Genomic DNA, 54,625 nt, shown 5'->3' with positions numbered 1-54,625 from the left:
ACCCTCATCATTGTCGATGAAGGCTGGCTGGCGCTCGACGACGAGGGCTTCGCCAGCCAGCTCCGTGAATGGCTGAAGACGCTCAGGAAGAAGAACGCGTCGGTCATCTTCGCGACGCAAAGCCTATCGGACATCGATGGCTCGGCCATCGCACCCGCGATTATCGAAAGTTGCCAGACCCGGCTTTTGCTGCCGAACGAGCGCGCCATCGAGCCGCAGATCACCGCCATCTATCGCCGCTTCGGCCTCAACGATCGCCAAATCGAGATCCTCGCCCGCGCCATGCCGAAGCGCGACTATTACTGCCAGTCGCGGCGTGGCAACCGGCTGTTCGAGCTGGGCTTGTCGGACGTGGCGCTGGCGCTTTGCGCCGCATCTTCCAAGACCGATCAGGCGGCCATCGCGAAGATCGTCGCCGAGCATGGCGCAGACGGCTTCCTCGACGCCTGGTTGCGCCATCGTGGCGTCGATTGGGCTGCCGACCTCATCCCAAACCTCACCAACCTGGAGACACTGCCATGACGCTTCGTCATTTCCCGGGCCACACCCGCGCGGTGATGATCGCCGCCGCCCTAGCCATCCCGCTCTCGGCATCGCCCATCCTGACAACACCAGCGTCCGCGCAATGGATCGTCTACGATCCGACCAATTATGCCCAGAACCTGCTTTCGGCAACGCGGGCGCTTCAACAGATCAACAATCAGATCACCTCGCTTCAGAATGAAGCACAGATGCTCATCAACCAGGCCCGCAATCTGGCGAGCCTGCCATATTCGTCGCTGCAACAGCTCCAGCAATCGGTGAGCCGCACCCAGCAGCTTCTCGGCCAGGCCCAGAACATTGCTTACAATGTGCAAGCGATCGACCAGGCCTTCCAGACCCAATACGCCAATGTCTCCATGTCGGCTTCGGACGCGCAACTCGTTTCAGATGCCAAGACCCGTTGGCAGAACACGGTTGGCGGTCTTCAGGACGCCATGCGCGTGCAGGCCACCGTCGTTGGCAATATCGACACCAACCGCACCGAGATGTCATCCCTTGTTGGCGCCAGCCAGTCCGCCACTGGCGCTTTGCAAGCAACCCAGGCCGGAAACCAGCTCCTCGCCCTTCAAGCCCAGCAACTGAGCGATCTCACGGCGGTCGTTGCCGCCAATGGGCGGGCGCAGGCGTTGCAATCGGCCGAACAAGCCGCCGCAGCCGAACAAGGCCGGGAACAACGCCGCCGCTTCCTGACGCCGGGCTCCGGTTATCAGGCTGGCAGTGCCCAGATGTTCTACGGCAATTGAGGGCGGCATGATGGACGGCAAGACCCTCGCGCGTCTCGCGGCCGTAATTTTTGTCGCCGTCGCCATCATTGCGACAGCGATCGAGATGAACCGCCGCGATGTGTCTCAAGATGCGTCCGTGACCTTTCCGCCATCCGCCCCGAGGCCGGACCCGCTCGATACCGAGCTTGCCCGATGCAGCGGGATTGGCGAAGCCGGAAGCCGCGATCCGGCTTGCCTGAAGGCATGGGCGGAGAACCGCCGCCGCTTCCTCGGCCAGCCGGCCTCGTCAGCTCCAGGCCCGCAGCCGTCGTCGCCTGAGAATGGAGCGCGCTGACCATGGGCAATACTGGCGTCATCGATCATTTTCTCGAGGTCTTCACCCGCTATATCGATGGCGGCTTCGGACTGCTCCGGCCCGAGGTAGCCTTCATCGCCACTACCTTGATCGTCATCGACGTCACGCTGGCAGCCCTCTTCTGGTCCTGGGGCGCCGACGAGGACATCATCGCCCGCCTCGTCAAGAAGACGCTCTTCGTCGGCGTCTTCGCCTATATCATCGGCAATTGGAACAACCTTGCCCGTATCGTCTTCGAAAGCTTCGCCGGTCTCGGCCTGAAGGCCTCCGGCACCGGCTTTACCGTGAGTGATCTCCTTCGCCCCGGCAAGGTGGCGCAGACCGGCCTCGATGCAGGTCGCCCCCTCCTCGATTCCATCTCGAACCTGATGGGCTATTGGGCCTTCTTCGAAAATTTCATTCAGATCGCCTGCATGTTGTTCGCCTGGGCGTTGGTACTGCTCGCCTTCTTCGTGCTCGCCATCCAGCTTTTCGTCACACTGATCGAGTTCAAGCTGACGACGCTCGCCGGTTTCGTACTGATCCCCTTCGGTCTCTTCGGCAAATCCGCCTTCATGGCCGAGCGCGTCCTCGGCAATGTCATTTCCTCCGGCATCAAGGTGCTGGTGCTCGCCGTCATCATCGGCATCGGCTCGACGCTGTTTTCCGAGTTCACCGCCGGTTTTGGCGGCGCAACGCCGACCATCGACGAAGCCATGGCCATCGTTCTCGCAGCGCTATCGCTGCTCGGTCTCGGCATTTTCGGTCCCGGCATTGCAAGCGGCCTCGTGTCGGGCGGGCCGCAGCTCGGTGCGGGCGCCGCCATCGGCACCGGTCTCGCTGCTGGCGGCATGGTTGCTGCGGGCGCGGCAACAGTTGGCGCCGTCGCCTCCGGCGGTGCCTCTCTTCTCGGCGGAGCCGCGGCCGCCGCGCGCGGTGGCGCGGCGCTGGCCGGTGGCGCATCGACCGCTTACAGCCTCGGTGCCGCCGGTGAGACCGGCGCAACCGCGGTTGCGTCCGGTCTTGGCAATATCGCTTCCACGGGTGCCAAGGCTGCCGTTTCGCCTCTGAAGAAAGCCGCTGGCCGCGCGTCCGAAAGCCTGAAATCCAGCTACCAGTCGGGCGCTCGCGCCGCCTTCGAGGCCAGCGGCGGATCATCGACGGTCGGCACTGTGGGCGGTGATAGCCCGGAAGCAGCGTCAGGCTCCGCCTCTCCATCCGAAAGCCCGCCCGCCTGGGCGAAGCGAATGAAACGCTCCCAGACCATGAGGCACGGGGTCCAAGCGGCCGCGCACGCTGTCAAATCCGGTGACGCCCATGGCGGCGGATCGTCCGTCAATCTCTCCGAAGGCAATTGACCATGTTCAAGCGACCCTCCACCCATTACGGCAAATCGCCCGAACCCGAGACGCCCTATCAGCGCGCTGCCCAGGTCTGGGACGACCGCATCGGCTCTGCCCGCGTTCAGGCAAAGAACTGGCGGCTGATGGCCTTTGGCTCGCTCGCCTTGTCAGCGGGATTGTCGGGTGCGCTGGTCTGGCAGTCGATGAACGGCTCTGTCGTGCCCTGGGTGGTGCAGGTCGACAAGCTCGGTCAGGCGCAAGCCATTGCACCCGCGACCGCCGACTATCAGCCCAACGACGCTCAGATTGCCTTCTACCTCGCCCGCTTCATCGAACAGGTCAGGAGCATTCCCGCCGATCCGATCATCGTCCGTCAGAACTGGCTGCGCGCCTATGACTTTACGACGCAGGGCGGCGCCCTGGCGCTCAACGACTATGCGCGCGCCAATGATCCTTTCGCCAAGGTCGGCAAGCAACAAATCGCTGTTGAAGTTTCCAGCGTGATCCGCGCCTCGCCGTCGAGTTTCCGCGTCGCCTGGATCGAGCGCCGCTATCAGGACGGATCATTGGCCGCGACCGAGCGGTGGTCTGCCATCCTCACCGTGGCCGTGCAGCCGCCGCGCGATGCCGACACGCTCAGGAAAAATCCTCTTGGGATCTACATCAACGCCATCAACTGGTCGAAGGAGCTTGGATCATGATCCGGCCGTCTCATCTGACCGCCGGACATCCGGCGGCGCGTAGCAACGCACTTCCGCCTTTCCGTAAATCCGGCTTGCCGCTTCTATTGCTTTATGCCTCTGCGCTTGCCGGGTGCGCGACACCGCAAAAGCCCCCGGAAATTTCCTATGACGATGCCGCGCCCGCAGTCCTGGCGGCCGATCCGCCAAAGCCGGTTCAGGTGGTCGAATTGCCCAAAGTCCTGCCGCTCCCCGGCCAGTTGAAGCCGGTCGGCAAGGATGGCAAGCCCGCACCTGAACTGGCGGACCCGGCCGCCCGGGTGAGCGAAGCCAACGCCGCTGCCCGGATGCAGCCGGTCAGGAACGGCTTCATCAACTCGATGCAGGTCTATCCCTTCGTCGATGGCGCGCTCTATCAGGTCTATACCTCGCCGGGACAAATTACCGATATCAGCCTGCAACCTGGCGAACAGCTTGTCGGCTCCGGCCCGGTCGCCGCCGGTGACACGGTGCGCTGGATCATCGGCGATACCGAAAGCGGCTCAGGCGCCACCAAACAGGTCCATATCCTTGTCAAGCCGACGCGACCGGAACTCACGACGAACCTGGTCATCAACACAGATCGGCGCACCTATCACATGGAGCTACGCTCGACCGAGAAGACCTATATGGCCTCGGTCTCCTGGCAGTATCCGCAGGATCAGCTCATCGCACTGCGCCGCCAGAACAGCCAGGCCGAGGCTCAGCAGCCGGTCGCCAGTGGTGTCGATCTCGCCAGCGTCAATTTCCGCTACGACGTGACCGGGGACCGTGCGCCGTGGCGACCGCTGCGCGCATTCGACGACGGGCGGCAGGTGTTCATTGAGTTTCCGCGTGGCATCGGTCAGGGCGAAATGCCGCCGCTGTTCGTCGTCGGTCCGGAGGGCGACACGTCCGAACTCGTAAACTACCGCGTGCGTGGCAATTACATGATCGTCGATCGGCTTTTCGCCGCCGCCGAATTGCGCTTCGGCGCTGGCAAGGATCAGAAACGTGTCCGCATATCCCGAACCGACGGGAGGCCTGCGTCGTGAACACCGAAATCGATCCCGAAAAGGAGGAAGGCCGGAAGCCGGATGCGGCTGAGGACGACGCAAAGCCTCTGACCGGCGAGCCCGTTTCTTCCATGCGCCTTCGCCCCGATCCGCCGCGTGTCACGCGGCTGTCACGCAAGGTTCTGGCCGGTCTGGGGCTCGCCGCAGGCCTCGGCGTCGGCGGTGCCCTGATCTATGCCCTTCAGACCAGGAATGGCGGTAATCAGGGACAGGAACTCTATTCGACCGACAATCGCACCACGCCGGATGGCCTGGCAGGACTGCCCAAGGACTATAGCGGTGTGCCGAAACTCGGTCCCCCGCTGCCCGGCGATCTCGGACGGCCCATCCTGAACGCTCAGAACGGCGGTCAGCCGGTTGCAACGCCCGGCGTTGTCGCCTCTGCGTCATCCGGCCCAAGCCCGGAAGAGCTGCGTCGCGCGCAGGAGATTGAGGCCGCCCGCACCGCCCGGCTGTTTTCGCCGACCGATGCACGTTCCACCAATACGGGCACGACCGATCCAGCGCAGACTACGGCGGCGGCGATGCCCCCGCAGCCCGACCTCGCCAGTCTCGGTCTCGCACCGCAGCCCTCAACGCCCTCTGCACAGGACCGCCAGCTTGCCTTCCTCAACCAGATGCCCAACAAGCGCACGGTTTCGACTGATCGCGTCGCCGCCCCGGCATCGCCGAACATCCTTCAGGCTGGGGCGGTGATTGCTGCCGCGCTCATCACCGGCATCCGCTCCGATCTTCCCGGTCAGATCACCGCGCAGGTGACGGAGAATGTCTATGACAGCCCGACCGGCAAGATCCTGCTCATCCCGCAGGGTACCCGCGTCATAGGCCAATACGATAATGGCGTCGGCTTCGGTCAGCGTCGCGTGCTCCTCGTCTGGAACCGGCTGATCTTTCCCAATGGCCGCTCGATCGTTCTAGAGCGCCAGCCCGGCGCGGACGCCGAAGGCTATGCCGGTCTTGAGGATGGAGTCGATTACCATTGGGGCGAGTTGTTCAAGGCGGCGGCCTTGTCCACGCTGCTCAGCGTCGGCGCACAGGCCGGCTCGTCCGGAAACGACAGCGATATCGTGCAGGCTCTGCGTCAAGGCGCGTCACAGAGCATCAACCAGACCGGCCAACAGGTCGTCAGCCGCCAACTCAACATCGCGCCAACGCTGACCATCCGGCCCGGATTTCCGGTCCGTGTGATCGTCACGCGCGATCTTGTCCTCGAACCGTATGGAGGTTGATATGGCGAAGCTGAAACTCTCGGTGATCGTCGATGATAAGCCCGTCAAGGTCACGCTGGAACTACCCGCCAGTCTGCACCGCGATCTCGTTTGCTATGCCAACATCCTCGCCCGCGAGGCAGGTCAGTCGCCCGCCGATCCCGTCCGCCTGATCGTGCCCATGCTGGAGCGGTTCATCGCCACGGACCGAGGCTTTGCCAAGGCCAAGAAATCTGTGTCCCATACTATGCCCTCGACGTGACAAGCGAAACGTTTTGGGTCTCCAAAGAGGCCGCGATGTCCAGAAACCGCAGCAAAGCCGGATTGTCGTTCTGGGCCGACCAGACCATGCTGTAGGGCAAGGTCTCGTTGCCGATGGGACGGAACGCAACGCCCGGAACCTGCGTCGCCGTGACACCTTCGCTTGCCAGCGTCAGTCCCTGGCCGAGCGCCACAAGCGAAAGAAGGTTATGCCGCCCGACACTGTGCGGAAGGATCTCGGGCTGGCGGCCCAGACCGGCAAGCCTCTGGACCAGGTAGTTGTAAATCTCCTGTCCTGGGGCTGCGTCACTGACGATGAAGCGCTCACCGATGACGTCGACCCAATCCAATTGCGCCGCTTCAGCGAGCATGTGCTGTTCCGGCATGGCCACGAATACCTGCTCTGACCAGAGATGGCGGCATTCGCAGCCTTCCCATTCAAGAGTTCCCGTCAGAAACGCCACATCAAGCTGACGCTGACGGATCGCAGCGACATGCTCTGCCTGGTCGCCATCCGCAAATGACATTTGGATGGCCGCGTATCTTTCGGAGAATTTCTGGATGAGGTCGGCAAGAAAGCTGGAACCCAATGACGATAGAATGCCGATCCGCAACTCTCCATCGCCCACCCTCCCGATAGCGGCAACTTCCGTTCGCGCAAGACCAATCTCGGACAGCGCCTTTCGTCCCCGGTCTACGAACTGCTTACCCGCGAGGGTCAGGGTAACACCAGAGTGTGAGCGGACGAATAAAGCCGTTCCAAGTCGGATTTCCAGATCGCGCACCCGTCGGCTGATCGCCGATTCCTGCACTCCAAGCGCTGCCGCCGCCCGACGAAAACTACCGTGTTCGGAAGCGGCGACAACGTAACTGATGTGGCGAAGTTCGATACTCGATCCCGGCACGCGTACTCCTTCAGAACAATTCCGCCTTGCAGACAGGGGCGTCAAGTTCAGATCAAAGGTTGCAGCACATTGCGGCGAGCACCCGGCGAAAATTTGGCAACCGGAGTTTTTGTATTGACGACAAACAACCATCCGTTTTGCACGCCATGCTATCCGCATCTACGCCGACAACATTTTTGACTTCGAAGTTCCGTGCTTATCGGCTTCTATTGCTTTCGTTTGAAAAGCGAGGGCCATGAAAATGCGATCAACATCAACAGGGCAAACCAGAACGATCCGCCGTGAACAACTCAAGGAAATCGTGCCGCTGGCAGATACCACGATCTATGAAATGGAGCGGCGGGGCGAGTTCCCATCGCGCTTTTATCTGACGTCCCGTTGCGTCGTATGGGATTTGGCCGAGGTCGAAGCCTGGCTTGAGGCGCGTAAGCGTGCATCCAAACAAAAGGCGATCACCCGCGCGCCAATGCCGGACGTGCAACTGCGGAAAAATAGGCCGGTAAGGCAGAAGTGACGTGCAAACGCTGTAATATTTTTTCTCTACCAAACGGCGGTGAGTGCAACGAGATATGGACGTATGACCGTCGCGACGGCACCGCGCTCGGCTTGCCTAGCAATCTCGTCCGGCGTTGCCTTACGTTGACGCAGAGCTTCGTGTAGGCCCTCTATGGCCACCGACAGCCCGATCTTGTTCCGATATCGAAAACAGTCTGCGATTGTCTTGGCGACGCCAAACACCTTCACAGGCACTCCCTCGATGCTATGGAACTCGACAGCCTCGGCAAGCAGGCGTTCGGTGAAGCGGACCGACCTTATCGACAATCCCTTCGCCTGCGATGCCCAGTCCTTTTGACCGATGGCCATCCAGACATGCCGAGGCATTTGATCGGTGAGTTCATGAAACGCGAGCGCCGAGACGAGACAGACAACCCCTTTCGGAAGGCGCTTTGCAGCCTCTGCGAGACTATGGTGAACTTCGAGAGGGGCATCAGGAAGTTGATAAAGCCCCCTTGCAAGACGGATAACCTCACCGGTTCGCTCCATACGGCTCATAGTGGCCGCAGTTACGCCCGCCGCCCGAAGCTCGGAGAGGCGTGCGATCCCGCGTTCCGTCAATACGGTGTGGGCGATTTGGCGCTGTGACCCGGCGTCAGACATGATACATTATCATATAAGATAGATGATATTATCCGAGAGTTTGTATCATCAAAATCAAAATGAGAAAAGAGCGCCGAGAAAATTGGCGGCTAAACTAGTGCGAGCCTGTCACGGAAATTGAACATCGCGAGCCTCCAGGATAGTACACGCTTCCATATCAGGTAGCCTCCGCAAAATTATTTGATGATCAAATGGACAATGCTCGAGCATGCGAAATGCCGAAGCTGTTTGGGCCAAACACAAGCTACACTTCAGACGATTGCAACTATTTGCCAATCTTGAACCCAAGCTCCTTGAAAACTGGGAAATCACGCCTCCATTGAACGCCGACCGCATCGCAGACATCCGGAACCTTGCGGTTGCCCCTTTGCGCTGACGGCTTACTGTTCTCTTTGGTAATCACCGTGCGATTATCGGGCGCAGCCAATGCATAGGCGACCAGAAAGCCATCGCGACCGATTTTTTCAATGTCGGCTTCCGTCAGGTCGGGACCGTATCCTTGATCCAGAACCTGATTGAGCAAGACGGGATCAACGTCCTCCTGAAGCACAAGGGCGTCGATGACAGTCTGGTCAGAGGCCCACTTGCCCAGTTCCCCGGTGGAAATCTCGATTTCCGCATGGATCTCAGTCGGCATCTTGATTTGACCCGCCGCCGCCGTGACCAAAAGCCAGTCCCAGAACTGCGGGACTCCATCCAGGGGATAGTAGTCTTCATGGGCGCGTATTAGGACATTGGCATCAAGCAGATAGATCACGGACGCCCCGCTGCGACACCGGCGAGACGAGTCTTTTCAAACTGCCGAAGCAGAGGTTCGACATTGCTCAGATTTACACCAAGGACTTTCGCTGCCTTGGTATGGCTCAGCGCATTGTCATATAGACTGCGATAAACCACTCCTAGCAGCGCATTCCCAAGTTTGGACTGTCGAACGACATAATAACTCGGCCCGCCAGATTGAGGCGAACGATCCGCGCGGCGCTGTTCTCGGTAGGCCAGCCATCTCGCCCTATAACCAGTCAGAAGGGCCGTGTAGACGCGGTGCCCGATCCAGCCAAGTCGACGCCAGCGATATGCCACCATTGATTCACTGACCGACCACAGCTCTGCCGTCCCTGATATCATGTTCCGTATCAGGTCGATGTCAGCGTCCGATGTCGGGCGGTTTGTTAGCGCCGCATCTGGCAGCAGAAACTGCCCAGCGACGTCATTGCAGAACCGTTCGATAAGGTCATGCTCGCTGACCACATCGTCTGCATCAGGCGGGCCGCTTACGCCCGACTGCCCCATTAGAATGTGCGCCAGCTCATGAACGAGTGTGAAGCTCTGGCCAGCCTTGGAGTCTTGGTCATTGATGACGACGAATGGTGCGAGGTCGTCAGAGAGCGCAAACCCTCGAAAGACCTCTGTACTAACGGCGGAGTGATGCGAACCCAGATCGCCAGCGACGATGACGAATATACCCGCCATCTCCGCGGCAGTTCGGAGCGTTCGGAACAGATCTTCCGCATTGCCCCGACGTTTGCTGCGATCCGAAGGATCAAAATCGAGTACACGGGAAATCTTGGCAACAAACGCCGGCACGCCTTCCCGTATTGATGCGGAACCGACGATGCTCACGGCGAGGCGATCAGGATCATCCTCGAGGACGTCTCGGATCAGCTCTTGGCGGGCGCGTACATCTCGAACCAGCGTCTCAAGAATGGCGTTGTCGCGCCGCGTCACCTCTGCGGTGGGGCGGCGGAAGTCCTCACCAGTTTTGGCAGGCGCAGGCGGCTTGGTCATATAGAAGGTAATCAGCGGCCGACGATAAAGTTTTGCAAGCTTGTCAAGCTGCGGATAGGTCGGAAGCTTCTCTCCAGACTCGAACTCCGCGAGTTTGTCAGAGGCGGTCTTTTTCTCAGAATCCTTGAACCCAAGCTGGTGCGCGGCGTCGGCCACAGTCAGGCCGGCGTGCTCGCGCGCCCAGACAAGAATCGCCGGATTGATGTTCGCCGACTTGGACATGTAACCGTCTTTTCACCCCTCACCACCAGCGGTAGATTATTTCGTATTTCTTACCACAGAGTTTCGACCTCAAAATGGCGGCAGCGCCTTTTAACCATATCGATCAGCTTTCCACACCAGTAGTCAACTGCTCGACAGCCGACAACACCTCAAGTATCAGCCAATACGTCAGAAAGCCGCAACTCAATCAAGAGATTGGGCATTAGAAGGCAACTCCTTCAGGATCAATCGTCTTCCCATCATATTGCCCTTGCTCCATCACGGTCTTCTGGTCTCGCGAATTGGTGGCCACTCGCCGCCCTCGCTTGGGCAATCGATCTAATGCCAATGCCAATCCCAGTTCATCTTTGCGGATGTCGATCAAATCGCTCAGCCTGTCGATGAGGCCAAGGACGACGAGAACATCGGCAAGCATACCAATCGCCACTCCGTGGTCGCCCTTTTCAAGGCGTGCAATAGAGCTTGACGACGTACCTGCACGTACCGCCAGATCCGCCACGGTGCTACCGCGCAACAGGCGCGCTTTGCGAATATCCTGCCCCAGTCTTTCCAGAGCCTGTCGCGACTTCGGCGAACCCATGTCAACAATCCAGATTTAAACAGTTTCGCCTTATAACTCCTCATATATGACTTATTACTCAATTCATCAACCGCCTAAACAAGTGACCGTCTATGCGGTCAATCGTCCGTCCCTGGCGACAACAGGTCCATCGTGGGCGGAAAGATCGTCGGCGCGTATTTTTGCCCTGCGATCCAGGCATCGACGATGTTGGCCCATTCCTGCATCATGTGTCGGCGCTGGTGCTCGTATTCCGCTTTGTTGTAGACGCCCCGCGACGAGCGGCCGTCTTCATGGGCCAGGCACTTTTCGATCCAGTCGCTGTTGAATCCCAACTCGTTCAAGAGTGTCGAGCCGGTTCGCCGTAGATCATGCACTGTGAACGGCTCAAGCGACAGGCCTTCCTTCTTGGCCCTAACCACGACGGCAGTCGTAATCCGGTTGAAGGTGGCGCGCGACATCGGTGCGTCGGCATCGTAGCGAGACGGCAACAGGTAGCGCGAATTGCCCGAGCAGGTTTTCAGTGCGATCAGAATGTCTAACGCCTGCTGTGACAAATAGATGTTGTGCGGACGAGACCGCTTCATCCTTTCCTTCGGGATAGACCAAACGGCATTCTCGAAATCGACCTCATCCCAGACAGCGTCCTGCAATTCGCTTTTACGGACCATCGTCAAGAGAAGCAGCTTCATGCCGAGGCGGATGGTCGGGAGGGTCGGGACATGCTCGAGCTGGCCGAACATGACCCGGATTTCCGATGGCGACAGCGAACGATCACGGGCGACAAATTGAGCAATCGATGCAGGACCGACGTCATCGGCGGGATTATGGACTTTCTCGCCGTGAAGGATCGCGAAGGCATAAATCTGTTTGATGATGTCGCGGACATGAATTGCTACAGCGGGGGCGCCGCGTTCCTTCACTTTCGTGCAAAGCGCCCGCAAATCCTCGGCGGTAATCTCCGTCAGAAGGCGTTTGCGAAACTTCGGCAAGATGTCGCGTTCGTAGATGGCGCGCCGCATGGCTTTGGTGCTATCGGCCATCCGGCCCTCCTGGAGCCAGCGCTCGCCAAATTCGCCGAAGCTCTTGGCCTCCTTCAGCTTCCGTTTTGCGCTCTGCTTCTCGATTGCCGGAGAGCGTCCTTCCTGAACCGCTTTTTTGGCTTCCAGCAGTTTTTCTCGAGCTCGCGCCAGTGACACGCCTGTCGGCCCGTATCGCCCTATGACGACCGTTTCGCGGCGACCATTCAGACGGTAGTCGAAACGGAATGTCAGCACCCCCGACGGCTGCACGAGCAGGTACATTCCATCCCGGTCCGTCACCTTATAGCTTTTATCTCTTGGTTTCAATGACTTGATCGCTGCGTCGGTCAGCATTGCGGCCTCCTGAATCCGGTAAAATAGGGAGGAAAACCACCAAAAAGTCCGTCAGCGATTTTTGAGCCATTTTCTTGAAAATTTTGTATTTATTTTCAATGGCATAAGCTCAAAAAAAGACCGTCAGCGGCTTCCATTCCGCTGACGGTACTTTCAAAAGGTCAATTGATCAAGCGCAGGCGATCCGTCGAAAAGTCCGTCACTCGCGACGCTTACCCCTCGATAGCCCGCGAAAGTCTATGACGGAAATTTCGTTTTATATCATTGACTTACATGATATTCTGGCGTATCGTAGAGTATGTTTGAGTGGCTCTGAATCATTCCCACTCGATCGTGCCCGGCGGCTTCGACGTCACGTCGTAGACGACGCGGTTGACGCCCTTGACCTCATTGATGATGCGCGTTGCGGCGCGGCCGAGGAAGGCCATGTCGAAGGGGAAGAAGTCGGCGGTCATGCCGTCGACGGAGGTGACGGCGCGCAGCGCCAGAACGCGGTCATAGGTGCGGCCGTCGCCCATGACGCCGACGGTCTGGACCGGGAGCAGGACCGAGAAGGCCTGCCAGATCTTGTCGTAGAGACCGGCTTTACGGATTTCCTCTATATAGATGGCATCCGCCTTGCGCAGGATGTCGAGCTTTTCGCGCGTCACGCCGCCAGGCAAGCGGATGGCAAGGCCCGGACCCGGGAAGGGATGGCGGCCGATGAAGCTTTCCGGCAGACCGAGTTCGCGACCGAGAGCGCGGACTTCGTCCTTGAAAAGTTCGCGCAGCGGCTCGACGAGCTTCATATTCATGCGGTCAGGCAGGCCGCCCACATTGTGGTGGCTCTTGATGGTGACGGAGGGGCCACCCGAAAAGGAAACGCTTTCGATGACGTCCGGATAGAGCGTGCCCTGCGCCAGGAATTCCGGCGCACCCTTGCCGTCGCCGGCAATCTTCTTCGCCTGTTCTTCGAACACTTCGATGAAGAGCCGTCCGATGGTCTTGCGCTTGGTTTCCGGATCCGCCTCGCCTTCCAGCTGGCCGATGAAGAGGTCGGAAGCGTCCACATGCACCAGCGGGATGTTGTAGTGGTCGCGGAACATGCCGACGACCTGCTCGCTTTCGCCCTGGCGCATCAGGCCATGGTCGACATAAACGCAGGTCAGCTGATCGCCGATCGCCTCATGGATGAGGACGGCTGCGACCGATGAGTCGACGCCGCCCGAGAGCGCGCAGAGCACGCGACCGGAACCGACCTGATCGCGGATCTTCTGCACCATTTCGGCCTTGTAGGCCGCCATCGTCCAGTCGGAATGCAGGCCGACGATCTTGTGAACGAAATTGGCCAGCAGCTTGCCGCCATCGGGCGTATGCACCACTTCCGGGTGGAACATGGTCGTGTAGTAGCGCCTGGCTTCGTTGACGCAGATGGCAAACGGGGCGTTTTCCGAAACGCCGATGATCTCGAAACCTTCCGGGGCCTGAGTCACGCGGTCGCCATGGCTCATCCAGACCGGATATTCCTTGCCGACTTCCCACAGGCCGTCGAAGAGCGGCGAATTCTTGAGGATCTTGACGTCCGCACGACCGAATTCCGCGGCATGGCCACCCTCGACGACACCGCCGAGCTGCACGGCCATGGTCTGCTGGCCGTAGCAGATCGCCATGATCGGGATGCCGGCATCGAAGACTTCCTGCGGCGCGCGGGGGCTGCCCTCGCGGGTGACGGAATCCGGACCACCCGAGAAGATCACGCCCTTGGGATGAAGCTTCTGAAAGCCCTCGCTCGCCTTCTGGTAAGGCCAGATTTCGCAATAGACGCCCGTCTCGCGAATGCGTCGTGCAATCAGCTGCGTGACCTGGCTGCCGAAATCGATGATGAGGATGGAATCAGAATGGGCGTCGTGTGACATGAACAGCCTTTGTTAAGAGGCCGCGGAGGCGTGCGCCACCGGGCAGGGGCTCCAAAACCCGCCCTTACAGCATCAGACTGCCGTTGTCCAAGGCCTCTTCGATGGCGCGGACCGCTTTTGCGAGTTTTTCATCGATGACGTGGAGATATTCGGTCCAGTTACCGACATGTTTCAGCTCGTCCTTGCCATCGGAAATGCCGCGAAGCCCGATCAGCGGGATGTTGAAATGCTGGGCGGCGCGCAGGATCGCGAAGCTCTCCATATCGACCATGTCTGCGTCGATCGCGTCATAGGCCGCGCCCGAGACGATGTTGGCCCCGGTCGAGAGCCGGGCCGACGCGATGCCAGCCACCTGAAGCGGCAGCGGAACTTCCTTCGGCAGGTCGAGAAACGGTGTCAGCCCCTTCTCGAAGCCGAGTGCTGAGGCATCCATGTCGCGATAGCTGACAGAGGAGGCCTGATAGACTTCTGTCTGTTCCAGCGTTGCGGAACCCGCCGAGCCAAGCGAGACGATCAGGTTCGGCTTGTGGCCGGAGGCTTCCAGCCGCGCGAGCGATGCGGTCAGGACCACGGCGGCCTCGACCGGGCCGACACCTGTCATCAATGGGGAGATATGAGCGCGCAGATGCGTTCCATATTCCGCATCCACCGCCATGACGTAAAGGATGCGCTTGTCCGCTACAGTCTTGAGTTCGAAATCCATGGATCATGCCGCCTGTTGAAATCGCGCGGACGGTGCCACGTCAACATGACACAGGCAAGTTGACAGCGTCAAAACATCAGCCGATTCGCACGACGTGCTGATCCCAGTTGACCGGCGACTGGCGGCCGTTGAACAGGCCGCCTTCCGTCGATACGCCGAAACCGTGAGGACCGGCGGCGATACCGGATGCTCCGGGAAGCTGGACCTCGTGAACCAGCGTGCCCGATATCGCATCGAGCACGACATAGGTTCCGCCACGCGGCGATGTCGCGGCGACCAGGCCTTCCTTGCGATTCACGGCAATGGCGCCGACATAATTGGCCATATTGCGCGCGGTCTGTTCGGGCAGGTAGATGAAGTCAAGCGGTTCGCCGCGCCGAAAGCGGCCGATCAGCGGCGGAAGGTCCTCACGGGCACCTTCATACTGGCAGGCAAACCAGATCTCCTGATTGCCGGAGAGTGCTATATGGCGGGTGGAAAGCTGACTGAAATCGGGCGGCAGCTGGTGCTTTTCGATCAGCGTTCCGGAGAGCGTGTCGATGACGGTGAGCGATGGCTCCATGCGGTCGAGGTTGAGCTTCGTACGTCCGAAATCGGGATGTGTCTCGATCCCTCCATTGGCGACAATCAGTGCCTCGCCGTCCGGCGTAATGGAGAGATCGTGCGGCCCGACGCCATAGGTCGGATATTCCCCGACGCGAGAGAATTCGTCAGTCGCGTCATAGATGCCGATCACACCGCGCGCATTGTCGAAGTCGTTCTCGCTCGCATAGAGCAGCCGTCCGTCTCGGGAAAACGTGCCATGCCCATAGAAATGCCGGCCCTCGGGCGAGGCAATCACGATGGGTGCGGAGAGACCGCTGAGATCAAAGATGGCCGCAAATGTTCCGGGGCGGCGAGCGAAAGCCACGACGCGGTTGAAATTCCGGTCGAAGGCCAGCCCATGCGCCCGCTTGGGCAGGGGACGGCGATCGATGATCGTCCCGTCTTCGGCCAGAGTCGCCAGACCGAAATGTCCCGCCGGGTCCATGAAGGCTGCTGCAAAAACAGCGTCCGTTTGCTCGAGCGCGTAGAGCTGGCTCGGCGACAGTCCGGCGAGAAAGGCGCTGCCGGCAGCGCGAATAAAACTGCGCCGGCTGAGAAGCGGGCTGCGCATCTCAATCTCCGTCCGAAAAAGTGAACCCGGCGGCAAGGCCCATGGCCCTGCCGTAATCATTGTTCAGCCGCGCCTGAAGATCGGCCACGGTCATGATGAGGAATTCCAGGCGCGAATGCAACTTCTGATCGTTGAGTATCTTGTCAACGGGTTCATCGAGCTTTGCCGCTGTCGAAATCGCCGTCTTGAATTCGAAGTTGATATTCGTCGTGATCGCGGAGCCCTCGCCCCGGATGATATATTGCATGCCGCTCTGGTCCCAGAACGCCTGCAGGCCCTTGAGATTGTCCTCGACCGATTTCAGCGTCAGGCCCGAGCGCCAGTAAAGCGCCTTCTTCGGGTTTGCGCCACCCTCGCCGGATGTGAAGATCATGAGGCGTTTTTCGTTGGTGGTCTCGAGACCGCGCACGAGAATGCCGAGAAGCGCAATCAGCGCCTCCTCCCCGTTGCGGAAGACCGGATTGCCGGCGCCGGGCTTGCGCCACTTATCCGCGATGCCGTCGGGCGCATTCCAGGCGTCGGAGAGTTCGCCAGCCAGAAGCGCAATGTTAGACGCGATGGCGCGCCCGGCATGGCAGCGGAAATTGTCCTTGCCGGCGGAGAGCTCTTCGCTTCCCGTGCCGGACAGCACGTATTCGAGCCCTGTCAAGCCCTGCACGGCCACGCTCTTGCCCTTCATCGAGGCTCCGGCAATTTCGCTTTCATCCTTGGCCGCCAGCATGGCCTGGATCTGCTTCAGCGCCAGGCCCTTGCGGTCGGGGAAGAAGAGGATGCGCTCGAACAGGTTGTTATCGAGCACGGGACCGTCGCGCAAAACCTCGATATGCGACCAGGCGGAAACGAGATCGGCGAAAGCCTTTTTCGCACCCTCATAAGACGATGCATCGTTGGCTATGCAGAGCTTGTTCATGGCAGCACCCGAGGCCTCGGCCGCCATGCGGAAGTTGCTGTAACCGGGGACGATCACCTCATCGACAGCCCGCTGCATGACGGGCTGGATCTCCGCATCGCTGACGAACGCGGCATTTGCGGCCGGTGCGAGCGCCGTGAACGTGGCGGCGGTGAGGAGAACGACAAGTCTTTTCATCACAATGATCCCAGAAATTTCAACAGCTTCTGCCGGTCTGACTTTTCCATTGCGGCATAGGCATTGCGGGCACGCTCGCCCTCACCGCCATGCCAGAGAATGGCCTCTTCCAGCGTGCGCGCCCGGCCATCATGCAGATACGCCTGATAGCCGTTGACGGTTTGCGCGAGACCTATACCCCAGAGCGGGGCCGTGCGCCATTCCCGACCTGTCGCCTCGCCGACCTGCTGCCCATCGGCCAATCCCTCCCCCATGTCATGCAGCAGAAGATCGCTGTACGGCCAGATCAACTGGAATGCATGCTGTGGATCTGCCGCGTTGCGGGCAGTGACGAATTTGGGTGTGTGGCAGGTGGCACAGCCGGCCTGATAAAACATCGCCTTGCCGGCCAGCACATCCGGCTGATCGACATCGCGACGCGCCGGCACTGCCAGATTGGCGGTATAGGCGGTGAGAAGTTCGAGGATCGGATCGGGCGCTTCCGTGTCGCCGAGCCGCTTCTGCACGCCGGTCGGCATCTTGCGGCAGGCGGTTTCGGCCGCTGTGCAATCGCCATATGGATCGGGAGCGTCTGGCGAAGAAATGCCGATATCGCTGGACAAGGCGGCGGCGGTCTGCGCGCGCACCGTCGGGTTCTGCGCCTTCCAGCCGAAGCGGCCGATCACGACCGCGCCGGTCTTCGGGTCGCGGACACGGTTCGGGTGGCCGTGAACGCCGTCGTTCGCCTTCGCCTGAAGATCGGCCTGCGCCAGGATCGCGGCCTCCGGAATGGATTCCAGCAGGCCCATACCGGGAAGGCTCTGGGCGATGCGCGGTGAAAGCGTCGTGGCGGGATCGAGCGGGCCGTAGGCAAGATCGGTGATGGCGTAGGAGGGAACGCGAAGGGGGACGATGTCACCGCCGGTAAGTGTGACCACCTTTTCGGCATAGGTGATGACGGGGCGCCCCTCGCCTTTCAGGCCGGTGACCCCTTGGTCCTGCAATTGCTGACCATAGACGGGATCTGGAAAGTTGAGGTGTTCGTGTGCGGCGAGCGCAGCGCGCTCGGCATCGGTGACGGGCGTTCGGGCCAGCCGGAAGAGGAAGGACTGGCTTTCCGTCTCGCCCTCTGGCGGTCGCCCGCGTCCATCACTGACATGGCAGCTGAGGCAGGAGCGCGCGTTGAAGAGCGGCCCGAGACCATCGGAGGCCTGCGTGGAGGACGGGGCCTGCGCCCACATCTTCTTGAACAGCGCAAAACCGAGCCGGAAACGCTCGACGCCGGGATCGTCCAACGTCGCATCCGGATGGCTCATCGACTTGGCGTCCGGCTTGCCCGGAAATGTGCCCGCCCCGCCCGCGAGGTTCTCATGCGGTTCAGGCCGGCTGAAATCGGTGGTCGGAGCGGTGACGGCCCCAACACGCGCAGCATCGGCTGCGGAATAGCCGCTGTCGGCCGCGAATGAGGTCGCGACGCCAGTCGCAAAAACGCCGACGGCCCCTGCTGTGAAGCAGAGGGCCGTGGCTGACGCCCAAAGACGGAGGCGGGGGGGCCGGTCGGCCTTGGACGAAGCGGTTTTTGACATTGAATATGCTGCGGGCCTGCGAGAGGCCCGCTCTCCCGATCTCACTTGAAGACCGAATTCGGATCGTCGAGGCTCTTCGACGTGCCGACCTTGATCTCGTCGAGGCCAAGGGCCGTCACGGTGCGCTGGATCGACTTCGTCTGGTCGATGAGGCCGTCGATGGCCTTCTGGACGGTGGCGTTGCCTTCCTTGTTGCCCTCGGCAATCATCTGGTCATAGGCCTCGACCGTTTCGCCGCGCTTCTTCAGCGCTTCCATGGCAGCCATCGTCGTGTCGAGCTTGCCCTGCAGCTCCTTGGCCACGGCCGGATCCTTGGCCTGCAGGAGGTCACGAATCGAAGGGCCGGTCATCTTCTTCCCGTCGAGGCGGGTGTATTCGCCCGTATAGCCGGTCATGATGCCGACCATGTCGTAGTAGTGCGAATTGAAGGTGTTGTCGGAGAAGCAGTCCTGCTCCTCTTCCGGATCGTGCAGCAGCAGGCCGAGCTTCATGCGCTCGCCGGCAAGCTCGCCGTAGGAGAGCGAACCCATGCCGGTGAGAAGCGCTGTGAGGCCCGTCTTGGGGTTCTCGGTCAGCACCTTGGCGGCATCGCCATCCGGCTCGAAATTCTTGACCATGTCGGCAAGGTCGGAGACCAGCAGCGACGAGGCGGAGCGGAGATATTCGGCGCGGCGGTCGCAATTGCCATGCGTGCAATTCTTCAGGTCGTAATCCGTGTAGGGCCGATTGCCGGCGCCGGGGCCGGTTCCGTTGAGATCCTGGCCCCAGAGCAAGAATTCAATAGCATGATATCCGGTCGCCACATTGGCATCGATGCCGCCGGCCTTGTGTAGCGAATTGGCGAGAAAGTCCGGCGTCAGATGCGAGGCATCTACCGGCTTGCCGTTGATCGTGATCGTCTTGTTGGCAATCACATTCGCCGTGTAGAGCGGGTTTTCATCGCGCTCGGTGCCGTAGGAAGCCGTGTCGACATAGTCGATCAGACCTTCGTCCAGCGGCCAGGCATTGACCTTGCCTTCCCAATCGTCGACGACCGGATTGCCGAAGCGGTAGTGCTCGGTCTGCATATAGGCCGGACGGGCGGCGATCCAGGCGGCGCGGGCGGCCTTGAGACCGGCTTCGGATGGAGCGGCGAGGAAGGCGTTGACCGCCTTGTCGAGCGCCTTCGCACCGTTCAGCGCGTCCTCGTAATCGGCATGCGCGATTTCGCGGTAATGCGCGACAACAGCTTCCGGTGTTGCGCCGGCTGCCTGAGCAGAAAAGGGTTGCGTCGCGGCAGCGGCGACCAGGACCGCGCCAGCCAGGAATTGTCTCATCGTGAAAGCTCCTTGCGAGGGCCGGACGGCCTCGTTCGTACGGCGCTTTCATGACTCACAAATAAACTTGTGTCAAATACTCTTGTTTTGAACGATTCCAGAGTCCGGAGGCGTTTTCAGGCCCTGCGCTGGAGCATGCAGAAATAGAAACCGTCGGTATCGGTCGTGGCAGGCGAAAGCGTGATGCCGGTGCCGGCCGTATCGATCGGCTTGATCTCGTTCTGGCCCGTCAACTTGGCGAAGTCGGCCTGCGAGGAGCGCAGCTCGAATTCGGGATGATCGGCGAGAAAGCTTTTCACCTGTTCCTGATTTTCCTGCGGCAGGAGAGAGCAGGTGACATAGGCGAGATGTCCACCCGGACGGACATAGGCGGCGGCGGCTTCCAGCACCTCGCGCTGCTGCGTCACGCGCTCGCCGAGGTTCTTTTCGGTCAGCCGCCATTTGGTGTCGGGACGCCGGCGCCAGGTGCCCGTGCCCGTGCAGGGCGCATCGATCAGCACCCGGTCGAATTTGCCGACGAGGGGCTTGAGCGCGGCCAGACCGTCATGAACCTGCACATTACGCGTGCCGGCGCGCTTCAGACGCTCGATGATCGGGGAAAGCCGCTTGCGGTCCGCGTCATAGGCGTGGATCTGGCCCTTGTTGCGGACGATGGCGGAGAGCGCCAGCGTCTTGCCGCCGCCACCGGCGCAATAATCAAGGATCTGTTCACCTTCCTGAGCCATTACGAGCCCGGCAACCAGCTGCGAGCCCTCGTCCTGCACCTCGAACCAGCCCTTGGCAAAGGAAAGCTCAGCCGTGACATTGGGCAGACGGTCGGAAAGCTTGCCTGCGGCAACGCGCACACCCTGCGGCGCAAGGCGACAGGCTTCGGCGCCCGCACGCTCCAGCGCCTTCACGACCTTGTCGCGATCGGCTTTCAGCGTGTTGGCGCGCAGGTCGAGCGAAGGCCTGGCGGTGAGCGCTTTTGCCTCGGCGAGCCAGTTATCGCCGAAATTGCGCTCGAAGGAAGACACCGCCCATTCCGGAATGTCGCCCTGGACGTGAAGCGGGGCATCTTCGATGGCGCGGTCGCTGAGCGCCTTGACCTGTTCTTCGGGAAGCGGCGCGGGGGCAAAGCGGTCGCCGTCGAGTTCGGCGGCCAGCGCTTCCGGGGTGAATCCCCATTGGCGGAACATGACCGCATAGCCGAGCGTCAAGGCGCTATCATCGTCCAGAAGCCAGGCGTGGGACAGTTTCATGCGCAGGGCATCGTAGACGATATTGCCGATCGCGGCGCGGTCGCCGGAACCGGCGAAGCGGTGCGACAGACCCCAGTCCTTCAGCGCATCCGCAACAGGGCGACGTCGCGTTTCGATATCTTCAAGAACTTCGATCGCTCCTGCCAGCCGTCCGCCAAGTCGCATGGTTGCCCGTCTCCACTATCGCCCGGTCAGGCGTTCAACGCTTCGTTAGCGGTGAAACAGCCTGAGAGCAAGCAGCGGAGACGTTCAGCGCTCGGCGACGACCTCATAGCAGACCTTGGCGGTGCCGCTGCTGACCATGTTGAGGGAGCTAGCCGCGCCCTTCGACAGATCGAGAACCCGGCCGCGAACGAAGGGGCCGCGATCGTTGACGCGAACAACGACGCTGGAGCCGTTGCGCATGTTGGTGACCTTGAGCTTGGTTCCGAAGGCGAGCGAGCGATGCGCTGCCGTCAGTCGGGAGGGGTTCATGCGTTCGCCGGAAGCGGTCTTCGAATGCGCCGCATACCAGGAAGCGCCGCCACAGCCGCGGGCATATGCCTCTCCGGTTGCAGACACCAGGCCAAGACCCATGAGAAGGCCCGTGGCCAAAGTGCGAAATCGGAATGCCATTTCTGTATCTCTCCAGATGAGGAAAACTTTTCTCTGGAGTGAGCTTCAACGGGTCAAAAATGGCCGAAAAGTGCCACAACCGTTCACGGACTGTTACATCGTGAAATATTTTGCGCAATCGAATTGCGGCGGCAAAAGATCACGCGCAAATACCTTGTGGAAATTTTTGCTGAAAATTCAATGTTTCCTATACGTGAGGCAGACCAGACGAGACGAATCTTCCAATCCGGCCGTCATTCACGGAAAAACCCGCAATTCCTTGCTCCAAAAGCGCATTGGGAATATATTCAGAGTTAAAGAATCGATAAATTCTCGTTAAAGTAGTTCATAAACGAGATTAAGGCCGCCAATTGCCACATTTCCAGAGGTTTTCGAGCGAGGCCCGATAATCCGGATAGGCGAAATCGAAGCCGAGGGCGCGGATTTTCGCGTTCGACACGCGCTTGTTCTCGCCATAGAAGGAGCGCGCCATGGGGCTCAACTGAGCCGTTTCGAAGTCGGTTTCCGGCGGCGGCGCCACTCCCATCAGTTCGGCCGCGTAGGTCACAACGTCTTGCGGTGGGGCGGGCTCGTTGTCCGTCACATTATAGATTCCACCCAGCTTGCGCTCTGCCAGAAAGCGTGTGGCCGCGCCGATATCTTCCACACGGATGCGGTTGAACACCTGATCCTTCTTGACGATGCGCTTGGCAGTTCCCTCCGCCAGATTGACGAAGCCGTTGCGGCCCGGACCGTAAATGCCGGACAGGCGCAGGATGGCGACAGGGAGACCCATAGCTTGCGAAAAGGCCTGCCAGCCCTCCTCCGCCTCCACGCGCTCGACCGAGCGACGCGACACCGGCTTGCAGGGCGTCTGCTCATCCACCCAAGCCCCATCATGGTCGCCATAGACGCCGACGGTCGAGAGATAGCCGACCCATTCGAGCTTCGGCATGAGGGCTGAGAGCCGCTCCGCACCCAATTGCAAGAGCGGATCGCCTTCCGCACCCGGCGCGATGGACTGCACAAGATGCGTGTTTTCAGAGAGCTGGTCGGACAGTGCCACATCCGGTTCGCCACCACCGTATATATAAGAGTGGATGCCGATCGATTTCAGATGCTGCGCCTTCTCGGGCGAGCGCGTCGTTCCGGCGACGGCGCCGAAGAGTCCGCCACAGGCCTCGGCAATCGCCTTGCCCGAATAGCCGCAACCGAAAATCGTCAATGTCATCCTATTGTCCCAGCGATTCCAATTCGCCCAGCACTATAAGGTCGGTTTCGTCCTTGGGAAGGGCGTCGCGGGCTGCCTCCCCGCCTTCCAGCCGGCTGATTGCCCAGAGCGCTGTGGCGCGAACCACCGGGTCTGCATCCGTCAGCAAATTACGACAAAGGGCGGCAAGCCGCGCAGCGCCGGAATTACCGGCGGCAATCAGGCAATTGCGGATAAAGCGATTGCGCCCAATGCGCTTGATTGGGGAGCCGGTGAACAGGCTGCGGAAGGCCGCGTCATCCAACGTCAGCAGAAAATCGAGTTTGGGCGCCTCCAGATCAGCGCGTGCCTGCAGCTTCATCTCATTTGCCGACCGAGCAAATTTATTCCACGGGCAGGCGGCGAGGCAGTCGTCGCAGCCGTAGATGCGGTTTCCCATCGCCGCACGGAATTCGGCATCGATCATGCCCTTGTGCTCAATGGTGAGGTAGGAAATGCAGCGCCGCGCGTCGATCCGGCCCGGTGCCGGAAAGGCGCCCGTTGGGCAGGCATCGAGGCAGGCGCAGCAGGAGCCGCAATGGTCGCGCTCCGGTTCGTCGGGCACGATCTCTGCCGTCGTGAAGATCGAGCCAAGGAAAAACCAGGAGCCGAGCTCGCGGCTCACCAGATTGGTGTGCTTGCCCTGCCAGCCGAGGCCGGCCTGCATGGCAAGCGGCTTTTCCATCACCGGGGCGGTATCGACGAAGACTTTCACGTCAGCGCCAGAGCGGCTGGCGATCTTGCCTGCAAGTTCCTTCAGCTTGCCCTTTATAATGTCATGATAGTCGCGATTGCGGGCATAGACAGAAATGTTGCCGCGATCCGGCATGCAGGTCGTCGCCAGCGGGTCGCCATCCGGCCCGTAATTCATTGCCAGAACGATGATGCTTTTTGCCTCCGGCCACAGCACTTTCGGGTCGGCGCGGCGTTCAGCCGTCTCGACCATCCAGTCCATGCTGCCGTGATAGCCGGCGCCGACAAAGCCGGCGAGGTCCGTTGCCAGCCGTTCCGGCGCATCGGCCGCGGCGAAGCGCGCATCAGAAAAGCCGAGACGGATCGCCTCGGCCCTGATGAATGCTTTGAGCTTGTCATTTGCGTCGGCCATGACCGGACTTTACCGGTTCGAGGCCGGTCCCGCGAGATCAGAAATCGAGATCGGCATAGTGCGAGACGGGGGTGACGCCGCGTACGCGCTCGGTCAGCAACGGGCGGAAGGAGGGGCGAGACTTGATGCGCTGATACCAGTCGCGCGCCTGCGGCGCTTCGGCCCATGTGATTTCGCCGAGATAATCGAGTTCGGAGAGAGCGGCAGCGGCAGCAAGGTCCGCATAGCTCAGCCGGCTGCCGGCGAGATAGCTGCGGGAGCCGGCGAGCCACGAGATGTATTTGAGATGCTGGCGGATATTGCCGCGCGCCATGCGCAGGATTTTCGAGTCCGGCGCGCCACCGCCGAGTGTCGGCGGCATCTGCAGCTTGAAGATACGCTCGCGCACCAGCGGCTTCGTGACATCGGCTTCCATCTTGACCAGGAACCATTCGACCAGCCGGCGGATTTCGGCGCGCTGGAACGGATCTTCGGCCAGCAGCCGCTTGTCGCGCTTGAGGATGCCGGAGGTCTCGTCGAGAAACTCGGCGATGACCGTGGGGCCGCATAAGACCCGCATGTTGTCATCCACCATGACCGGCAGGGTCCCTGCCGGATTGAGCTTGATGAAATCCTTGCGCATCTCCCAGGGCTGTTCTTCCGTCAGTTCGACGGGCAGACCATATTCCCCGAGGACCAGGCGGATGAACCGCGAGGCGGACGACATGGTGTGATGATAAAGTACTGGCATTGATCCCGTTTCGGTCCGGTTCGGCGCTCCTGGGGTGGCTCGCCCGCATTCGTTTACAAAATCCTAGCGTCCAGGGTTTAAGAAAAGCTATAGCTTTTGCCAATTCCGCGATTCGCCCGTCCTTTAGCATCTTCAAATCGCACAAAGAGGTCATTTCATGACAGTCCGCCCTGAATGATCCGGCCGGCCGCGTCCTTGTGCCCCTTTCCCCGCCCTGGACCTGCCTCTCCCGATCATCAATCAGGCGGCTGTCTTTCTGCAAACATGGTCCCACGGAGACATCGATGGACTATATCAATGCAATTCTTCTCGGCATTATCGAAGGGATCACCGAGTTTCTGCCGATCTCATCGACCGGCCACCTTCTGATCGCCGAACAGTGGCTGGGCGCGCGCTCCGACACGTTCAACGTTGTCATCCAGGCTGGCGCCATTCTGGCCGTCACTTTCATCTACTGGCAGCGCATCCTGTCGCTCGTTCTCGGGATCAACGATCCAAAGAACCGGGACTATCTGCTGAAGCTGATCGCCGCCTTCCTCATCACCGCGGTTCTCGGTCTCGTTGTCACCAAGCTCGGATTCAAGCTGCCGACCTCGGTCACGCCGATCGCCTGGGCGCTCATCATCGGCGGTATCTGGATGATCGTGGCCGAGCAGATCGCCGCCCGTCGTCCGGAAAGCACCAAGGTCACCTGGCTCGTCGCCATCATCGTCGGCCTCGCGCAGATCGTTGCCGGCATCTTCCCCGGCACCTCGCGGTCGGGCGCCACCATCTTTGCCGCCATGCTCTTCGGCACCGGCAACCGCGCGGCGGCAACGGAGTTCGCCTTCCTCGTCGGGATCCCGACCATGTATGCGGCCAGCGGCTATGAACTGCTGAAGACGCTGAAGGCCGCGAAGCTCGAAAATGCACCGCCGGAAAACTGGACGCTGCTCGGCATCGCCTTCGTTGTCTCGATGGTCGTGGCCTTCGTTTCGGTCAAGTGGCTGCTCGGCTATATCCGCTCGAACCGTTTCACGGCCTTTGCGATCTACCGCATCGTTCTCGGCGTCGCCCTCTTCGGCATGCTCGGGCTCGGCTGGGTTGCCTGAGATCAAGGACCGCTGTCCTTAAACTGAATAAGAAGCTCCCGGCGCTGCCGGGAGCTTCGACGAGATAACAGCGCGACAGGATTGGAGACGGCGATGCGCCCTCGGATCATCATGCTGACAGGCGTTACCCACGCCAACCGCCATCAGGTGACGGCGGACATCAACGATGCGGTCGTCTCATCCGGCGGCTGGGTCACCGACCACACCTTCTTTTCCAACATCGCGACGAATTTCCGTATGGTGCTGGCCCCACAGGGGCTGGCGCGGTTCCGCAATTTCGTCGTCGCAGCCAACGTCCACCTCGATGATGAGAGTGAAACGACGCTCGCCGATCTGATCGCGAAAGAAAAAGGCCTGCCCGAAGAACTCCCGGCAAGCCTCAATGTCACGTTCATTCACAACGAGCCCGATTTGCGGCGCGAAGTGCCGGCGGTTCCGGGCTGATTTCGAGCTTACGCAAGACCGTCGAAGAGAGCGGTCGACAGATAGCGTTCGGCAAAGGACGGGATGATCACGACGATCGTCTTGCCGGCATTCTCTTCACGTGCGCCGACCTTGATGGCTGCGCTTAGTGCAGCACCCGACGAAATGCCGACCGGCACGCCTTCCAGACGCGCGACGAGACGGGCGGTCTCGAAGGCTTCGTCGTTGGTGACCGTGACAACTTCATCATAAACGGTCGTATCGAGGATCTTCGGGGCAAAGCCGGCGCCGATCCCTTGAATCTTGTGCGGACCGGGCGCGCCGCCAGAGAGAACCGGGCTATCGGCCGGCTCGACTGCGATGACCTTCACCGACGGCTTCTTCGCCTTGAGCACCTGGCCCGTGCCGGTGATCGTGCCGCCGGTGCCGATGCCGGAGACGAAGATGTCGACGCCGCCATCGGTATCGTTCCAGATTTCTTCCGCCGTCGTCTTGCGGTGTATTTCCGGGTTGGCCGGGTTTTCGAATTGCTGCGGGATGATCGCGTCGGGCAGTGTTGCGGCCAATTCCTCGGCCTTGGCGATCGCACCCTTCATGCCTTTGGGGCCTTCCGTCAGCACCAGTTCGGCGCCCAGCAGCGCCAGCATCTTGCGGCGCTCGATGGACATGGTTTCCGGCATGGTGAGGATCAGCTTGTAACCCTTGGCGGCGGCGGCGAAGGCAAGCGCGATGCCGGTATTGCCCGAAGTCGGTTCGACCAGCGTGGTCTTGCCGGGCGTGATCTTGCCCTGCGCTTCGAGGCTCTCGATCATGGCGACACCGATACGGTCCTTGACGGAGGCGATCGGGTTGAAGAATTCCAGTTTGGCAAGAAGGTTCGCCTTCATGCCCTTTTCCTTCGCCAGCTTGTCAAGGCGAACAATCGGCGTATCGCCAATCGTCTCGATGATGGAATTGTAGACGCGACCGCGCCCCGGCTTCTTGTCAGCCATGATGTTTCTCCCTGATTGAACCTCTTGGACGACAAGATAGGCGCAAAGGCCGTATCTCGCCAGAACCGATTGATCCGGCGTGGGAGAGCCAAGAGAAAATTCTGCTAATTCGGGCCTGTTTTGGAGTAAATCTCACAAAGCCGTCCGAACGATGCACCAGAAAAATTGCTTAAAAACAATATGATAATCAGGCAGCACGGGCAGCGATATAGACGGCAGTCCCCGCCAGAATGCCGCCGGCCGTACGGTTGAGCAGCTTGAGCGCAGACGGCTCCTTCAGAAACTCACGCGCCTTGGCCGCCAGCAGGATATAGGGAACGAGTACGATGAGGAGCACGGCCGCCGTCACAACGACCAGCGCGGCATAATCCTCCCTCCCGATCTCAGCGAGCGGGATCAGCGTAGGCACCAGCGCCACATAGAACAGCATCGTCTTAGGATTGCCGGCCGTGACCAGCAGGCCGGAGAGAAACGAAGACCAGAGGCTCCCTGCCCGCTTCGCCTCGATCTTCTGCCCAAGCAGCCCGGCCGTCCAGAGCTTCCAGGCGATGTAGCCCAGATAAAGCGCGCCGGCGAATTTGAGCACCATGAAGGCGGTCGTGAAGGTCTGCGCCACATAGGCGAGCCCGAGGACAACGGCGGTGAGATAGGCGACATCGCCGAGGATGAGGCCGAGCCCCATGAAAAAGGTGGGTCGGAAGCCGGAACCCAGTGCCCGCGCCACAATCGCTGTGATACCCGGTCCCGGAATAACGGCAGCAACGAACAGCGCGAAAGCATAGGTGAGAAGATTGGCGGCGGTCATGATGTGTCTCCCGCACACTTCATGCCTCACGGGCGCCGCCAAGACAATCCGGAACTTGTCACGGCGACAGGTTCCGGATGAGACAGTTCTTAATGGCAGTCGTCTATCTGGCTCGCGACCGGCTTGCCGTCGAGCAGCATTGCCAGCATGTCGTATTGCGCCTTCGTGCCGTGCAGCCGGCTGTCGGTCATGTTTCCGAGATCTGTATCGGTGAAGTAGGCCGTCGTCTCGGCAAAGCTGACCAAGGTGCCCTGTTCGTCTGACTTGAACGCGACGTCTGCCAGCGAGGTCGAAAAGAGGGCGCCATCGATGAAAAGATCGTAGCTATAGACGATGCGGGCGCCCTCTTCGACCCGATGATAACGCGCTTCGAACCGTGTGACGGTCCCGCTCGCCCAGCGAAGATCAAGAATCTCGCTGCCGCCGGTGCGGCAATCGACCTTGCGTTCCTGCACCCGAGCATCCACGGAACCGGTAAACCATTGAGCCTTCTTGTTCTCCTGGGAGAACGCGGCAAAGACCTTTTCCAAAGGGTGCTTGAACGACCTGTCGAAGGCAATCGCGCTCATGCGCTCGGATATCCTGGTCATGTGTCTCTCTCCTCTATGCTTTTAGGTGCTTCGGCGTCCAGAATGGCTTCCAGATTGTCGAACTGGCCCTGCCAGAACCGCTCACGGTCGGTCAGCCAGTTTTTCAGCACCGCCATTCCCGCAGTGTCGATGATGCAGCGACGGGTGCGCCCCTGTTTGAAGGTTCGGACCGCACCTGCTTTTTCGAGCACCTGAATGTGCTGGACGATGGCGGCCAGCGACATGTCGAAAGGCGCCGCAATCTCGCTCACCGAAAGCGGTGTCAGCGAGAGCTTCTCGACAATCGCAAGCCGCGTCGGATCGGAAAGCGCCGTCATCAGCCCGGCGAGTTTTGGATGAAAGTTAAGCATGCACTTAAGTTTTCACACCTCCGGCAAATAGTCAAGCGATGACTTAACTAATTTGTCGGATGCCGGAATCTTGTACCCGTGGCAATTCCTTGCTTGCGGCAAAATGAAGGTCTTCTACGGTCCGCAACATCAAGCACCGGAGCCACACATGCCGTCAGTCGCAACCCTTGCCGCCTTTGCCCTCGTTGCGCTGGGTATGGTTCTCACGCCCGGACCCAACATGCTCTATCTCATTTCGCGATCACTGAGCCAGGGACCGAGAGCCGGACTGATTTCACTCTGTGGGGTCGCATGCGGCTTCATCTTCTATGTGGTCGCCGCCGCCTTCGGAATCACGGCAATCCTCCTTACGGTCCCGCTTGCCTACGATGCCTTGCGTCTGGTCGGCGCGGCCTATCTGGCGTGGCTCGCCTGGAGTGCTTTGAAACCAGGCGCGCGGCCGATCTTCGAAACGCGCGACCTGCCCATCGATGGCCCGCGCCGCCTTTTCCTGATGGGACTTCTGACCAATCTCCTGAACCCGAAAGTCGCGGTTCTGTATCTCTCGCTGTTGCCGCAATTCATCGACCCTTCGAAGGGGCATGTACTGGCGCAATCGGTCATACTTGGACTGGAACAGATCACCATCAGTGTTTCTGTCAACTCGATGATCGCCGTTTCCGCCGGCTCAGTGGCCCTTTTCCTGAAAGAGCGCCCCTTCTGGGCTCAGGTCCAGCGCTGGATGATGGGAACGGTTCTCGCCGGCCTTGCGGCGCGCATGGCGCTCGAAAGCCAGCGTTGATTGCTGCCATTTGGCGTGTTCTGTTAAAACTCAGCCATGGGTGACAGCATCGGGCCCTTCGACAATTTGTTTTTCAGGTTCTCGGTCAGCATCAGCTCGCAACCGTGTCGGTAGTGCACCTTGGCCGCTTCCCAATCGAGCTGATCTGTTGGCAGATGCGCTTCAATACGATCGCCTGACCAGCCCAGGGCCGCACACATTTCCGCCATCGTTGGAATTTGCTGAGCCACGATATCCAGCAGAACGAGGGTTCCGTCGTCTCGGCGTTTCCATGCAACGATCGCATCGAGCTCCGGCACATGGCTGAGGACTGTTTGCCGGTCCAGGCATGCATTCAGAAGAAACATTTCTTTCTGGCGGATAACCGCAAAGTCCTTGGAGACCGGTTTACGGCGGTCGAGACTTTGGATAATGCGCTGAAGATCTTCCGACTTGAGGATATCGAGCGTCCGCCCGCCGAACTTCTTGTCCGTCACCGGCGGCGGCGAGCCCACACTGATGAACTGATCAACAATTTGAAATCCGTAAGGCTCGTAAAGCGCGGGCTTGTCCGTCAGCAGAATTCCGGCCTCGTGCTCCGTTTGTGCAGCCCATGCTAATGCAGATTTCATCAGCCCTCTGTAGAGACCACGCCCCCGATACTCCGGCCTGACCGCACCTGATTGATATCCAGCAGCTTTGACCTCTCTCCCGCCAATCATCATGGGCATGGTGAAGACAGAGAAGTTTGCGACACAGCGTCCGGTTTTGTCAAAATAGCCAAACGGCATGCTCGATGGATCAGGCCCGCCGAAACCGTTCTGGACAGAAATATCGATGCCAAAAGTGTCTCGGAGCAGGTCTGCCAATGCGGCCAGAGCTGCAGCATCGGAGAAGTAGCCTTGCCGGAAGGTGAGCCCTTCCATCACACGCCCGTCGAGCCAAACCCGCCGCTACCGCGTTCCGTTTCGGAGGCTTGCCTGACCTCGACCACCCGCACCTGTGTCACCGGCGCAATCACCATCTGCGCAATCCGCATGCCGCGTTCGATCAAGAATTCCTCTTCGCCGAGATTGATGAGCAGGACCTTCACCTCGCCGCGATAATCGCTGTCGATGGTGCCCGGCGTGTTGAGGCAGGTGATGCCATGTTTTAGCGCGAGGCCCGAACGGGGGCGGATCTGCGCCTCGTAGCCTTGCGGGATTTCCATGACGAGGCCGGTCGGCACCAGCGCGCGCTTGCCGGGCATCAGCATCAGCGGACGATCTTCCGGCACGGCGGCGCGCAAGTCCATGCCGGCGGCACCCTCGGTTTCATAAGCCGGCAGATCGAGACCGTCGGCATGGGGAAGGCGGACAAGGCCCAGGATGGGCTCAAGCGTCCGGGTGGCATGAGGATGCATGTTCATCGGCCGCGCTCCGCCTGCTGTTTGAGGATAGGTGATCAGTGTCTAGCGCTCACATGTGACGGGTCAATTGAACTTTGCCGCCGAAGCCGGTAGAAGGCGGCCAATTCACAGGATTCAGACATTCGATGACCGAGACACTGGCCGAGGCGGTTTCCCGCCGCCGCACCTTCGCAATCATTGCCCACCCGGACGCCGGCAAGACCACGCTGACGGAAAAGCTGCTCCTGTTCGGCGGCGCGATCCAGCTCGCCGGTGAAGTCAAGGCGAAGAAGGACCGCATCCAGACGCGTTCCGACTGGATGAAGATCGAGCGCGAGCGCGGCATCTCGGTCGTGACCTCGGTGATGACCTTCGAATATGAAGGCAATGTCTTCAACATCCTGGACACGCCCGGCCACGAGGACTTTGCGGACGACACCTATCGCACGCTCACCGCCGTGGACGCCGCCGTCATGGTCATCGACGCCGCCAAGGGTATCGAGCCGCGCACGCTCAAGCTCTTCGAAGTCTGCCGCATGCGCGACATCCCGATCATCACCTTCATCAACAAGATGGACCGCGAAAGCCGCGACCCTTTTGAAATCCTGGATGAAGTGGAAGAAAAGCTGGCGCTGGACACCGCGCCCGTGACCTGGCCGGTCGGCCGGTCCAAGACCTTCTGCGGTTCGTTCGACCTTGCCAACTCGACATTCCGCGGCAATGACACGCAGATCGAGCCCCTGTCGGTCAACGGCCCGCAAGCCATTGCAGATCGCCTGCCGGAAAACGAGCGCGCTGCCTTTATCGACGAGCTGGAACTGGCCCGCGAGGCCTGCCGCCCGTTCGATCGCGCAAGCTTCCTTGAAGGGCACATGACGCCGGTTTTCTTCGGCTCGGCATTGCGCAATTACGGTGTGCGCGACCTCATCAACGCGCTCGGCGCCTATGCGCCGCCGCCGCGCGATCAGGTGGCCGATACGCGCACCGTTCATGCAGCAGAAGACAAGATGACGGCCTTTGTCTTCAAGATCCAGGCCAACATGGACCCCAACCATCGCGACCGCATCGCCTTTGCCCGCATCTGCTCCGGCAAGCTGGAGCGTGGCATGAAGGCACGGCTCGCTCGCACCGGCAAGCAGATGGGGCTGACCGCGCCGCAATTCTTCTTCGCCTCGCAGCGCCAGCTTGCCGACACCGCCTACGCCGGCGACGTGGTGGGCATTCCAAACCACGGAACCTTGCGCATCGGTGATACGCTGACGGAAGGCGAGGCGCTGGTGTTCCAGGGCGTGCCGAATTTCTCGCCGGAGATTCTCCGCCGCGTGCGTCTTGAAGACGCGATGAAGGCGAAGAAGCTGAAGGAAGCGCTTCAGCAGATGGCCGAAGAGGGTGTCGTGCAGCTCTTTTCGCCGGAAGACGGTTCGCCGGCCATTGTCGGCGTGGTCGGCGCGCTGCAGCTCGACGTTTTGAAAGAACGGCTGCAGCAGGAATACGGTCTGCCGGTTTCCTTCGAAATGTCGCGCTTCTCCGTCTGCCGCTGGATTTCGGCCGACAATCCGCTGGACCTCGACAAGTTCATCACCACGAAGCGCGGCGATATCTGCCGCGATCTCGATGGCGATCCGGTTTTCCTCGCGCAGGACAGTTTCTCGCTGCGCTACGAGGCCGAGCGTGCGCCGGCGATCAAGATGGTGGCGATCAAGGAATATCACGTCCAGAAGGCGGCGTGATATCGAGTTTGTCAGGGAAAAGTGGAAGCCGGTTTTCCCGAAAGACAAACGAAAACAAAGAATCTAGTCTCCGTCACGGCCAGGCAGGCCGGTGACGGAATCCAGCCAGCCGATGGCAGAGCGACACCAGATCTGGTGGTTCGGCGTCAGTGTGTTGCGCTGATTGATCGAGCCCCAGCGGATGCCGATGGTCTCTGCATCCTTTCCCTCACCTGTCGTATAGATCGGCGAGCCGCAATCGCCGCAGAAGAACTGAAACCGCCGTGCGCCGTTATCGGCGCGCTTTTCGTAGCGTTTGGGTGGTTTTCCGGTTGGCTGGAACTGGCGGGCAGCCGTCGAGACGGTGACGCGGAAAGCGGTCCCGGTCAGCCGCTGGCAATCCATGCAGTGGCAAATACCGATGGCGTCCGGGTCGATTTCCGCTTTGTAAGTCATTGATCCGCAATGGCATTGTCCATCGATCTGCATGAGTTTTCTCCGCTGCCTTCGGTCTTGCAGGAACTCTCCTGCTTCCTGCGTTCTTACAATTGACAGCATAAACCCCTAATTAGGCTTTTGTTGCAGACTAGATTGAAGAGCAGAGGGAGAAGCATATGCGCGTGATCGAATACAAGGCTTTCGGGGATCCGGCCGAGGTTCTGGTTTCCGGCGAACGTCCCGTGCCCCAGCCGGGCCCTGGTGAAATTCGCGTCCGCATGACACTGTCGCCCATCCACAATCATGATCTTTGGACCATTCGCGGCAGCTATGGCGTCAAGCCGCCGCTGCCTGCCATTGGCGGCACGGAAGCGGTAGGCGTCGTCGATGCGCTGGGCGCCGGCGTCGCCAATCTCTCCGTTGGGCAACGTGTCATGGCCGCAGGGCTGACCGACACCTGGGCCGAATACTTCCTCATGAACGCGCAGCGCGCTATTCCGCTGCCGGATTCGGTTCCGGACGAACTCGGCTGCCAACTTGTTGCCATGCCGATCAGCGCACTCATGGCGCTGGACGATCTCGGCGTGAAGCCCGGCGAGTGGCTGATCCAGAATGCCGCGACCGGCGCCGTCGGCAAGACCATCGCGATGATCTGCCAGGCGCGCGGCATCAATGTCATCAATGTCGTCCGGCGCGATGCAGGCGTCGGCGAACTGGAAGCGCTCGGGATTTCCAACAACGTCTCCACGCAGGATCCGGGCTGGATGGACAAGGTCAAGATGTTCCCCGGCTCCGATCCGATCCTCTATGCCATCGACAGCGTCGGAGCCAAGGAAAGCGGCCAGCTGATGAGCCTGCTGGGTGAAGGTGCGACGCTCATGTCCTTCGGCACGATGAGCGGCGGAAACATGGAAATTTCTTCCGGCGATCTCATCTTCAAACAGGCCAAGGTGGTCGGTTTCTGGGGCGCCAAGCGCTCCGGCAAGACTGCCCCGGTCGATTTCGTCCGCATGATCGGCGAGTTGATCACGCTCGCTTCGAACGGCCAGCTGAACCTGCCGGTCGAAGATATCTATGGTCTGGAAGACGGCGCCAAGGCCGCCGCCGCCAGCATGGAGCCGGGCCGCAAGGGCAAGGTTCTGATCCGCGGCTGAGCCCCGATATCCATGAAATGAAGACGGGGCGGAAAGCCCGCCCCGTTTCTGTTTGTCCGCAAGCGCTTTGATCAGCCGGCCTTGCGGTAGCCCTGCGCCGAAGCCTGACCTCCCGAGACGCGGAAGCGCTCGATCAGCTCCAGCAGCGTGCCGGTGTCATTGGCCAGCATTTCAGCGGATGCCGTCGTTTCCTCCGCCATGGCCGCATTCTTCTGCGTGGCAAGATCCAGTTCGTTCATCGAAGAGGAAATGGAGCGAAGCGTCGTATCCTGCTCGTTGGCGCGATGCGCGATCTGGATGACGATTTCGTTGGCGCTTTCGACCTGCGCGGAGATGCGCTTCAGGGCTTCCCCCGCCTCGCCGACGAGCTGAACGCCATCGCCGACCTGCGCCGAGGACTTGTTGATCTGCTCCTTGATCTGCTTGGCGGCGGCGGCTGAGCGCTGGGCGAGTTCGCGCACTTCCTGGGCAACCACGGCAAAGCCCTTGCCGCTTTCGCCGGCGCGCGCCGCCTCAACGCCGGCATTCAGCGCCAGAAGGTTGGTCTGGAACGCGATTTCGTCGATCACGCCGATGATGTTGCCGATTTCCTGCGACGACTGTTCAATCCCGCTCATGGCACCGATCGCCTTTTCGACGACCCGGTCGTTCTTTTCGGCTTCAGAACGAACCTCGCCGACGCGGCTCGCGGCCTCTCGCGCGCCCTCCGCCGTCTGGCGAACAGCCACGGTGAGCTCGTCGAGCGCTGCCGAGGTTTCCTCAAGGCTTGCCGCCTGCCGCTCGGTGCGTTGCGCCAGCTCGTTGGAGGCGCGGCGGATTTCTTCCTTGCTGACGCCGATATCGGTGCCGCGCTCCTTAACCAGCGTCATCGTCCGCTCGAGCTGGTCGATGGCATTGTTGAAGTTGTCGCGCAGTTCCGCATAGCGGATTCCTAGGTCGTTGCAACGCACGGTCAGATCACCATGGGCCAGCTGCTCCAGCGCCTGGCCGATGGTGCGGACAACACGGGCCTGCGTTTCGGCCTCTGCCGCCTGCATGTCGGCATTCTGCTGACGCTCGGCGTCGATCTGACGCTTATGCTCGGTTTCGCGCGCCGCCATAGCGCGGCGTTCGCGGACCTTGTCCTGCAGTTCGGCAGTCGCCTTGGCCATCATCCCGACTTCGTTCGACATGTCGCGATGCGGAACCGGTGTATCGATATCGCCCTCCGCGACACGGTGGAGCGTTTCACGGATAGCGTCGAGCGGACGGGTAATGCCGCGGATCAGCACGTAGGCCGCGATCAGCGCCAGTACGAAGATTGCTGCCGAAACTGCAACGATCTCGATGATCTGCTGGCGGATCTGGCTTTTCAGGTCATCGACATAGAGGCCGGTGGCGATCACGACCTTCCAGGGCTCGAACACCTTGGCGTAGACCGACTTCGGATAGCTGTAGTCGTTGGGATCCTTGCCCGGCTTCGGGCCGATGAAGGTGACGTAGCCGCCACCCTCCCTGCCCACTTTCACGATCTCATCGCGATAGGCGAGGCCGTTCTGGTCAGCCTTGCCCTTGAAATTCTGTCCGACAATCTTCGGATTGATGTGGAAGAGCAGATTGACGTCGTAGTCGTAGCCGAAGAAGTAGCCATCCGGCTCGTAACGCATCTTCGTCAAAAGTGCGAAGGCGCGCTTCATCGCCTCTTCGGCCGGAAACTCGCCCGCCTTGGAGCGCTCGTCGAAATCCTTCATGACCGAAAGCGCAGTTTCGATTTCGGTCCGCAGGGTCTGGTTACGTTCATTGTAGATCGTGGCCGTTGCCGATCTCACCTCGAAATAGGTTGCCCCGGCGAAGGCGGCGATGAGACCACCGACAAGGATGAACAGCTGCACCGATATCTTGAGGTTCTTCATGCCAAAAGCCCAATCCTGACGTCGCGATACAGTTATTAAAAAATGCCGCGGTGGCCGCGGGCGACGCTTTAATTCATTAGTAACTAATATTTAAATATCGAAATGTTCTTAAAGAAATCTTATGCGCATCCCTGAGTTCTATCGGGTGCCTCCCAAACAAAAAGCGGCCCGCCCCGGAGGCGAACCGCTTTCAGATCGTCTGTAAACTTGGCGGACCAGATTCGTGGCCGGGTCTCAGCCCCTCTGGTTGCGCTTGGCGAGCGTGCGCAGGCGCAGCGCATTGAGCTTGATGAAGCCGGCAGCGTCCTTCTGATCATAGGCGCCCTGGTCGTCTTCGAAGGTGACGAGCTTGTCGGAATAGAGCGACTTGGCCGACTCGCGGCCGGTCACCATGACATTGCCCTTGTAAAGCTTCAGCGTGACTTCGCCTTCGACATGTTCCTGGCTCTTGTCGATGAGAGCCTGCAGCATTTCGCGTTCCGGCGAGAACCAGAAGCCGTAGTAGATCAGCTCGGCGTAGCGCGGCATGATCTCGTCCTTGAGATGCGCCGCACCCCGGTCGAGCGTGATGCTCTCCATCGCACGGTGGGCGGCAAGCAGGATCGTGCCGCCGGGCGTTTCGTAAACGCCGCGCGACTTCATGCCGACAAAGCGGTTTTCGACGAGGTCGAGACGGCCGATGCCGTTGTCGCGACCATAGTCGTTCAGCGCGGCGAGCAGCGTTGCCGGGCTCATCTCGACGCCGTTGATGGAGCACGCATCGCCCTTGCGGAAACCGACCTTGATGACGGTCGCCTTGTCGGGAGCCGCTTCCGGCGAGATCGTGCGCATGTGCACGTATTCCGGGGCTTCCTGCGCCGGGTCTTCCAGGACCTTGCCTTCGGAAGACGAGTGCAGAAGGTTGGCGTCGACGGAGAAGGGCGCTTCGCCCTTCTTGTCCTTGGCAACCGGGATCTGGTGCTGTTCGGCAAAGTTCAGGAGGTCCGTGCGGCTCTTGAACGACCAGTCGCGCCAGGGCGCGATGATCTTGATGTCGGGGTTGAGCGCATAGGCCGAAAGCTCGAAGCGAACCTGGTCATTGCCCTTGCCGGTCGCGCCGTGGGCGATCGCGTCAGCACCGGTCTTCTTCGCGATCTCGATGAGATGCTTGGAGATCAGCGGGCGGGCAATCGAGGTGCCGAGCAGATAGACACCTTCATAAACGGCATTGGCGCGGAACATCGGGAACACGAAATCGCGCACGAATTCCTCGCGCACGTCTTCGATGAAGATTTCCTTGATGCCGAGCATCTCGGCCTTCTTGCGCGCCGGCGTGAGCTCCTCGCCCTGGCCGAGATCGGCAGTGAAGGTCACGACTTCCGCGCCGAGTTCGGTCTGAAGCCATTTCAGGATGATGGAGGTGTCGAGGCCGCCGGAATAGGCGAGAACGACCTTTTTCACGTCTTTGGGAAGCGCCATGATAAAACCCGTGGAAATGTGAGAAATTCAGTTGCGGGTCTTTTAGACGGATTGGGCAAAACTGCAAGTGGGCGTGGGGCCTGCGCGTCAGCGCAAATGGCGTCGCGGGTCCATTCTCTGATGCAGAATTCGGATAATGAGGATTGCGTCCTGCGTCTTGCGAAAGAAGACGTTATGGAATCCGCAACGCAGGACGAAATAGCCCTTTCGGATGCTTTTGGCCTGGCTTGCGGTGTGAAGCGGCTGTGTGAGGCTTGTGAGCGCAAGCCGCAACTCCGCAACATATTCTTCGGCCTACCGCCAGCCCCATTGGGAGTCGGTGTAGTCGAAGATAGCGTCGATATCGGCCTGCGCTTTGGGCGAGAGCCGAACTTCAGGCGATTTTGGCACGCTCCGCCCTCTTCCGCTCCAGGAAAGCATCGAAGTCGAAAGGTTCAGGCTCGCCCGACTCCTCGCCCTCGATCAGCGCCTGCCGAAGGGCATCGAGTTCGGCCTCTTCGTCCTCCAGACGGCTGAGAGCCGCCTTTACCACCTCGTCGGTCGGGCCGAAGCGGCCGGTAGCGATCTGGCGTTCGATGAAGGCGTCTTCTTTTGCATCGAGACGGATGGAAACGGATTTGCTCATGGTCTATTCCTGTCGAGCCGATGGCCGATCATATCGCAGGCTGTCCCCGCATTCAATCAAACCGCCACGAGACAGGTTGCTCATGTCAAACCTCCACCCCGTCTTCAAAACCGGAAACACCGCCGTCATCACGGGTGCGGCCTCCGGCATAGGCCTTGCCGCAGCAAAGTCGTTTGCCGGACTTGGCCTCAATATTGTGCTCGCCGATCTTTCCGGCGAGCGGCTGGATCAGGGGGCGGCAGAAGTTGCCTCCGCATCGCCGCGCGGCACGGATGCGGTTCTGGCGGTGGCAAGCGATGTCAGCCGCATTGAAGATGTCGAGGCGCTGGCCAAGGCTGCCGAGACGCGTTTCGGCCCGATCCATGTGGCCATGAACAATGCCGGCATCCAGCCAGGCTCCTCGCTCTTTGGGCCTTTCGAAAACTGGCAGCGCGCGCTCGACATCAATCTCGGCGGCGTCATTCATGGGTCGCGCGTCTTTGGCAAGGCGTTGCTTTCCCATGGCGAGCCGGCCATCATCATCAATACAGGGTCGAAGCAGGGCATCACCACCCCGCCCGGCGACCCCGCCTACAATGTCGCCAAGGCTGGCGTGAAGGCGCTGACGGAGGCGCTGGAACATGAGCTTCGCAACACCGAGGGCGGCAAGGTCAGTGCCCATCTCCTGATCCCCGGCTTCGTTTTCACCGCGCTCACGGCCAACGGCCGCACGGAAAAGCCGGCCGGCGCCTGGACGCCCGAGCAGACCGTCGAGTTCATGATGGAAAGCCTGGCGCGCGGCGATTTCTATATTCTTTGCCCGGACAACGAAGTCAGCCGCAGGCTCGATGAGAAGCGCATCGAATGGGCAGCCCACGACATCATCGACAACCGTCCGCCGCTGTCGCGCTGGCACAAGGACCATGCGCCTGCCTTTGCCGCCTTCCTCAAGTCGAACGGACTTTGACACCGATGACCTTCATCCCCGATTTCGCCACGCTTGCCACCTTTGCGCTCGCATCGTTGCTGTTGACCATCACCCCTGGGCCGGACATGACCCTTCAGATCAGCCGCGCCCTGCGCGAGGGGCCGCTCGCCGCGTTCGCCGTGCTGGCCGGCACCAATGTCGGCATCTGCGTGCACACGCTGCTGGTTGCCTTCGGCGTGTCCGCGTTGATCGTGGCCTCACCGATCGCCTTTCTCGTCCTAAAGCTGAGCGGCGCTTGCTATCTGCTGTGGCTCGCCGTTCAGGCGATCTTCAAGGGGTCGACCTTCAAGCTCGATCAGGCCGGCGCGCCGCAGGTGCGCGGCTCGCTTTGGCATGCGGCGCTCAACGGCTTCTGGGTCAATATCCTGAATCCGAAGGTGATCATCTTCTTCTTCACCTTCCTGCCGCAGTTCGTGAAGGCGTCAGATCCGCATGTGACCGGAAAGCTGATTTTCCTCGGCTTATTCTTCATCGTTCTGGCTCTGCCTTTCGCCGTCGCGATTATTCTCGGTGCGCACAGGCTCGCCGGTTGGCTGCAAGCCAACAAGCGCGTGCTGCGCGCCATCGATTACACGTTCGGCGGCGTCTTCTCAGCCTTCGCAGTCAAGATCCTGATGACGCAGGCGCGCTAGGCGCGCCCTAAAGGCGGCGGCACATGAGGAATTCATCAACCTCGCGGCCATCGAAGATCGTAGCTGCAGGAATCCGGCCGATCTCGACAAAGCCTTCGCGCTCGTAAAGGCGGATCGCGGCGGCGTTTTCGGCTCTCACATGCAGCTCCAGTTGGCGAACGCCGTCTTGCGATGCCTGTTCGACAACTGTATCGAGCAGCCTCTTGGCGAGGCCCGTGCCCCGCACGTCCTTGCGCAGATAGACCATGATCACCAGCGCCCGGTGATTCACCTTGACGCCCCGCTCCCGCAGGAGTCCGACGACCCCGACCGGCTCTTCGCCGCGAAAGGCCAGGAAAACTGGGATTTCCAGTCGATGGCGCCATCCCTCTTCGGTAAGGTTGATCTCTTCTTCATAAGCGCTGCCGAAGTTTTCCCCTTCCGTTTTCAGAGCCTCCAGGCGAATCTGCTTGAACGCCATCCAATCGGAAGCCGCTGCGCGCTTGATGATGATGCCGCCTGTCATGGGATGACCTTTCCGCCTGCAATGTCTGCGAGATGTTAGCGGGAAAGACCCACTTCGCAACCGTGGCGCTTCTCACACCGGCCAATCCCTTTTCATTTGCGGGATAGCGCGATAGTTTGCCCCCCGCAAGCGTCGGGGAGCGGCCCATGATTTTGAAGAACAAGCGGATTTTGCTGATCGTTTCGGGCGGCATCGCGGCCTACAAGAGCCTCGACCTGATCCGCCGCTTCCGCGAGCAGGGTGCCAGTGTGCGGCCGATCATGACGGCGGGGGCGCAGGAATTCGTGACGCCGCTCGCTGTCGGTGCCCTCTCGGCCTCTCATGTCTACACCGAGCTCTTCTCGCGCGAGGACGAGCAGGATGTCGGCCACATAAGACTGGCGCGCGATTGCGACCTGATTGTCATCGCCCCCGCGACCGCCGACCTGATGGCGAAGATGGCGAACGGGCTGGCGGACGATCTTGCCTCAACCGTGCTGCTCGCGACCGACAAGCCGGTTTTGGTCGCCCCCGCGATGAACCCTAAAATGTGGTCGGCGAAGGCGACGCAGCGTAATGTCGCGACCCTGAAGGCCGATGGCATCCATTTCATCGGTCCGGAGCGCGGCGAAATGGCCGAAAGCGGCGAGGCCGGGCTTGGCCGCATGAGCGAGCCGACGCAGATCCTGCAGGCCGCGACGCTGCTGCTCGACGGCAATCCCAAGCCGCTGCTCGGCCGCAAGGCGATCGTCACCTCCGGCCCGACGCATGAGCCGATCGACCCCGTGCGCTACATTGCCAATCGGTCTTCCGGCAAGCAGGGCCACGCCATTGCCGCAGCGCTGGCCGCACTCGGCGCGGAGGTGACGCTGGTTTCCGGCCCTGTGACCATTCCCGATCCGCTCGGCGTTCGCACCATTCATGTCGAGCGCGCCGAGGAGATGCGCGATGCGGTTCTGGCAGCACTCCCCGCCGATATCGCCGTCATGGTCGCCGCTGTTGCCGACTGGCGCGTTGCCTCATCGGCCGGCGAGAAGATCAAGAAGCAGCCGGGCGAAGCGCCCGCCCCGCTGCATCTCGTCGAAAACCCGGATATCCTGAAGACCGTCGGCCATCACGCCATGCGGCCGAAGCTCGTCTGCGGCTTTGCGGCCGAAACGCAAAGCGTGATCGAAAACGCCCGCAAGAAGCTGGAAACCAAGGGCGCGGACATGATCGTCGCCAATGACGTCAGCGCCGAGACGGGCATCATGGGCGGCGAGCGCAATTCCGTGCGCGTGATCAGCCGCGACGGCGTCGATGTCTGGCCGGATATGCCGAAGGGCGACGTCGCCGAGAAGCTGGCTGAAAAGATCGCGACTTACTTCGCGACCAGCTGAAGCTCCGGCACCCGGCGCTCGATTGCCCAGCCGCCGAAAGGCTGAACGGCAATCTCGTGACCTTCAATGAGTACGACACTGCCGTCCGGGATTGCTACCCAAGCGTCGCGGTCGTCGTTGAGAGGTTCGGAGACGAGGCAATGCCCGCGCCCGAGCGGGGCAGAATAGAGCGTCGGGGCCTTGCGGTCAGACGCGTAGCGCACGGCATAGAGGCGCGCGCCATCGGAAAAAGCTGCGGTGAACCGGATGACGGTCTCGAAGCCAAGCCGGTCGGCCTCAGTCTCGACGTGCTTCAGCATGGTCTCGATGGCGGCGACCGGGTCACGGTCCAGGCCGAAATGCAGCGCCAGCAGGAAGAGCAGTTCGGAATCGGTCGTGCCAACGCGCGCGGAATATAGCCGGTCGCACAAGAGCGCTTCCAGCGGGCGGCGCAGGCGCTCGAAGCCCGAGACCTGGCCGTTATGCATGAAGGACCATCGGCCATGGACGAAGGGATGGCAATTGTCGCGCCGTGTGCCGCCGCCGGTGGCCGCCCGCACATGGGCGAGAAACAGGCCGGAGCGGATCTGCCGGGCAAGCGACTTGAGATTGCAGTCGGACCAGGCGGGCAGGATATCGCGGAAGAGGCCGGGCTCGGGACGGTCGCCATACCAGGCGATGCCGAAGCCGTCGCCATTGGTCGAGGTCTTCGCCTCGGTCGCGTGATGCGATTGCTCGATCAGCGAATGGGTCTGGGAGGAAACGATATGCTCAAGATAGATCGGTTCGCCACTATAGGCAGCCCAACGACACATGAAAAACGTCCACAAAATCAAGGCGCCGGACCTTGTGACCGACGGAAGCACTTATGATCCCGAAACATGGGTAAAATTGTGTTAACAATACAGTCACAAATGGTTTCCGAGCGAAACACTAGATGTGAGCCAAACGGAATTTTGTGAACACTGCGTTCCCGGCCTGCCCTTTTGCCAAAGGCTCTGCCTCGCCATATTCTGCACGAACAGAGTTGCTCGTTCAATTTTCTCGAACGACCTCGAAATTGGAGAGCCAAGGCGCGCTAAGCCTTCGGCCAGGGAAAGGATCAGATGAATGTCCATACGTCCCGTGAAACATGAAAGCGTTGCCGTTCCCGCCCGCGAAGGAGCTGGTGTTCACCTCCATCGCGTCTTCGGCTTCGGCGATCCGTCGCTGACCGACCCGTTCTTGATGATGGATGACTTCCGCAACGATGACCCGGCGAAGTATCTCAAGGGCTTCCCGTGGCATCCGCATCGCGGCATCGAGACAATCACCTATGTTCTGGCCGGCTCCGTCGAACATGGCGACAGCCTCGGCAATCACGGCACGCTCGGCGCCGGCGATGTCCAGTGGATGACGGCCGGTTCCGGCATCATGCACCAGGAAATGCCGCGCGGCGATTTTGCCGGCAAGATGCACGGCTTCCAGCTCTGGGCCAACCTGCCCTCTTCCATGAAGATGACGAGCCCGCGCTATCAGGACGTGAAATCGGCCGATATCCCCGTTGTCGTTGACGACGACGGGACGGCCGCGCGCATCATCACCGGCGAGTTCTGGGGCAAAAAGGGTCCTGTCGACGGCATCGCCGCCGAGCCCGTCTATCTCGACATTTCCGTACCGCCGGGCAAGCGCAAGACCTTCAAGGTCGACACCTATCGGAAAGCCTTCGCCTACATCTTCGCCGGCTCGGGCACGTTCCGCGATGCCTCGACGCCGATTGGCGTGAAGGTGGAGAAGGAGTTCAACGGCGAGGAGCTGAACATTCGCGACATGAGCGGCAACCGCACGCTTGTCGTCTTCGACACTGGCGATGAAGTCACCGTTCAGGCGGGCGATCAGGGCATCCGCTTCCTGCTGGTCTCCGGCAAGCCGATCGAGGAGCCCGTTGCCTGGCATGGGCCGATCGTGATGAACAGCCGAGAGGAGTTGATGAAGGCGTTTGAGGAGCTGCAGACAGGGCAGTTCATCAAGGAAGGTGCTGTGTTTGGGTAAGCATGGCGCTCCGGCCTTCTGCTGATGCTTAGGCACCCGGTTGTTCATGTGACATAGCTTCGCGGGCCGGATAAAGGCTGCTGCTTGATAGAAGCGGCACATCGTCAGACCGGGGCCTCGCGTCCCGGCCTTCTCTTGAAGCGCGCCTTGAGGCTGAGAAAAGGCTTCTCAACAAACTCGTGGCTCAACGCTGCTATCCCGAATGATGCTAGGGTCAGAAGGATTGCCTGGGACCGGGGCAGGAACTGGGACGAGAGCACCAGAACCGGAAAATGCCAAAGATACCAGGCGTAGGAGACTTTTCCGACATAGACGAGCGGCTTTAGCGAGAGCAGAGCCCGGAGCATCCGGTTCTTAGGGATCGCATAAATCATCCACGCTGCCGACAGGGCGCTCAAGGCCCAGCCGAAGACGGGCGCGAAGAACGTTCTTTGTTCGGCTAAAGCCAGGAGCCCGGTGAGCAGCGCGAGTGGGATCAGAACAAAACAGGATGCGAGTTCCCGCATTCGCATGGCGTTCGGGAAAAAGACGAGAAGGCTTCCGATAAGCAGGCCGTCTGAATGTGTGTCGAAGCCGTTGTAGACCCTTTCCACGTCCGCTCCACGGATCGTCAGATACACGCGCAGGGCTGTCACGAGACAAATCAGTCCGCCGATCCAGGCGACGGGTTTACGCTTGAATGTCCAAAGGAGAAACGCCGGCCAGATCAGGTAAAACTGTTCCTCCATGGCTAACGACCACGTATGACCGAGATATCCTTGTTCAAATAGGTTGAAAGCTCGGTTGATGTTCATCAGATAGGCTGCCGAGATCACGACGGAACCCAGAAATCTGTAAAGCTCGCGTCCGGATTTGGTGATCAGCAGGAAAGCCGTCATGACGATCAGCATGACCGCAAATGCCGGCAGGAGGCGCAGCATTCGCTTGATATAGAACGACTTTATGTCGATTCCGGAGGTCGTCTTGATTTCGTCCAGCAGGATCGTCGTGATCAGAAAGCCGCTGAGAACAAAGAACACATCAACGCCTGCCCACCCGCCCGGCAGGCTATTCGGGAAAAGGTGGGAAACAACGACGGAGATGATAGCGATTGCACGGACGCCATCGTAGCCAGGCACATATTTCACGCCGGCATCACCTGAAACAGAAAACGATATTATCGTTCAAATGATAATCGGCGGGACGGGGCCGTCAATGGCAACTGGCCAAAAAAGCTGGACCCTTCAGTTTGAAACCCCGCCCGGCGCGAACCGGACGGAGTCTTCTCGATATTTGACGCTTATTACGCCGCTTCCTTCGGGGCCATGGCTCCCGTCATCAAAGCCACGGCATCCGACATTGTGTATTCCTTCGGATTGATCACCGTGAGCCGTTTGCCCAGCCGATGGATGTGGATGCGGTCGGCGACTTCGAACACATGCGGCATGTTGTGCGAGATGAGCACGATCGGCAGGCCGCGCGAGCGGACGTCCAGGATGAGCTCGAGAACGCGGCGCGATTCCTTCACACCCAGAGCGGCCGTCGGTTCGTCCATGATGACGACCTTGGAGCCGAAGGCTGCGGCGCGGGCCACGGCAACGCCCTGACGCTGGCCGCCCGAGAGCGTTTCCACCGCCTGGTTGATGTTCTGGATGGTCATCAAGCCAAGCTCGGAGAGCTTTTCGCGGGCCACGCGCTGCATTTCCTTGTGGTCGAGCAGTCGGAAAATGTCGCCGAGCGGTCCCTTGCGGCGGATTTCGCGGCCGAGGAACATGTTGTCGGCAATCGACAGGGCCGGCGAGAGCGCGAGGTTCTGATACACCGTTTCGATACCGGCCTCGCGGGCCTGCATCGGCGAGGTGAACTGCACCTTCTGTCCATCGAGATGGATTTCGCCCTCGTCCGGGTTCACGGCGCCCGAGAGCGCCTTGATGAGCGAGGACTTGCCGGCACCGTTATCGCCGATGACGGCGAGGATTTCGCCTGGATAAAGGTCGAAATCGGCCTGATCCAGAGCGGTCACGCGACCATAGCGCTTGACGAGACCGCGGGCCTTGAGAATGGGTTCCTGAGACATTAGCCAGCTACCTTTCTGATCCACTGGTCAACGGCAACAGCCGTGATGATGAGAACACCGGTCAGGAAGACCTTCCACTGCGGGTCTGCACCCATCATGTTCAGACCCATCGAGACGACGCCGACGATCATGGCGCCGATGAGCGTGCCGAGGATGGAGCCGCGTCCGCCGAAGAGCGAGATGCCGCCGATCACGGCTGCGGTGATGGATTGCAGATTATATTCGGTGACTGCGGACGAGGGCGAGATCGAGCCGTTGCGGCCGATCGACACCCAGGCGGCGAGTGCTGCGATGATGCCGGCCAGCATGTAGGTCGACATCAGGACGCGTTTGGTCCGGATACCGGACAGTTCAGCCGCATCCTTGTCGTCGCCGACCGCATAAAGGTGGCGGCCCCAGGCGGTGTGGTTCAGCGCGATCCAGAGGACAAGCACGAGAACCACCATCATGACGACGCCGAAGGTGAATACCGCGCCGCCGAGCGAGAAGCTCTTGCCGAAGAAGTGCAGGAACTCCGCATTGGCCGTGATATCGGCGTCGCGGATCGTGGCGTTATTCGAATAGATGAAGTTCGTCGCCATGACGATGTACCAGGTGCCGAGCGTCACGATGAAAGGCGGCAATCGCATATAGGCGACCAGGAAGCCGTTCAGCAGACCTGCAACAGCCCCGACCGCAAAGCCCGCACCAATCGCAATCGGCGTCGGCAATCCGTAGACCACGGCGCAATTGCCCATGATCACCGTCGAGATCACCATGACCACGCCGATCGACAGATCGATGCCGGCGACCAGAACGACGAGCGTCTGCCCCGCACCGAGAATGCCGACAATGGCGATCTGCTGGAGGATGAGCGTCATCGTGTAGGTGGAGAAGAAGCGTTCGCCCTTCAGCACACCGAAGATGACGATGGCAGCCACCAGAACGATGGCCGGAACCGCAGCCGGCGTCGAATGCAGGAAATGCTGCAGGCGCTGGATGGGTGTATGCTGTTTGAAGCTCGCGACATTCTTGTCGCTCTGCTCGATGACTTTTTCGAATTCCTGCATCGCTGCCATGGCGAATTATCCTCCCCTTCTTTTTTGTCCGGAGCTGTCTTCGCTTGTTATGGGAATGCGCACCTTGCCTGGCAGGACGAAGTGCGCGTCCTCTTCTCATCAGCAATTCCGGGAAGGTCAGCGTGACACACTTCTTGCGGAATTGCTTGATCTGTTTTTACCGCAACTCCGAAACCAAGGCCGCCGAAGCGCTGGTTACGGGATCGCTTTATAGAAAAGGGCGGCCGGAACCGCCCTTTCCCTCATTCCTATGCGCTTGCCGTCAAAGGCCGGGCATCAGCCCCAGCACTTCGCCAGACCATCCTTGACGCTGATCGAAGGAACGTCCTTCGCAGCCTTGTCGGTGACGAGGTTCACGCCGGTGTCGAAAAAGTTCTTACCGTCGGTTGCCTTCGGCTTGGTGCCGTCCTTGGCAAACGCTGCAATGGCTTCGATGCCCTTGGAGGCCATCAGGAGCGGGTACTGCTGCGAGGTCGCGCCGATCTGGCCGTCCTGGACAGCCTTGACGCCCGGGCAACCGCCGTCAACCGACACGATCAGAACGTCCTTTTCCTTACCGACAGCCTTGAGGGCCTGGTAGGCGCCAACAGCAGCCGGCTCGTTGATCGTGTGGATCACGTTGATGTCCGGATCCTTCTGGAGAAGGTTTTCCATGGCCGTGCGGCCGCCTTCTTCGTTACCATTGGTGACGTCGTGGCCGACGATGCGCTTGTCGTCTTCGTCGCCGATCTTGTTCGGGTCCTTCGGGTCGATGCCGAAGCCGATCATGAAGCCCTGGTCGCGCAGAACGTCAACAGAGGGCTGCGACGGCGTCAGGTCTAGGAAGCCGACCTTGGCGGTCTTGACCTTGTCGCCGAGCGTTGCCTTGGCCCACTGACCAATCAGCTTGCCAGCCTGCAGGTTGTCGGTCGCGAAGGTCATGTCGGCAGCGTCAAGCGGCTCAAGAGGCGTGTCGAGAGCGATGACCAGAAGGCCGGCGTCGCGTGCCTTCTTGACCGAAGGAACGATGGCCTTGGTGTCGGAAGCGGTGATCAGGATACCCTTGGCGCCGTCGGCGATGCAGGATTCGATGGCTGCAACCTGGCTTTCGCTGTCGCCGTCGATCTTGCCGGCATAGGTCTTGAGATTGACGCCGAGTTCCTTGGCCTTGGCCGTCGCGCCTTCCTTCATCTTGACGAAGAAGGGGTTCGTGTCGGTCTTGGTGATAAGGCAGGCGGACGTACCGGCGGCCATGGCCGGAGCGCTGAAGGCAACGCCGAGCGCAAGCGCACCGACGGCAGCAGAAATGTTGAGCTTTTTCATATTGTTCCTCCCGAGAACAAAGTTGCCTTGCGGCAGTTTGATGGCCTCCCAGCCATAAAGTGGTCCCGCAGGAGGCCTGGCCGATCCATGGGCGGGATGGTCGCTATCAAAACGCTAAAAAAAGCACTTGTCAATAAATAAATCGAATTGAATTATTAAAAAACATCTGGCACGTTAGGGGAAGCTGATTTTGCCAACGGGAGGAGGCATCGGCATGTCGAACCAGCGAGCACCAGAACCGGGTGAAGGCGAAGCCGCGCGGATTGTCATCCCTTCCGGGGGTGCAAATCAGGTGCGGGTAAGAGCCTATAACGAAAGGCTTGTCTTGTCACTCGTGCGAAGTCACGAGGCCTTGTCCAAGGCCGATATCGCGCGTGCGTCGGGCCTCTCGGCGCAGACCGTGTCCGTCATCATGCGTGCGCTGGAAAAGGACGGTCTCCTCATTAAGGGCGAACCCGTGCGTGGCAAGGTCGGTCAGCCCTCCGTGCCGATGTCGCTCAATGCCGAGGGAGTGTTCGCCTTCGGGCTCAAGATCGGCCGCCGCAGCGCCGATATGGTGCTGATGGATTTCGTGGGCGGCGTCCGCGCAAAGCTCCGGCGCATCTATGCCTATCCGATGCCCCAGGAAATCCTGGCTTTCGTCAAGGAAAGCGTTGCGGCACTCGAAGCCTCGTTGACACCGCTGCAGCTTTCGCGGCTGGCAGGCATTGGGGTCGCGACCCCGTTCGAACTCTGGAACTGGGCCGACAATGTCGGCGCGCCACGGGGCGAGATGGATGCCTGGCGCGACTTCGACCTACGCGCGGAAATTCAGGAACTCACGCAATATCCGGTCTACCTGCAGAATGATGCGACCAGCGCCTGCGGTGCGGAGCTCATGTTCGGCCATGGCAAGGCCTATCCTGACTACGTCTATTACTTCATCGGCACCTTCATCGGCGGCGGCGTCGTGCTGAATTCTTCCGTGTTCACAGGTCGTACAGGAACGGCCGGCGCGATCGGTCCGCTGCCGGTGCGCGACGAACATGGGAAGCCGCGCCAGCTCATCGACGTCGCCTCGATCTTCGTGCTTGAAAGCCTGCTGAAGGAGAGGGGAATCGACCCGCGCCCTCTTTGGTATTCCTCCTCCGGCTGGACCGATTGGGGCGAACCGCTGGAGCGCTGGATTTCGATGAGCGCGGAGGCGCTTGCGCAGGCCATCATCGCGGCAGCATCCATCATCGATTTCCCCGCCGCCATTATTGATGGCGGATTTCCGGACTGGGTGCGCACGCGTCTTGTGGCGGCCACGCGCATCGCACTGGAGCGTTACGACCTGCAGGGGATCATCGTTCCCGACATCATCGAGGGCAAGGTTGGCGACCAGGCGCGCGCCATCGGTGCTGCCAGCCTGCCGCTCTTTGCCCGCTACCTCACCGACCAGACTGTCTTGTTCAAGGAGTTATCCAGTGCTGAAGGGGATTGATCCCATCCTGAGTCCCGAATTGCTGTTCACGCTGCGCGCGATGGGCCATACGGACGAAATCGCCATCGTTGACGGCAACTATCCGGGGCTGGAGCATGCGCGCCGGCTGGTGCGCACCGACGGCCACGGCGTCATTCCGGTGCTCAATGCCATTCTTTCCGTCATGCCGGTGGATGATTTCGTGCCGGAAGCCATTTTCCGGGCGATCCCGCGCGGCGACATGAATGCACTCGATCCGGTCCATGAGGAAATGGTCGCCTGCTGCGCCCGCCACGAACCGAAACAAAAGGTCGTGCCGCTGGCGCCTGCCGATTTCTACAACCGTGTGCGCGCCGCTCACACCGTCGTCCAGACCAGCGAGCCGCGCCTCTACGGCAATATCATTCTGCGCAAGGGCGTTATCTACCCCTGACGCGTTGATGACACAGCGATTGCAACAAACAGAAATGCCCGGGCGATGTGAACTGACCCGGGCATTTTGCGTTTGAACGATGACATCAGCCATCACGCGGCGTAGGCGCTGCGCTCCTCCTGATTGAGGCGGAATTGGCTGACGAGCTGCATCAGGTGGTCGCCTTCATGCGCAAGCTGCTGCGACATGGCATTGGCCTCTTCCACCATCGCGGCGTTGGCCTGGGTCATCTGATCCATCTGGTTGACGGCCGTGTTGACTTCCTGCAGTCCGGCAGACTGATCCTGTGCGGCCTGAGCGATCATCTGAACGTGCTCGTAAAGCTGAGCGATGCGGCCAGAGATATCGCCAAGCGCCTCTCCCGTCCGCTGGACATGATGGACCCCGGTCGAAACTTCGCGTGTTGCCGTATCGATCAGGCTCTTGATCTCGTTCGCCGCACCGGCCGAGCGCTGCGCAAGCTCACGCACTTCCTGCGCCACGACCGCAAAGCCCTTGCCGGCTTCACCTGCACGCGCAGCTTCAATGCCGGCATTGAGCGCCAGAAGGTTGGTCTGGAAGGCAATGTCCTCAATCACGTCGATGATCTGCTCGATCTTGCGCGAGGCGTCCTCGATCCGGGTCATCGAATCGACGGCATCAGCAACAATCCCGGAAGAGGCTTCGGCATTCTTGCGAGTCTCGCTGACGATGGCGTTGGCTTCCCCTGCCCGGCCCGCGGTCTGGCGAACCGTGACGGTGATCTGGTCCACGGCGGCGGCCGTCTGTTCAAGCGAGGCGGCCTGGGATTCCGTGCGGCGGGACAGTTCGTCCGCCGAAGAGCGCATTGCGTTGCCATTGGCCTGGATGCTGTAGGCATCCTGACGGATCTGCGCGAGCGTTTCGTTCAGCCGCTCCAGAGAGCCGTTGAAATCCTGGCGCAACTGGTCGAGTCCGCCGCTGAAGGGCGTGGAGATGGCGCAGGTGAGATCACCATCGGAAAGCTGGCGCAGCGACTGGGCGAGCTGGCGCACGGCGAAGTCGATCTGCTCCTGGCTTGCCTGCCTTTCCGCATCATTGCGCCGGCGTTCGGCATCCGCTGCAACGCGCTGCTCTTCGCTGAGGCTTTCGACCCGGAGCTTTTCCAGCGCATTCTCCTTGAAGATGCCCAGAGCGCGGGCCATGTCGCCGATTTCGTCGCGGCGCTTGTCGCCCTGGATCGCCGTATCGAGCACACCTTCCGCAAGGCGGCGCATGGCCGATGTGATCTGCGCGATCGGATGGCGGAAGATCAGGATCAGACCGATGCCGGCGAGGATGGCAACGATGATGCCGGCAACGACCACGCCGATCGAAATACTGCTGGCTGACGTGCTTTCTTCCTTGGCCGCGTCCTTCTGCTGGTCGGCAAATTCCGAGAGCTGGCTCCAGGTCTGGTCGATCTGGGCAGCTGCGGCTGCAAACTCCGTGTTCTTGCGGTTGAAAATATCGAGAAGTGCCTGGGCGCTGTCAGAGAACTTGGCGAGTGTCGGCTTCAACCCCTCATCCATCGCCTTGAAAGATGCGTCATCGGTGGCCGTGGCCGCGATGTCGTCCAGCGTCTTGCCGAAGAGATAGATATCCGATTGCGTTGCGGCCAGCTGCTCCTTGGTGGGCGCTGCGGTCAGCTTTGCGATGCCGATATCGATATTGCTGCGCGTGGCCGTCAGCGCGGCGATCTTGCGGTTCATCGTATTGGCAAGCGCGCTCGATTTGTCGGTACTCGTCAAATCGATGACTGCGCTGTGCATCATGTCGCCGGCGATCTTGGTGATCTTGCTGGAAAGCAGGAGAAGGTCGGTTGCAGCCGGGCTGACGTCGCCGGCGCCTGCTTCATTGTCTTCCTTGAGCTTCTTCAGCGCCGTGTTGACCTTGCCGGCGACTTCCTTCTGCTCGGACGGCAGCAGAGCCGCCAGTCCGCTCATCTCCGGATCGGCGCCAAGCGCGTCAATGAGAGAGACACGGGTCGGTATGTCCTGGGCCACATTCAGCTTTGTCAGCAGGAGTGAAATCTTCTTGGCCTGCGCATCGACATCGACGCTCGCCTTCAGGACCGCCTTTTGCGCATTCTGTGACCGGGTGGCGTCTGCAACCAGTTTGAAGACGGCCTTGGACGCCGCATTCTGAACATCACTCATCGCCTGGAAATATTTCGAGATGTCCGCGAGAACCCCGGTCCGCTGCTGCTCCAGCTTCCAGAGCTTGTCGTTGTTCTCGGCGATTTTGTCCGTCTGGGTCAGCGCCTGATCGAGCAGGGACACATCCGTCTGCGCCTTCAGCGTTGCGACCACGTCGGAGAGCCGGGCCTTCTGCTGCGCCACATCGGCCGCCGCCTTGTCGAAATTCGCCTTCACAGGTTCCCGCAGAAAGCCGCTGATGCTGGCGAAGACCTGCTTGTAGCCGTTCATCGACTGCAGGACGACATTCGAAATCTCGATGCGTCCGCGCAGGATCTGGTTGGAATAGAGGCTCACGACACCCACCAGCAGGATGCTGAGAACAAAGGGCGTGACCATGAGAAAAATCTTGGTCTGGATCCTGAAACGCGAGAGCAGGCCATCAATATTCATTGGGATATCCACAGAGAGGCATTTGTCGTCAGGCTGAACACTAAGCCGAAGCGGTAAGCGATTTGTTAAGCTTACCTCGCGAAATCCATCAGGGACGCGGCCAGAGGCAGCCCGTTTCCTGGGTAACTGCCTGCCGAGGACAAAAAGGCGATGGTGGAGACACAACGAGCGCCGCTTTCGGAGGTCCCATGACCAGATTCTCCCTCTTTTTCGTTTCAACTTTCGCCGCGGTGGTGATTGCCTTTGTTCCGCAACCGGGACCGGAGACGTCGTCCCAGCTTCCGGTCATCAAGACGCGCAGTCTTGCGGCGGGCGGGCTAGCTCCTGTGAAGGCTCGCAGCCTTGTGGACGAGATTTGCAAGTCTTCCCGCAAGCAGGAATGCAAGGCCACTCTCGGGGCGGCTGGACCGCGCGGGTGACCGCGGCTTGCGACGTCTTTTCTGTTGCATGCCAGCCGCCCCTCGGCCAAAGTCGTTGCGGGGAAAATCATCCGGTGGCAGGGACATGGCTGGGGCACCGAAACGCGCTGCATTCTGGCGCTCGTTTCCGATCTTCGAGGATTTCAGCGACAGCCTGATCGGGCTTGTGGGTGACGTGGCACTGTCGCGAACGTGGCCTGCCGGCGGATCGATCTTCCAGCGTGGCGACGAGGGCGGCTTCATGATCGCGCTGGCCTCGGGCCGCATCCGGATTTCGCTGGTGACGCAGCAGGGCAAGGAGCTCGTGCTGCGCCATGTCGAGCCCGGCACGATCCTTGGCGAGATGGCTCTGCTGGATGGCGAACCCCGATCGGCCGATGCGACCGCAGCCATCGCCAGCGAAGGCTACATCATCTCCAAGCGCGATTTTTTGGGGCTGCTCGACGCGCATCCGGAGGCGGCGCGCGCAGTGATCCGCTATCTCACACGGCGGCTGCGCGAGACCACCGATCAGCTCGAGACGATTGCGCTTTACGATCTGGAATCACGGGTGGCGCGCTTCCTGCTGGCGACGCTGCGACAGATCCATGGTGAAGACCTGCCGGACAGTGCAAGTCTGCAGCTGGCACTCAGCCAGACGGATATTGCGGGCATTCTCGGTGCCAGCCGCCCGAAGATCAACCGCGCCATCGTCAGCCTGGAAGAACGCGGCGCGATCCGCCGAAAGGGCGCCGTCATCGATTGCCATACGGAACGGCTTCTCGCGATCGCCGAACCGGACGAGGACTGAACCGGCTTGCGGGGCTTCTGGACAGGACAAGCGCTGAAGCCGATCCAGTTCGGGGTGTGGACGACCGCTGCCTTGGCGCTTTCGGTATTTTTCCTCCCGCAGACGGCGCTGGAGGGAGCACGCGAATTCTATTTCGACGCGCTGACACAGGTTCTGCCGCAGCAGCATGACGACCGGATCGTGGTTGTCGATATCGACCGTGCAGCGCTTGCGGCACTCAACGGCCGTCCCTGGAGCCGCGCCGAGACCGCCCGGCTCACGAGCGCGATTGCGGCAGCGGCACCCGCCGCGCTGGCCTTTGATCTCGTGTTCAGCGCCGATTGCGATACGGCAAATTCGGTCAATGAAGAGCTTGGACTGGCCCTCGCGGCAGTCCCCACCGCGCTCGGGTTTCTGGTCTCCGACCGGCCGGGCATTGGCGCAGGTCCATCCCTGCCGCTGGTGGCCGCGCGCAAGGCATCCTTGCCTTCCGGCTGGTTCATCGACGGGGTGGAGGCAGCCTGCCCGTCCTTCCTGGCCGCGGCCAAGGTGTCAGCCGGCACGTTTCTGATCGGT

The 54,625-nt window shown here is 60.6% G+C and carries 57 protein-coding genes and 1 pseudogene (2 of these 58 running past the window's edge); 23 read left to right on the top strand and 35 right to left on the bottom strand.

Features of this window, described 5'->3' with window-relative positions; all coding sequences use genetic code 11:
* The 8 genes in view from trbE to ABID16_RS09095 are tightly spaced (at most 35 nt apart) and all read left to right on the top strand, a layout consistent with a single transcriptional unit that may run on beyond the window.
* Positions 1-522, top strand: the 3' portion of a protein-coding gene (gene trbE / locus ABID16_RS09130) for a conjugal transfer protein TrbE (RefSeq protein ID WP_354556039.1). 1,917 nt of this gene lie to the left of the window's left edge; the window shows 522 of its 2,439 coding nt (coding positions 1,918-2,439); the start codon falls outside the window, past its left edge; it ends in the stop codon at positions 520-522.
* Positions 523-557: 35 nt separating this feature from the next.
* Complete coding sequence (trbJ, locus tag ABID16_RS09125; protein ID WP_435532408.1) at positions 558-1,286, top strand: P-type conjugative transfer protein TrbJ; 729 nt, start codon at positions 558-560, stop codon at positions 1,284-1,286.
* Between the two features lie 7 nt (positions 1,287-1,293).
* Positions 1,294-1,602: a putative entry exclusion protein TrbK-alt gene (gene trbK-alt / locus ABID16_RS09120; RefSeq protein WP_354556037.1), complete on the top strand. Its 309-nt coding sequence runs from the start codon at positions 1,294-1,296 to the stop codon at positions 1,600-1,602.
* A 2-nt stretch (positions 1,603-1,604) separates the two neighbouring features.
* Complete coding sequence (gene trbL, locus ABID16_RS09115) at positions 1,605-2,960, top strand: P-type conjugative transfer protein TrbL (protein ID WP_354556036.1); 1,356 nt, start codon at positions 1,605-1,607, stop codon at positions 2,958-2,960.
* A 2-nt stretch (positions 2,961-2,962) separates the two neighbouring features.
* A complete protein-coding gene (gene trbF, locus ABID16_RS09110; RefSeq protein ID WP_113372437.1) occupies positions 2,963-3,646 on the top strand; it encodes a conjugal transfer protein TrbF in 684 nt (227 codons plus the stop codon).
* The gene (trbG, locus tag ABID16_RS09105; protein WP_354556035.1) at positions 3,643-4,698 is read left to right on the top strand and encodes a P-type conjugative transfer protein TrbG; all 1,056 of its coding nucleotides are present in this window, start codon (positions 3,643-3,645) and stop codon (positions 4,696-4,698) included. Before trbF ends, trbG begins: the two co-directional genes overlap by 4 nt.
* Entirely contained in the window at positions 4,695-5,948 is a 1,254-nt protein-coding gene (locus ABID16_RS09100) for a TraB/TrbI/VirB10 family type IV secretion system protein (protein WP_354556034.1), read from the top strand. The genes trbG and ABID16_RS09100 overlap by 4 nt, the downstream gene beginning before the upstream one ends.
* A 1-nt stretch (position 5,949) precedes the next feature.
* Positions 5,950-6,189 (top strand): DUF2274 domain-containing protein, encoded by a 240-nt coding sequence (locus ABID16_RS09095; protein WP_354556033.1) that lies wholly within the window; start codon positions 5,950-5,952, stop codon positions 6,187-6,189.
* On the opposite strand, the gene ABID16_RS09090 is transcribed toward ABID16_RS09095, so the two are convergent.
* Positions 6,173-7,093: a LysR family transcriptional regulator gene (locus tag ABID16_RS09090; protein WP_354556032.1), complete on the bottom strand. Its 921-nt coding sequence runs from the start codon at positions 7,091-7,093 to the stop codon at positions 6,173-6,175. The genes ABID16_RS09095 and ABID16_RS09090 overlap by 17 nt on opposite strands.
* Positions 7,094-7,328: 235 nt before the next feature.
* Here ABID16_RS09090 and ABID16_RS09085 point away from each other — a divergent pair, with 235 nt between their 5' ends.
* Complete coding sequence (locus tag ABID16_RS09085; RefSeq protein ID WP_435532395.1) at positions 7,329-7,607, top strand: helix-turn-helix transcriptional regulator; 279 nt, start codon at positions 7,329-7,331, stop codon at positions 7,605-7,607.
* 26 nt (positions 7,608-7,633) lie between these two features.
* Here ABID16_RS09085 and ABID16_RS09080 read toward each other — a convergent pair whose 3' ends face one another.
* The 16 genes from ABID16_RS09080 to ABID16_RS09005 all read right to left on the bottom strand — a co-directional run bounded on the left by ABID16_RS09080 (position 7,634) and on the right by ABID16_RS09005 (position 24,834).
* Positions 7,634-8,251: a type IV toxin-antitoxin system AbiEi family antitoxin domain-containing protein gene (locus tag ABID16_RS09080; protein WP_354556031.1), complete on the bottom strand. Its 618-nt coding sequence runs from the start codon at positions 8,249-8,251 to the stop codon at positions 7,634-7,636.
* A 265-nt stretch (positions 8,252-8,516) separates the two neighbouring features.
* Positions 8,517-9,008 carry a DUF4411 family protein gene (locus ABID16_RS09075; RefSeq protein WP_354556030.1) on the bottom strand — a complete coding sequence of 164 codons (492 nt, stop codon included), beginning with the start codon at positions 9,006-9,008 and terminating at the stop codon, positions 8,517-8,519.
* Complete coding sequence (locus ABID16_RS09070) at positions 9,005-10,258, bottom strand: ImmA/IrrE family metallo-endopeptidase (protein WP_354556029.1); 1,254 nt, start codon at positions 10,256-10,258, stop codon at positions 9,005-9,007. The genes ABID16_RS09075 and ABID16_RS09070 overlap by 4 nt, the downstream gene beginning before the upstream one ends.
* A 202-nt stretch (positions 10,259-10,460) precedes the next feature.
* On the bottom strand, positions 10,461-10,838 hold the full coding sequence (locus ABID16_RS09065; protein ID WP_354556028.1) for a helix-turn-helix domain-containing protein: 378 nt from the start codon (positions 10,836-10,838) through the stop codon (positions 10,461-10,463).
* Positions 10,839-10,936: 98 nt separating this feature from the next.
* Entirely contained in the window at positions 10,937-12,193 is a 1,257-nt protein-coding gene (locus ABID16_RS09060; RefSeq protein WP_354556027.1) for a tyrosine-type recombinase/integrase, read from the bottom strand.
* A 317-nt stretch (positions 12,194-12,510) separates the two neighbouring features.
* The gene (gene guaA, locus ABID16_RS09055) at positions 12,511-14,088 is read right to left on the bottom strand and encodes a glutamine-hydrolyzing GMP synthase (protein ID WP_354556026.1); all 1,578 of its coding nucleotides are present in this window, start codon (positions 14,086-14,088) and stop codon (positions 12,511-12,513) included.
* Positions 14,089-14,152: 64 nt separating this feature from the next.
* On the bottom strand, positions 14,153-14,791 hold the full coding sequence (locus tag ABID16_RS09050; RefSeq protein ID WP_354556025.1) for a 5'-methylthioadenosine/S-adenosylhomocysteine nucleosidase: 639 nt from the start codon (positions 14,789-14,791) through the stop codon (positions 14,153-14,155).
* A gap of 76 nt (positions 14,792-14,867) precedes the next feature.
* Positions 14,868-15,947, bottom strand: a complete 1,080-nt coding sequence (locus ABID16_RS09045) for a DUF1513 domain-containing protein (RefSeq protein ID WP_354556024.1) — start codon at positions 15,945-15,947, stop codon at positions 14,868-14,870.
* 1 nt (position 15,948) lies between these two features.
* Positions 15,949-17,034, bottom strand: coding sequence for an imelysin family protein (locus ABID16_RS09040; protein WP_354556023.1), 1,086 nt, complete (start codon positions 17,032-17,034; stop codon positions 15,949-15,951).
* Complete coding sequence (locus ABID16_RS09035) at positions 17,034-18,599, bottom strand: di-heme oxidoreductase family protein (protein WP_354556022.1); 1,566 nt, start codon at positions 18,597-18,599, stop codon at positions 17,034-17,036. Before ABID16_RS09035 ends, ABID16_RS09040 begins: the two co-directional genes overlap by 1 nt.
* A gap of 41 nt (positions 18,600-18,640) precedes the next feature.
* Complete coding sequence (locus tag ABID16_RS09030; protein ID WP_354556021.1) at positions 18,641-19,915, bottom strand: imelysin family protein; 1,275 nt, start codon at positions 19,913-19,915, stop codon at positions 18,641-18,643.
* A 116-nt stretch (positions 19,916-20,031) separates the two neighbouring features.
* A complete protein-coding gene (locus ABID16_RS09025) occupies positions 20,032-21,321 on the bottom strand; it encodes an RsmB/NOP family class I SAM-dependent RNA methyltransferase (RefSeq protein ID WP_354556020.1) in 1,290 nt (429 codons plus the stop codon).
* 84 nt (positions 21,322-21,405) lie between these two features.
* Positions 21,406-21,732, bottom strand: a complete 327-nt coding sequence (locus ABID16_RS09020) for a septal ring lytic transglycosylase RlpA family protein (protein WP_354556506.1) — start codon at positions 21,730-21,732, stop codon at positions 21,406-21,408.
* 376 nt (positions 21,733-22,108) lie between these two features.
* Entirely contained in the window at positions 22,109-22,981 is an 873-nt protein-coding gene (locus tag ABID16_RS09015; protein ID WP_354556019.1) for an SDR family oxidoreductase, read from the bottom strand.
* 1 nt (position 22,982) lies between these two features.
* A complete protein-coding gene (queG, locus tag ABID16_RS09010) occupies positions 22,983-24,104 on the bottom strand; it encodes a tRNA epoxyqueuosine(34) reductase QueG (protein WP_354556018.1) in 1,122 nt (373 codons plus the stop codon).
* 37 nt (positions 24,105-24,141) lie between these two features.
* The gene (locus ABID16_RS09005) at positions 24,142-24,834 is read right to left on the bottom strand and encodes a glutathione S-transferase family protein (RefSeq protein ID WP_354556017.1); all 693 of its coding nucleotides are present in this window, start codon (positions 24,832-24,834) and stop codon (positions 24,142-24,144) included.
* A gap of 284 nt (positions 24,835-25,118) precedes the next feature.
* Between ABID16_RS09005 and ABID16_RS09000 the strand changes: the two genes are divergently transcribed.
* Both ABID16_RS09000 and ABID16_RS08995 read left to right on the top strand, forming a co-directional pair.
* Positions 25,119-25,925 carry an undecaprenyl-diphosphate phosphatase gene (locus tag ABID16_RS09000; RefSeq protein WP_354556016.1) on the top strand — a complete coding sequence of 269 codons (807 nt, stop codon included), beginning with the start codon at positions 25,119-25,121 and terminating at the stop codon, positions 25,923-25,925.
* A gap of 93 nt (positions 25,926-26,018) precedes the next feature.
* A complete protein-coding gene (locus ABID16_RS08995; RefSeq protein ID WP_354556015.1) occupies positions 26,019-26,369 on the top strand; it encodes a hypothetical protein in 351 nt (116 codons plus the stop codon).
* A gap of 8 nt (positions 26,370-26,377) precedes the next feature.
* Here ABID16_RS08995 and cysK read toward each other — a convergent pair whose 3' ends face one another.
* The 4 genes from cysK to ABID16_RS08975 form a co-directional block, all read right to left on the bottom strand.
* Positions 26,378-27,340 (bottom strand): cysteine synthase A, encoded by a 963-nt coding sequence (cysK, locus tag ABID16_RS08990; RefSeq protein WP_354556014.1) that lies wholly within the window; start codon positions 27,338-27,340, stop codon positions 26,378-26,380.
* A gap of 187 nt (positions 27,341-27,527) precedes the next feature.
* Positions 27,528-28,145 carry a LysE family translocator gene (locus tag ABID16_RS08985; protein WP_354556013.1) on the bottom strand — a complete coding sequence of 206 codons (618 nt, stop codon included), beginning with the start codon at positions 28,143-28,145 and terminating at the stop codon, positions 27,528-27,530.
* An 89-nt stretch (positions 28,146-28,234) separates the two neighbouring features.
* Positions 28,235-28,735: an SRPBCC domain-containing protein gene (locus tag ABID16_RS08980; RefSeq protein WP_354556012.1), complete on the bottom strand. Its 501-nt coding sequence runs from the start codon at positions 28,733-28,735 to the stop codon at positions 28,235-28,237.
* Entirely contained in the window at positions 28,732-29,085 is a 354-nt protein-coding gene (locus ABID16_RS08975) for an ArsR/SmtB family transcription factor (RefSeq protein ID WP_354556011.1), read from the bottom strand. Before ABID16_RS08975 ends, ABID16_RS08980 begins: the two co-directional genes overlap by 4 nt.
* A gap of 148 nt (positions 29,086-29,233) precedes the next feature.
* On the opposite strand from ABID16_RS08975, the gene ABID16_RS08970 reads away from it, so the two are divergent.
* Positions 29,234-29,866 carry a LysE family translocator gene (locus tag ABID16_RS08970; RefSeq protein ID WP_354556010.1) on the top strand — a complete coding sequence of 211 codons (633 nt, stop codon included), beginning with the start codon at positions 29,234-29,236 and terminating at the stop codon, positions 29,864-29,866.
* Between the two features lie 23 nt (positions 29,867-29,889).
* Here the strand turns inward: ABID16_RS08970 and ABID16_RS08965 are convergent, their stop codons facing one another.
* Together ABID16_RS08965 and dut are read right to left on the bottom strand one after the other, a co-directional pair.
* A complete protein-coding gene (locus tag ABID16_RS08965) occupies positions 29,890-30,771 on the bottom strand; it encodes a GNAT family N-acetyltransferase (RefSeq protein ID WP_354556009.1) in 882 nt (293 codons plus the stop codon).
* Positions 30,771-31,253 carry a dUTP diphosphatase gene (gene dut, locus ABID16_RS08960; protein WP_354556008.1) on the bottom strand — a complete coding sequence of 161 codons (483 nt, stop codon included), beginning with the start codon at positions 31,251-31,253 and terminating at the stop codon, positions 30,771-30,773. Before dut ends, ABID16_RS08965 begins: the two co-directional genes overlap by 1 nt.
* A 125-nt stretch (positions 31,254-31,378) precedes the next feature.
* On the opposite strand from dut, the gene ABID16_RS08955 reads away from it, so the two are divergent.
* Positions 31,379-32,962, top strand: coding sequence for a peptide chain release factor 3 (locus tag ABID16_RS08955; protein WP_354556007.1), 1,584 nt, complete (start codon positions 31,379-31,381; stop codon positions 32,960-32,962).
* Positions 32,963-33,025: 63 nt separating this feature from the next.
* Here the strand turns inward: ABID16_RS08955 and ABID16_RS08950 are convergent, their stop codons facing one another.
* Positions 33,026-33,430 carry a GFA family protein gene (locus ABID16_RS08950; protein ID WP_354556006.1) on the bottom strand — a complete coding sequence of 135 codons (405 nt, stop codon included), beginning with the start codon at positions 33,428-33,430 and terminating at the stop codon, positions 33,026-33,028.
* Positions 33,431-33,555: 125 nt separating this feature from the next.
* Between ABID16_RS08950 and ABID16_RS08945 the strand changes: the two genes are divergently transcribed.
* The gene (locus ABID16_RS08945) at positions 33,556-34,533 is read left to right on the top strand and encodes a zinc-binding dehydrogenase (protein WP_354556005.1); all 978 of its coding nucleotides are present in this window, start codon (positions 33,556-33,558) and stop codon (positions 34,531-34,533) included.
* A gap of 71 nt (positions 34,534-34,604) precedes the next feature.
* On the opposite strand, the gene ABID16_RS08940 is transcribed toward ABID16_RS08945, so the two are convergent.
* The 4 genes and pseudogenes from ABID16_RS08940 to ABID16_RS08925 all read right to left on the bottom strand — a co-directional run bounded on the left by ABID16_RS08940 (position 34,605) and on the right by ABID16_RS08925 (position 38,508).
* The gene (locus tag ABID16_RS08940) at positions 34,605-36,425 is read right to left on the bottom strand and encodes a methyl-accepting chemotaxis protein (RefSeq protein WP_354556004.1); all 1,821 of its coding nucleotides are present in this window, start codon (positions 36,423-36,425) and stop codon (positions 34,605-34,607) included.
* 234 nt (positions 36,426-36,659) lie between these two features.
* The gene (locus ABID16_RS08935) at positions 36,660-37,883 is read right to left on the bottom strand and encodes an argininosuccinate synthase (protein ID WP_354556003.1); all 1,224 of its coding nucleotides are present in this window, start codon (positions 37,881-37,883) and stop codon (positions 36,660-36,662) included.
* A gap of 87 nt (positions 37,884-37,970) precedes the next feature.
* Positions 37,971-38,165: pseudogene (locus ABID16_RS08930) on the bottom strand (type II toxin-antitoxin system RelE/ParE family toxin); the annotation flags it as partial.
* A 91-nt stretch (positions 38,166-38,256) separates the two neighbouring features.
* The gene (locus tag ABID16_RS08925) at positions 38,257-38,508 is read right to left on the bottom strand and encodes a type II toxin-antitoxin system ParD family antitoxin (protein ID WP_354556002.1); all 252 of its coding nucleotides are present in this window, start codon (positions 38,506-38,508) and stop codon (positions 38,257-38,259) included.
* Positions 38,509-38,590: 82 nt separating this feature from the next.
* On the opposite strand from ABID16_RS08925, the gene ABID16_RS08920 reads away from it, so the two are divergent.
* Entirely contained in the window at positions 38,591-39,454 is an 864-nt protein-coding gene (locus tag ABID16_RS08920; RefSeq protein WP_354556001.1) for an SDR family NAD(P)-dependent oxidoreductase, read from the top strand.
* Between the two features lie 5 nt (positions 39,455-39,459).
* Positions 39,460-40,107: a LysE family translocator gene (locus ABID16_RS08915; RefSeq protein ID WP_354556000.1), complete on the top strand. Its 648-nt coding sequence runs from the start codon at positions 39,460-39,462 to the stop codon at positions 40,105-40,107.
* 7 nt (positions 40,108-40,114) lie between these two features.
* On the opposite strand, the gene ABID16_RS08910 is transcribed toward ABID16_RS08915, so the two are convergent.
* A complete protein-coding gene (locus ABID16_RS08910; protein WP_354555999.1) occupies positions 40,115-40,612 on the bottom strand; it encodes a GNAT family N-acetyltransferase in 498 nt (165 codons plus the stop codon).
* A 146-nt stretch (positions 40,613-40,758) separates the two neighbouring features.
* Between ABID16_RS08910 and coaBC the strand changes: the two genes are divergently transcribed.
* On the top strand, positions 40,759-41,970 hold the full coding sequence (gene coaBC, locus ABID16_RS08905) for a bifunctional phosphopantothenoylcysteine decarboxylase/phosphopantothenate--cysteine ligase CoaBC (protein WP_354555998.1): 1,212 nt from the start codon (positions 40,759-40,761) through the stop codon (positions 41,968-41,970).
* Here the strand turns inward: coaBC and ABID16_RS08900 are convergent.
* Positions 41,952-42,764 carry a class II glutamine amidotransferase gene (locus ABID16_RS08900; protein WP_354555997.1) on the bottom strand — a complete coding sequence of 271 codons (813 nt, stop codon included), beginning with the start codon at positions 42,762-42,764 and terminating at the stop codon, positions 41,952-41,954. The genes coaBC and ABID16_RS08900 overlap by 19 nt on opposite strands.
* Before the next feature lie 295 nt (positions 42,765-43,059).
* On the opposite strand from ABID16_RS08900, the gene ABID16_RS08895 reads away from it, so the two are divergent.
* A complete protein-coding gene (locus ABID16_RS08895; protein ID WP_354555996.1) occupies positions 43,060-43,980 on the top strand; it encodes a pirin family protein in 921 nt (306 codons plus the stop codon).
* A gap of 104 nt (positions 43,981-44,084) precedes the next feature.
* On the opposite strand, the gene ABID16_RS08890 is transcribed toward ABID16_RS08895, so the two are convergent.
* From ABID16_RS08890 to ABID16_RS08875, 4 genes are all read right to left on the bottom strand, one after another.
* Positions 44,085-45,107 (bottom strand): acyltransferase family protein, encoded by a 1,023-nt coding sequence (locus tag ABID16_RS08890; RefSeq protein WP_354555995.1) that lies wholly within the window; start codon positions 45,105-45,107, stop codon positions 44,085-44,087.
* Between the two features lie 155 nt (positions 45,108-45,262).
* Positions 45,263-46,036, bottom strand: a complete 774-nt coding sequence (locus tag ABID16_RS08885) for an ATP-binding cassette domain-containing protein (RefSeq protein ID WP_354555994.1) — start codon at positions 46,034-46,036, stop codon at positions 45,263-45,265.
* On the bottom strand, positions 46,036-47,094 hold the full coding sequence (locus ABID16_RS08880) for an ABC transporter permease (protein WP_354555993.1): 1,059 nt from the start codon (positions 47,092-47,094) through the stop codon (positions 46,036-46,038). The genes ABID16_RS08885 and ABID16_RS08880 overlap by 1 nt, the downstream gene beginning before the upstream one ends.
* Positions 47,095-47,370: 276 nt before the next feature.
* Positions 47,371-48,396: a sugar ABC transporter substrate-binding protein gene (locus tag ABID16_RS08875; RefSeq protein WP_354555992.1), complete on the bottom strand. Its 1,026-nt coding sequence runs from the start codon at positions 48,394-48,396 to the stop codon at positions 47,371-47,373.
* 214 nt (positions 48,397-48,610) lie between these two features.
* Here ABID16_RS08875 and ABID16_RS08870 point away from each other — a divergent pair, with 214 nt between their 5' ends.
* Positions 48,611-49,861 carry an ROK family transcriptional regulator gene (locus ABID16_RS08870; RefSeq protein WP_354555991.1) on the top strand — a complete coding sequence of 417 codons (1,251 nt, stop codon included), beginning with the start codon at positions 48,611-48,613 and terminating at the stop codon, positions 49,859-49,861.
* Positions 49,845-50,273, top strand: a complete 429-nt coding sequence (locus ABID16_RS08865) for an RbsD/FucU family protein (RefSeq protein ID WP_354555990.1) — start codon at positions 49,845-49,847, stop codon at positions 50,271-50,273. The genes ABID16_RS08870 and ABID16_RS08865 overlap by 17 nt, the downstream gene beginning before the upstream one ends.
* A 92-nt stretch (positions 50,274-50,365) precedes the next feature.
* Here ABID16_RS08865 and ABID16_RS08860 read toward each other — a convergent pair whose 3' ends face one another.
* On the bottom strand, positions 50,366-52,861 hold the full coding sequence (locus tag ABID16_RS08860) for a methyl-accepting chemotaxis protein (RefSeq protein ID WP_354555989.1): 2,496 nt from the start codon (positions 52,859-52,861) through the stop codon (positions 50,366-50,368).
* A gap of 188 nt (positions 52,862-53,049) precedes the next feature.
* On the opposite strand from ABID16_RS08860, the gene ABID16_RS08855 reads away from it, so the two are divergent.
* The 3 genes from ABID16_RS08855 to ABID16_RS08845 form a co-directional block, all read left to right on the top strand.
* A complete protein-coding gene (locus ABID16_RS08855; RefSeq protein ID WP_354555988.1) occupies positions 53,050-53,280 on the top strand; it encodes a hypothetical protein in 231 nt (76 codons plus the stop codon).
* Positions 53,281-53,365: 85 nt separating this feature from the next.
* Positions 53,366-54,070, top strand: a complete 705-nt coding sequence (locus ABID16_RS08850) for a Crp/Fnr family transcriptional regulator (protein WP_354555987.1) — start codon at positions 53,366-53,368, stop codon at positions 54,068-54,070.
* Positions 54,071-54,076: 6 nt separating this feature from the next.
* Positions 54,077-54,625, top strand: partial view of a CHASE2 domain-containing protein gene (locus ABID16_RS08845; RefSeq protein ID WP_354555986.1) — the 5' portion only. It continues 1,311 nt past the right edge of the window; only the first 549 of its 1,860 coding nucleotides appear in the window; it begins with the start codon at positions 54,077-54,079; the stop codon falls past the right edge of the window.

The organism is Limnomicrobium aquaticum (assembly GCF_040545545.1).
Classification (GTDB): domain Bacteria; phylum Pseudomonadota; class Alphaproteobacteria; order Rhizobiales; family Rhizobiaceae; genus Ensifer_A; species Ensifer_A aquaticum.
This window is presented reverse-complemented; position numbering and strand designations above follow the sequence as displayed.

What these genes read in the sequence shown, in the direction of transcription:
- ABID16_RS08900 (WP_354555997.1), bottom strand. Translation starts at nt 42,764, where the DNA reads ATGTGTCGTTGGGCTGCCTATAGTGGCGAACCGATCTATCTTGAGCAT.
- ABID16_RS08935 (WP_354556003.1), bottom strand. Translation starts at nt 37,883, where the DNA reads ATGGCGCTTCCCAAAGACGTGAAAAAGGTCGTTCTCGCCTATTCCGGC.
- ABID16_RS08850 (WP_354555987.1), top strand. Translation starts at nt 53,366, where the DNA reads ATGGCTGGGGCACCGAAACGCGCTGCATTCTGGCGCTCGTTTCCGATC.
- ABID16_RS08975 (WP_354556011.1), bottom strand. Translation starts at nt 29,085, where the DNA reads ATGCTTAACTTTCATCCAAAACTCGCCGGGCTGATGACGGCGCTTTCC.
- cysK (WP_354556014.1), bottom strand. Translation starts at nt 27,340, where the DNA reads ATGGCTGACAAGAAGCCGGGGCGCGGTCGCGTCTACAATTCCATCATC.
- ABID16_RS09070 (WP_354556029.1), bottom strand. Translation starts at nt 10,258, where the DNA reads ATGTCCAAGTCGGCGAACATCAATCCGGCGATTCTTGTCTGGGCGCGC.
- ABID16_RS08855 (WP_354555988.1), top strand. Translation starts at nt 53,050, where the DNA reads ATGACCAGATTCTCCCTCTTTTTCGTTTCAACTTTCGCCGCGGTGGTG.
- trbJ (WP_435532408.1), top strand. Translation starts at nt 558, where the DNA reads ATGATCGCCGCCGCCCTAGCCATCCCGCTCTCGGCATCGCCCATCCTG.
- ABID16_RS08980 (WP_354556012.1), bottom strand. Translation starts at nt 28,735, where the DNA reads ATGACCAGGATATCCGAGCGCATGAGCGCGATTGCCTTCGACAGGTCG.
- ABID16_RS08895 (WP_354555996.1), top strand. Translation starts at nt 43,060, where the DNA reads ATGTCCATACGTCCCGTGAAACATGAAAGCGTTGCCGTTCCCGCCCGC.
- ABID16_RS09000 (WP_354556016.1), top strand. Translation starts at nt 25,119, where the DNA reads ATGGACTATATCAATGCAATTCTTCTCGGCATTATCGAAGGGATCACC.
- ABID16_RS08985 (WP_354556013.1), bottom strand. Translation starts at nt 28,145, where the DNA reads ATGACCGCCGCCAATCTTCTCACCTATGCTTTCGCGCTGTTCGTTGCT.
- trbK-alt (WP_354556037.1), top strand. Translation starts at nt 1,294, where the DNA reads ATGATGGACGGCAAGACCCTCGCGCGTCTCGCGGCCGTAATTTTTGTC.
- ABID16_RS08950 (WP_354556006.1), bottom strand. Translation starts at nt 33,430, where the DNA reads ATGCAGATCGATGGACAATGCCATTGCGGATCAATGACTTACAAAGCG.
- ABID16_RS09080 (WP_354556031.1), bottom strand. Translation starts at nt 8,251, where the DNA reads ATGTCTGACGCCGGGTCACAGCGCCAAATCGCCCACACCGTATTGACG.
- ABID16_RS09040 (WP_354556023.1), bottom strand. Translation starts at nt 17,034, where the DNA reads ATGAAAAGACTTGTCGTTCTCCTCACCGCCGCCACGTTCACGGCGCTC.
- ABID16_RS08885 (WP_354555994.1), bottom strand. Translation starts at nt 46,036, where the DNA reads ATGTCTCAGGAACCCATTCTCAAGGCCCGCGGTCTCGTCAAGCGCTAT.
- dut (WP_354556008.1), bottom strand. Translation starts at nt 31,253, where the DNA reads ATGAACATGCATCCTCATGCCACCCGGACGCTTGAGCCCATCCTGGGC.
- ABID16_RS09030 (WP_354556021.1), bottom strand. Translation starts at nt 19,915, where the DNA reads ATGAGACAATTCCTGGCTGGCGCGGTCCTGGTCGCCGCTGCCGCGACG.
- ABID16_RS08875 (WP_354555992.1), bottom strand. Translation starts at nt 48,396, where the DNA reads ATGAAAAAGCTCAACATTTCTGCTGCCGTCGGTGCGCTTGCGCTCGGC.
- ABID16_RS09095 (WP_354556033.1), top strand. Translation starts at nt 5,950, where the DNA reads ATGGCGAAGCTGAAACTCTCGGTGATCGTCGATGATAAGCCCGTCAAG.
- trbL (WP_354556036.1), top strand. Translation starts at nt 1,605, where the DNA reads ATGGGCAATACTGGCGTCATCGATCATTTTCTCGAGGTCTTCACCCGC.
- ABID16_RS08945 (WP_354556005.1), top strand. Translation starts at nt 33,556, where the DNA reads ATGCGCGTGATCGAATACAAGGCTTTCGGGGATCCGGCCGAGGTTCTG.
- ABID16_RS09050 (WP_354556025.1), bottom strand. Translation starts at nt 14,791, where the DNA reads ATGGATTTCGAACTCAAGACTGTAGCGGACAAGCGCATCCTTTACGTC.
- ABID16_RS09020 (WP_354556506.1), bottom strand. Translation starts at nt 21,732, where the DNA reads ATGGGTCTTGGCCTGGTGTCTGCAACCGGAGAGGCATATGCCCGCGGC.
- trbG (WP_354556035.1), top strand. Translation starts at nt 3,643, where the DNA reads ATGATCCGGCCGTCTCATCTGACCGCCGGACATCCGGCGGCGCGTAGC.
- coaBC (WP_354555998.1), top strand. Translation starts at nt 40,759, where the DNA reads ATGATTTTGAAGAACAAGCGGATTTTGCTGATCGTTTCGGGCGGCATC.
- ABID16_RS08970 (WP_354556010.1), top strand. Translation starts at nt 29,234, where the DNA reads ATGCCGTCAGTCGCAACCCTTGCCGCCTTTGCCCTCGTTGCGCTGGGT.
- ABID16_RS09035 (WP_354556022.1), bottom strand. Translation starts at nt 18,599, where the DNA reads ATGTCAAAAACCGCTTCGTCCAAGGCCGACCGGCCCCCCCGCCTCCGT.
- ABID16_RS08870 (WP_354555991.1), top strand. Translation starts at nt 48,611, where the DNA reads ATGTCGAACCAGCGAGCACCAGAACCGGGTGAAGGCGAAGCCGCGCGG.
- trbF (WP_113372437.1), top strand. Translation starts at nt 2,963, where the DNA reads ATGTTCAAGCGACCCTCCACCCATTACGGCAAATCGCCCGAACCCGAG.
- ABID16_RS08860 (WP_354555989.1), bottom strand. Translation starts at nt 52,861, where the DNA reads ATGAATATTGATGGCCTGCTCTCGCGTTTCAGGATCCAGACCAAGATT.
- ABID16_RS08940 (WP_354556004.1), bottom strand. Translation starts at nt 36,425, where the DNA reads ATGAAGAACCTCAAGATATCGGTGCAGCTGTTCATCCTTGTCGGTGGT.
- ABID16_RS08995 (WP_354556015.1), top strand. Translation starts at nt 26,019, where the DNA reads ATGCGCCCTCGGATCATCATGCTGACAGGCGTTACCCACGCCAACCGC.
- guaA (WP_354556026.1), bottom strand. Translation starts at nt 14,088, where the DNA reads ATGTCACACGACGCCCATTCTGATTCCATCCTCATCATCGATTTCGGC.
- ABID16_RS08880 (WP_354555993.1), bottom strand. Translation starts at nt 47,094, where the DNA reads ATGGCAGCGATGCAGGAATTCGAAAAAGTCATCGAGCAGAGCGACAAG.
- ABID16_RS09015 (WP_354556019.1), bottom strand. Translation starts at nt 22,981, where the DNA reads ATGACATTGACGATTTTCGGTTGCGGCTATTCGGGCAAGGCGATTGCC.
- ABID16_RS09025 (WP_354556020.1), bottom strand. Translation starts at nt 21,321, where the DNA reads ATGCGACTTGGCGGACGGCTGGCAGGAGCGATCGAAGTTCTTGAAGAT.
- queG (WP_354556018.1), bottom strand. Translation starts at nt 24,104, where the DNA reads ATGGCCGACGCAAATGACAAGCTCAAAGCATTCATCAGGGCCGAGGCG.
- ABID16_RS09085 (WP_435532395.1), top strand. Translation starts at nt 7,329, where the DNA reads ATGAAAATGCGATCAACATCAACAGGGCAAACCAGAACGATCCGCCGT.
- ABID16_RS08925 (WP_354556002.1), bottom strand. Translation starts at nt 38,508, where the DNA reads ATGAGCAAATCCGTTTCCATCCGTCTCGATGCAAAAGAAGACGCCTTC.
- ABID16_RS09005 (WP_354556017.1), bottom strand. Translation starts at nt 24,834, where the DNA reads ATGCCAGTACTTTATCATCACACCATGTCGTCCGCCTCGCGGTTCATC.
- ABID16_RS08915 (WP_354556000.1), top strand. Translation starts at nt 39,460, where the DNA reads ATGACCTTCATCCCCGATTTCGCCACGCTTGCCACCTTTGCGCTCGCA.
- ABID16_RS09065 (WP_354556028.1), bottom strand. Translation starts at nt 10,838, where the DNA reads ATGGGTTCGCCGAAGTCGCGACAGGCTCTGGAAAGACTGGGGCAGGAT.
- ABID16_RS08955 (WP_354556007.1), top strand. Translation starts at nt 31,379, where the DNA reads ATGACCGAGACACTGGCCGAGGCGGTTTCCCGCCGCCGCACCTTCGCA.
- ABID16_RS08910 (WP_354555999.1), bottom strand. Translation starts at nt 40,612, where the DNA reads ATGACAGGCGGCATCATCATCAAGCGCGCAGCGGCTTCCGATTGGATG.
- ABID16_RS09060 (WP_354556027.1), bottom strand. Translation starts at nt 12,193, where the DNA reads ATGCTGACCGACGCAGCGATCAAGTCATTGAAACCAAGAGATAAAAGC.
- ABID16_RS09045 (WP_354556024.1), bottom strand. Translation starts at nt 15,947, where the DNA reads ATGCGCAGCCCGCTTCTCAGCCGGCGCAGTTTTATTCGCGCTGCCGGC.
- ABID16_RS08920 (WP_354556001.1), top strand. Translation starts at nt 38,591, where the DNA reads ATGTCAAACCTCCACCCCGTCTTCAAAACCGGAAACACCGCCGTCATC.
- ABID16_RS08965 (WP_354556009.1), bottom strand. Translation starts at nt 30,771, where the DNA reads ATGGAAGGGCTCACCTTCCGGCAAGGCTACTTCTCCGATGCTGCAGCT.